43 protein-coding genes (2 of these 43 cut by a window edge) are annotated in these 57,671 nt (G+C 72.8%); 32 read left to right on the plus strand and 11 right to left on the minus strand.

The features are described 5' to 3' along the window. The 4 genes in view from BJY16_RS15485 to BJY16_RS15500 are tightly spaced (at most 30 nt apart) and all read left to right on the plus strand, a layout consistent with a single transcriptional unit that may run on beyond the window. Positions 1-413, plus strand: the 3' portion of a protein-coding gene (locus BJY16_RS15485; RefSeq protein WP_185040129.1) for a type I glyceraldehyde-3-phosphate dehydrogenase. It extends 646 nt beyond the left edge of the window; only the last 413 of its 1,059 coding nucleotides appear in the window; its start codon lies off the left edge, out of view; it ends in the stop codon at positions 411-413. A gap of 10 nt (positions 414-423) precedes the next feature. Then, on the plus strand, positions 424-1,311 hold the full coding sequence (locus tag BJY16_RS15490) for a threonine/serine dehydratase (protein WP_185040130.1): 888 nt from the start codon (positions 424-426) through the stop codon (positions 1,309-1,311). Between the two features lie 30 nt (positions 1,312-1,341). Further along, the gene (locus BJY16_RS15495) at positions 1,342-2,619 is read left to right on the plus strand and encodes an ABC transporter permease (RefSeq protein ID WP_185040131.1); all 1,278 of its coding nucleotides are present in this window, start codon (positions 1,342-1,344) and stop codon (positions 2,617-2,619) included. Continuing rightward, positions 2,522-3,112 (plus strand): M15 family metallopeptidase, encoded by a 591-nt coding sequence (locus BJY16_RS15500; RefSeq protein WP_239176514.1) that lies wholly within the window; start codon positions 2,522-2,524, stop codon positions 3,110-3,112. Before BJY16_RS15495 ends, BJY16_RS15500 begins: the two co-directional genes overlap by 98 nt. Positions 3,113-3,274: 162 nt before the next feature. On the opposite strand, the gene BJY16_RS15505 is transcribed toward BJY16_RS15500, so the two are convergent. Beyond that, positions 3,275-4,066 (minus strand): class I SAM-dependent methyltransferase, encoded by a 792-nt coding sequence (locus BJY16_RS15505; RefSeq protein WP_185040133.1) that lies wholly within the window; start codon positions 4,064-4,066, stop codon positions 3,275-3,277. Between the two features lie 102 nt (positions 4,067-4,168). On the opposite strand from BJY16_RS15505, the gene BJY16_RS15510 reads away from it, so the two are divergent. The 4 genes from BJY16_RS15510 (at position 4,169) to BJY16_RS15525 (ending at position 12,903) form a co-directional block, all read left to right on the plus strand. Then, a complete protein-coding gene (locus BJY16_RS15510; RefSeq protein WP_185040134.1) occupies positions 4,169-5,194 on the plus strand; it encodes an aspartate-semialdehyde dehydrogenase in 1,026 nt (341 codons plus the stop codon). A gap of 310 nt (positions 5,195-5,504) precedes the next feature. After that, positions 5,505-5,711, plus strand: a complete 207-nt coding sequence (locus BJY16_RS15515; RefSeq protein WP_185040135.1) for a hypothetical protein — start codon at positions 5,505-5,507, stop codon at positions 5,709-5,711. Positions 5,712-6,112: 401 nt separating this feature from the next. Further along, positions 6,113-11,161, plus strand: a complete 5,049-nt coding sequence (locus BJY16_RS15520) for a hypothetical protein (protein ID WP_185040136.1) — start codon at positions 6,113-6,115, stop codon at positions 11,159-11,161. Between the two features lie 317 nt (positions 11,162-11,478). Continuing rightward, positions 11,479-12,903 carry an RNB domain-containing ribonuclease gene (locus BJY16_RS15525; RefSeq protein ID WP_185040137.1) on the plus strand — a complete coding sequence of 475 codons (1,425 nt, stop codon included), beginning with the start codon at positions 11,479-11,481 and terminating at the stop codon, positions 12,901-12,903. A 184-nt stretch (positions 12,904-13,087) separates the two neighbouring features. On the opposite strand, the gene panB is transcribed toward BJY16_RS15525, so the two are convergent. Then, positions 13,088-13,918 carry a 3-methyl-2-oxobutanoate hydroxymethyltransferase gene (gene panB / locus BJY16_RS15530; RefSeq protein ID WP_185040138.1) on the minus strand — a complete coding sequence of 277 codons (831 nt, stop codon included), beginning with the start codon at positions 13,916-13,918 and terminating at the stop codon, positions 13,088-13,090. 74 nt (positions 13,919-13,992) lie between these two features. Further along, positions 13,993-15,768, minus strand: a complete 1,776-nt coding sequence (locus tag BJY16_RS15535; protein ID WP_185040139.1) for an NAD+ synthase — start codon at positions 15,766-15,768, stop codon at positions 13,993-13,995. Between the two features lie 113 nt (positions 15,769-15,881). On the opposite strand from BJY16_RS15535, the gene glnA (BJY16_RS15540) reads away from it, so the two are divergent. Beyond that, on the plus strand, positions 15,882-17,234 hold the full coding sequence (gene glnA, locus BJY16_RS15540; protein WP_185040140.1) for a type I glutamate--ammonia ligase: 1,353 nt from the start codon (positions 15,882-15,884) through the stop codon (positions 17,232-17,234). 131 nt (positions 17,235-17,365) lie between these two features. Continuing rightward, complete coding sequence (locus BJY16_RS15545; protein WP_185040141.1) at positions 17,366-17,791, plus strand: DUF350 domain-containing protein; 426 nt, start codon at positions 17,366-17,368, stop codon at positions 17,789-17,791. A gap of 369 nt (positions 17,792-18,160) precedes the next feature. Here the strand turns inward: BJY16_RS15545 and BJY16_RS15550 are convergent, their stop codons facing one another. Next, positions 18,161-19,303: a low temperature requirement protein A gene (locus BJY16_RS15550; protein ID WP_185040142.1), complete on the minus strand. Its 1,143-nt coding sequence runs from the start codon at positions 19,301-19,303 to the stop codon at positions 18,161-18,163. A gap of 40 nt (positions 19,304-19,343) precedes the next feature. Between BJY16_RS15550 and BJY16_RS15555 the strand changes: the two genes are divergently transcribed. Both BJY16_RS15555 and BJY16_RS15560 read left to right on the plus strand, forming a co-directional pair. Continuing rightward, positions 19,344-20,042 (plus strand): helix-turn-helix transcriptional regulator, encoded by a 699-nt coding sequence (locus BJY16_RS15555; RefSeq protein WP_203758788.1) that lies wholly within the window; start codon positions 19,344-19,346, stop codon positions 20,040-20,042. After that, on the plus strand, positions 20,039-20,482 hold the full coding sequence (locus BJY16_RS15560; protein WP_185040143.1) for a GNAT family N-acetyltransferase: 444 nt from the start codon (positions 20,039-20,041) through the stop codon (positions 20,480-20,482). Before BJY16_RS15555 ends, BJY16_RS15560 begins: the two co-directional genes overlap by 4 nt. A gap of 13 nt (positions 20,483-20,495) precedes the next feature. On the opposite strand, the gene BJY16_RS15565 is transcribed toward BJY16_RS15560, so the two are convergent. Continuing rightward, the gene (locus BJY16_RS15565; protein ID WP_185040144.1) at positions 20,496-20,870 is read right to left on the minus strand and encodes a VOC family protein; all 375 of its coding nucleotides are present in this window, start codon (positions 20,868-20,870) and stop codon (positions 20,496-20,498) included. Between the two features lie 97 nt (positions 20,871-20,967). On the opposite strand from BJY16_RS15565, the gene BJY16_RS15570 reads away from it, so the two are divergent. Both BJY16_RS15570 and BJY16_RS15575 read left to right on the plus strand, forming a co-directional pair. After that, on the plus strand, positions 20,968-21,741 hold the full coding sequence (locus BJY16_RS15570; protein ID WP_185040145.1) for a type 1 glutamine amidotransferase: 774 nt from the start codon (positions 20,968-20,970) through the stop codon (positions 21,739-21,741). Position 21,742: 1 nt separating this feature from the next. Continuing rightward, a complete protein-coding gene (locus tag BJY16_RS15575; protein ID WP_185040146.1) occupies positions 21,743-24,715 on the plus strand; it encodes a bifunctional [glutamine synthetase] adenylyltransferase/[glutamine synthetase]-adenylyl-L-tyrosine phosphorylase in 2,973 nt (990 codons plus the stop codon). A 297-nt stretch (positions 24,716-25,012) separates the two neighbouring features. On the opposite strand, the gene BJY16_RS15580 is transcribed toward BJY16_RS15575, so the two are convergent. Next, a complete protein-coding gene (locus BJY16_RS15580; protein ID WP_185040147.1) occupies positions 25,013-25,444 on the minus strand; it encodes a MarR family winged helix-turn-helix transcriptional regulator in 432 nt (143 codons plus the stop codon). An 84-nt stretch (positions 25,445-25,528) separates the two neighbouring features. Here BJY16_RS15580 and BJY16_RS15585 point away from each other — a divergent pair, with 84 nt between their 5' ends. After that, complete coding sequence (locus tag BJY16_RS15585) at positions 25,529-25,735, plus strand: hypothetical protein (protein ID WP_185040148.1); 207 nt, start codon at positions 25,529-25,531, stop codon at positions 25,733-25,735. On the opposite strand, the gene BJY16_RS15590 is transcribed toward BJY16_RS15585, so the two are convergent. After that, positions 25,732-27,531, minus strand: a complete 1,800-nt coding sequence (locus tag BJY16_RS15590) for a hypothetical protein (RefSeq protein WP_185040149.1) — start codon at positions 27,529-27,531, stop codon at positions 25,732-25,734. The genes BJY16_RS15585 and BJY16_RS15590 overlap by 4 nt on opposite strands. A gap of 58 nt (positions 27,532-27,589) precedes the next feature. Here BJY16_RS15590 and mptB point away from each other — a divergent pair, with 58 nt between their 5' ends. From mptB to BJY16_RS15615, 5 genes are all read left to right on the plus strand, one after another. Beyond that, positions 27,590-28,984, plus strand: a complete 1,395-nt coding sequence (mptB, locus tag BJY16_RS15595) for a polyprenol phosphomannose-dependent alpha 1,6 mannosyltransferase MptB (protein ID WP_185040150.1) — start codon at positions 27,590-27,592, stop codon at positions 28,982-28,984. Next, positions 28,911-30,065: a glycosyltransferase 87 family protein gene (locus BJY16_RS15600; RefSeq protein WP_185040151.1), complete on the plus strand. Its 1,155-nt coding sequence runs from the start codon at positions 28,911-28,913 to the stop codon at positions 30,063-30,065. The genes mptB and BJY16_RS15600 overlap by 74 nt, the downstream gene beginning before the upstream one ends. Before the next feature lie 9 nt (positions 30,066-30,074). Then, on the plus strand, positions 30,075-32,201 hold the full coding sequence (locus BJY16_RS15605; protein WP_185040152.1) for an esterase-like activity of phytase family protein: 2,127 nt from the start codon (positions 30,075-30,077) through the stop codon (positions 32,199-32,201). Between the two features lie 56 nt (positions 32,202-32,257). After that, positions 32,258-33,196 carry an ATP-binding cassette domain-containing protein gene (locus BJY16_RS15610; RefSeq protein WP_185040153.1) on the plus strand — a complete coding sequence of 313 codons (939 nt, stop codon included), beginning with the start codon at positions 32,258-32,260 and terminating at the stop codon, positions 33,194-33,196. A 64-nt stretch (positions 33,197-33,260) separates the two neighbouring features. Further along, positions 33,261-34,013 (plus strand): ABC transporter permease, encoded by a 753-nt coding sequence (locus BJY16_RS15615; protein WP_185046469.1) that lies wholly within the window; start codon positions 33,261-33,263, stop codon positions 34,011-34,013. A 9-nt stretch (positions 34,014-34,022) separates the two neighbouring features. On the opposite strand, the gene BJY16_RS15620 is transcribed toward BJY16_RS15615, so the two are convergent. Next, positions 34,023-37,052, minus strand: coding sequence for an AfsR/SARP family transcriptional regulator (locus BJY16_RS15620; RefSeq protein WP_185040154.1), 3,030 nt, complete (start codon positions 37,050-37,052; stop codon positions 34,023-34,025). A gap of 48 nt (positions 37,053-37,100) precedes the next feature. Here BJY16_RS15620 and BJY16_RS15625 point away from each other — a divergent pair, with 48 nt between their 5' ends. The 3 genes from BJY16_RS15625 to BJY16_RS15635 all read left to right on the plus strand — a co-directional run bounded on the left by BJY16_RS15625 (position 37,101) and on the right by BJY16_RS15635 (position 39,547). Further along, positions 37,101-37,955, plus strand: a complete 855-nt coding sequence (locus BJY16_RS15625; protein WP_185040155.1) for an ElyC/SanA/YdcF family protein — start codon at positions 37,101-37,103, stop codon at positions 37,953-37,955. A 386-nt stretch (positions 37,956-38,341) separates the two neighbouring features. Beyond that, positions 38,342-39,088: an LPXTG cell wall anchor domain-containing protein gene (locus tag BJY16_RS15630; protein ID WP_185040156.1), complete on the plus strand. Its 747-nt coding sequence runs from the start codon at positions 38,342-38,344 to the stop codon at positions 39,086-39,088. Between the two features lie 69 nt (positions 39,089-39,157). Then, positions 39,158-39,547: a hypothetical protein gene (locus BJY16_RS15635; protein ID WP_185040157.1), complete on the plus strand. Its 390-nt coding sequence runs from the start codon at positions 39,158-39,160 to the stop codon at positions 39,545-39,547. Between the two features lie 97 nt (positions 39,548-39,644). Here BJY16_RS15635 and glnA (BJY16_RS15640) read toward each other — a convergent pair whose 3' ends face one another. Beyond that, positions 39,645-41,069, minus strand: a complete 1,425-nt coding sequence (gene glnA, locus BJY16_RS15640; protein WP_185040158.1) for a type I glutamate--ammonia ligase — start codon at positions 41,067-41,069, stop codon at positions 39,645-39,647. Between the two features lie 192 nt (positions 41,070-41,261). On the opposite strand from glnA (BJY16_RS15640), the gene BJY16_RS15645 reads away from it, so the two are divergent. Then, a complete protein-coding gene (locus BJY16_RS15645; RefSeq protein WP_185040159.1) occupies positions 41,262-41,657 on the plus strand; it encodes an RDD family protein in 396 nt (131 codons plus the stop codon). A gap of 54 nt (positions 41,658-41,711) precedes the next feature. Here the strand turns inward: BJY16_RS15645 and BJY16_RS15650 are convergent, their stop codons facing one another. Continuing rightward, entirely contained in the window at positions 41,712-43,649 is a 1,938-nt protein-coding gene (locus BJY16_RS15650; RefSeq protein ID WP_185040160.1) for a hypothetical protein, read from the minus strand. A gap of 6 nt (positions 43,650-43,655) precedes the next feature. After that, a complete protein-coding gene (locus BJY16_RS15655) occupies positions 43,656-44,726 on the minus strand; it encodes a hypothetical protein (protein ID WP_185040161.1) in 1,071 nt (356 codons plus the stop codon). Positions 44,727-45,013: 287 nt separating this feature from the next. Between BJY16_RS15655 and BJY16_RS15660 the strand changes: the two genes are divergently transcribed. The 8 genes from BJY16_RS15660 to BJY16_RS15695 all read left to right on the plus strand — a co-directional run. Next, on the plus strand, positions 45,014-45,355 hold the full coding sequence (locus BJY16_RS15660) for a WXG100 family type VII secretion target (RefSeq protein WP_185040162.1): 342 nt from the start codon (positions 45,014-45,016) through the stop codon (positions 45,353-45,355). 31 nt (positions 45,356-45,386) lie between these two features. Beyond that, complete coding sequence (locus BJY16_RS15665) at positions 45,387-45,671, plus strand: WXG100 family type VII secretion target (protein ID WP_185040163.1); 285 nt, start codon at positions 45,387-45,389, stop codon at positions 45,669-45,671. A 92-nt stretch (positions 45,672-45,763) separates the two neighbouring features. Then, on the plus strand, positions 45,764-46,171 hold the full coding sequence (locus BJY16_RS15670; protein ID WP_185040164.1) for a YbaB/EbfC family nucleoid-associated protein: 408 nt from the start codon (positions 45,764-45,766) through the stop codon (positions 46,169-46,171). Further along, complete coding sequence (locus BJY16_RS15675) at positions 46,164-46,535, plus strand: hypothetical protein (RefSeq protein ID WP_185040165.1); 372 nt, start codon at positions 46,164-46,166, stop codon at positions 46,533-46,535. Before BJY16_RS15670 ends, BJY16_RS15675 begins: the two co-directional genes overlap by 8 nt. 13 nt (positions 46,536-46,548) lie before the next feature. Continuing rightward, entirely contained in the window at positions 46,549-56,436 is a 9,888-nt protein-coding gene (locus BJY16_RS15680; RefSeq protein WP_185040166.1) for a WXG100-like domain-containing protein, read from the plus strand. 20 nt (positions 56,437-56,456) lie between these two features. Next, positions 56,457-56,948 (plus strand): DUF6301 family protein, encoded by a 492-nt coding sequence (locus tag BJY16_RS15685; protein WP_185040167.1) that lies wholly within the window; start codon positions 56,457-56,459, stop codon positions 56,946-56,948. After that, positions 56,945-57,346, plus strand: coding sequence for a TY-Chap domain-containing protein (locus tag BJY16_RS15690; protein WP_185040168.1), 402 nt, complete (start codon positions 56,945-56,947; stop codon positions 57,344-57,346). Before BJY16_RS15685 ends, BJY16_RS15690 begins: the two co-directional genes overlap by 4 nt. Beyond that, positions 57,343-57,671: the 5' end (the start) of a hypothetical protein gene (locus tag BJY16_RS15695; RefSeq protein ID WP_185040169.1), read on the plus strand. The gene runs 742 nt beyond the window's last position; the window shows 329 of its 1,071 coding nt (coding positions 1-329); the start codon lies at positions 57,343-57,345; the stop codon falls past the right edge of the window. The genes BJY16_RS15690 and BJY16_RS15695 overlap by 4 nt, the downstream gene beginning before the upstream one ends.

Raw genomic sequence — 57,671 nt, forward strand, 5'->3', positions numbered from 1 at the left:
ACCACGTGGTCGGCGACCTGGTCCGGGTGGCGCTGCCGGAGATCGGCGAGATGCGCTACAGCTACTACTGCGTGCCCACCCCGGTCGGCTCGCTCGCCGAGCTCTCCGGGCAGACCGACCGGCCGGTGACGGTCGAGGAGGTGAACCGGGCGATGGCCGAGGCGGCCGCCGGCCCGCTGCGCGGCATTCTGGCGTACGACCCGGACCCGACCGTCTCGATCGACGTCAAGAACAATCCGGCGTCCTGCCTCTTCGACCCGTCCGGCACCCAGGCCACCGCGGACGGCGGGGTGAAGGTGCGCGGCTGGTTCGACAACGAGTGGGGCTTCTCGAACCGGCTGCTCGACCTCGCCCGGCTGATCGGGGAGCGGTTACCCGTCCCGTCCACGCAGGTGAGTTGGAGCGTCGCCTAGGTTGGTTCGCGTGATCACCCTTGCTGACGTGGAAGCCGCCGCCCGGCGGATCGACGGCCGGGTCCGGCGCACCCCGCTGGTCGAGGTCGAGCCGGACCGGTTCTTCAAGCTGGAGTACCTGCAGCACACCGGCACCTTCAAGACCCGCGGCATGATGAACAAGATCCTCAGCAGCGAGGTCCCGGAGGCCGGGATCGTCGCCGCCTCCGGGGGCAACGCCGGGCTGGCGGCGGCCTACGCGGCGCGCGAGCTGGGCGTGCCCGCCGAGGTGTTCGTGCCGGTCACCGCGCCCGCGGTGAAGGTGGCGAAACTCGGGAAGCTGGGTGCCCGGGTGGTGCAGGTCGGCAACGAGTACGCCGAGGCGTACGCGGCCGCCCGGGAGCGGACCGGCGCGCTGTTCTGCCACGCCTACGACGACCCGGCGATGGTCGCCGGAAACGGCACGCTAGGTCTTGAGATCTCCGGGAGATCGGACACGGTGCTCGTGGCGGTCGGCGGCGGTGGCCTCATCGCCGGGGTGATCGCCGCCCTGCGCGACACGGCCAAGGTCGTCGCCGTCGAGTCGGCGAACGCGCAGGCCCTGCACGCCGCGCTGCAGAACGGCGCGCCGGTCGACGTCCCGGTGTCCGGGGTGGCCGCCGACTCCCTCGGCGCCCGCCGGGTCGGCGACCTCGCCTTCGAGCTGGCCACCGACGCCGGGATCGAGTCCCTGCTGGTCGAGGACGACGCGATCGTCGACGCCCGGCGACGGCTCTGGGACGACTACCGGATCGTCGTCGAGCACGGCACCGCCGCCGCGTACGCCGCCCTCACCTCCGGCGTCTACCGCCCGGCCCCCGGCGAGCGGGTCATCACCCTGCTCTGCGGGGCGAACACGAACCCGGCCGATCTGGGCTGATTCGTCCCCGAACAGTGGCAGGCTCGTGGGGTGGCCGAGGAGACCGAGATCCAGTCGGGGCGTCAGTTCCGCCGCTTCGCCCTCGCCGTCTGTGTGATCGGCGTACTGGTCCAGCTCGGGCTGACCGCCTACTACCTGGGCATGGGTCACAAGGCCGCCCCGCACCACCTGCCGGTCGGCCTGGTCGCCGGCGCCGAGCAGCGCGCCGAGGTGCTCGGCATGCTGGAGGAGGGCGGCCGCTTCCGGGTCACCGACTACGCCGACGCCCCGGCGCTCGTCACCGCGATCAAACGCCGTGCGGTGTACGGCGGGGTCGACCTCTCCGGCGACGCCCCGCACCTCTACGTGGCCGGCGCCGCCGGGCCGGCCGCCGCCTCGCTGCTCCGCAGCACCTACACCTCGGTCCTGCAGCAGCGGACCGCGGCGCAGGTGACCCAGCTGGCCCGGTCCACCGACCAGGTCGGCATCGTGGTCGTCCAGTCGCTGACCACCCCGCCGCGGGTGACCGACGTGGTGCCGCTGCCGGCCGACGACGTGAACGGGGTGTCGCTCGGCTTCCTCACCCAGGCGCTGTCGCTCGGTGGAACGGTCGCCTCGATGGGCCTGGGGCGGCTGATCCCGCGGACCCGGCGCAGCTGGCGTCGCGGCGTCGCGCACCTCTCCACGCTGATCGTCTACGCGATCGGCTCGGGCGCCGCGGTGCTCTGGTCGATGAGCTGGTTCGGCATCGGCAGCGACGCGAACCACGGGGAGATGCTCGGCATCTTCTCGCTGATCTCGCTCGCCGTGACCGGGTCGACGGCCGGCGCGGTGGCCCTGATCGGCCCGGCCGGCGCCGCGGTCGGCGCGTTCTACTTCATGATCGGCACGGTCATCTCCGGCGCCAGCATCCTGCCCGAGTTCCTGCCCGCCTTCGGGCAGCGGCTCGGCGAGAACCTGCCGACCGGCGCCGGCGTGCAGGCCGTCCGGCAGGACCTCTACTTCCCGGAGGCGCCGATCGCGGGGCACCTGTGGGTGCTCGCCGCCTACGCGATCGTCGGCTGCCTGCTCGTCCTGGTCACCAACGTGCTGCCGAACCGGAAGGACAGCACGTCCGAGCTCGATCTCGACCTGACCGTCCGGCTGGAAGGCGTTCCGGCTGAGGTAATTTCCCGGAGCGACTCAGATTTCCACGGCCACGCCGAACCAGTAGAACGTGGGAATCGAGGGAGTGAACTCGCGCATCGCCGACATCCAGAGCCGGATCCTGGCGCTGCAGACTCAGCAGGCGACCACGTCGACCGCGACCCGGACCGCGGGGTCCGCTAGCGCCAGCAGCAGCACCTTCGCCAGCCACCTGCAGGGCGCCCTCGCCGCCCAGGGGACGCCGGCGGCGGACAAGGCGTACAAACTCAACGGCAAGGGCATCCCGGAGGACCTCGCCGCCTACGGGAACGGCAAGATCCCGGCGGACGCGCTGGAGCAGGTCGGCGGCACCCGGCACAAGCTCTGGGCCCCGGCCGCCGAGAAGCTCACCCAGCTGATCGCCGACGCCAAGGCCGACGGCGTCAAGATCGGCATCACCGACTCGTACCGCCCCTACACCGAGCAGGTCGACCTGGCCCGGCGCAAGGGGCTCTACTCGCAGGGCGGGCTGGCGGCCAAGCCCGGCACCAGCGAGCACGGCTGGGGCATGGCCACCGACCTGGACCTCAACGCGGACGCCCTGGCCTGGATGCGCAAGAACGGCGGCCGCTACGGCTTCGTCGAGAACGTCCGCCGGGAGAGCTGGCACTGGGCCTTCCGCCCCAACTCACTCTGACCACCGAAGGACCACACCGGGGGGAGATGCGGGACCGCGGCGATGCGTCGCGGTCCCGCGCCGCTTCTCCGACACCACATGCCTTCGGTACGACCGCAGCCCCCGGGCCGGCGCAGACTCGCGGCGGGGCGCGGCGGTCGTACCGAAAAATCCGGTCCTGAATCAGACGCGGCAGAGGATCTCGCCGTGCGGGATGGTGAAGAAGCCGTCCGGCGACTCCGCCCAGGCGCGCCAGCCGGCGGAGAGGCGCTCCAGGTCGGCCCGCGTCGCCGCGCCGGTCTGCAGCGCGGTGGTGGCCATGTCCGACTTCAGGATCCGGTCCGCCCACATGCCGCCCCACCACTGCCGGTCGGCGTCGTCGGCGAAGCCCCAGACGCTCGCGGTGGCGGTCACGTCGGTGAAGCCGGCGGCGCGCGCCCAGGACAGCATCCGGCGGCCGGCGTCCGGCTCGCCGCCGTTGCCGCGGGCCACCCGCTGGTAGAGGGCCAGCCACTCGTCCAGCTCCGGCACCAGCGGGAACCAGGTGAAGCCGGCGTAGTCGCTGTCCCGGGCGGCGACCACGCCGCCGGGCCGGGTGACCCGGCGCATCTCGCGCAGCGCGGCGACCGGGTCGGTCACGTGCTGCAGCACCTGGTGGGCGTGCACCACGTCGAACGTGTCGTCGGGGAAGTCGAGGGCGTGCACGTCGCCGACCGCGAAGTCGACGTTGGTCAGGCCGCGCCGCTCGATCTCGGCCCGGGCCACGTCCAGCGCGGCGTCCTTCTGCTCCAGCGCGGTGACCCGGGTGACGCGGGCCGCCAGGTCGGCGGTGATGGTGCCGGGGCCGCATCCGACGTCCAGCAGCGTGAATCCGGAGGAAAGATGCGGCAGCAGGTATGCCGCCGAATTCTCTGCGGTGCGCCAGCGGTGTGAGCGCAAGACCGACTCGTGGTGCCCGTGGGTGTACGTCGCCATGCCCTCGAAGCTAGCCCTCCTGTCCTCGAATGTGGGACAGTCATCCCACATATTGAACAAGGCGATTTCTTGGTACGCAGTTCAGGCCGTATTTTGGTCGGCATGAGGATCGGCATCGTCGGCGCGACGGGACAGGTCGGTGGCGTCATGCGCCGCATCCTGGCCGAGCGCGCCTTCCCGGTTAGTGAGCTCCGGCTCTTCGCTTCCGCGCGTTCCGCGGGCCGCACCCTGCCGTGGGGAAGCGGCGAGGTGACCGTCGAGGACGCGGCCACCGCCGACTACCGCGGTCTGGACATCGTGCTCTTCTCGGCCGGCAAGGGCGGCTCGAAGGACTACGCGCCGCGCGTCGCCGAGGCCGGCGCCGTGGTCGTCGACAACTCGTCGGCCTGGCGGATGGACCCGGACGTCCCGCTGGTCGTCGCCGAGGTGAACCCGGACGCCGCCAAGGTGCGGCCGCGGGGCATCATCGCCAACCCGAACTGCACCACGATGGCCGCGATGCCGGTGCTCCGGCCGCTGCACGACGAGGCCGGCCTGGTCTCCTTCATCGCCACCACGTACCAGGCGGTCGGCGGCGCCGGGCTGGCCGGCGCGGCCGAGCTCGACGAGCAGGTCAAGAAGGTCGCCGACCGGGCCCTCGAGCTGGTCCACGACGGTTCCGCCGTGGAGTTCCCGGAGTCCAAGGTCTTCCCGCAGCCGATCGCGTTCAACGTGATCCCGCAGGCCGGGTCGTTCGTCGACGACGGCAGCTTCGAGACCGACGAGGAGCAGAAGCTCCGCAACGAGAGCCGGAAGATCCTCGGCCTGCCCGAGCTGCTGGTCTCCGGCACCTGCGTGCGGGTGCCGGTGTTCACCGGGCACTCGATCCAGGTGAACGCGCGATTCGCCCGCCCGCTCGCGATCGAGCGGGCCCGCGAGCTGCTCGGCTCGGCGCCCGGCGTGGAGCTGTCCGACGTGCCGACGCCGCTGCAGGCGGCCGGGCGGGACCCGTCGTACGTCGGCCGGTTCCGGCTGGACCCGACCGCGGAGAACGGCCTGTCCTTCTTCATCTCGAACGACAACCTGCGCAAGGGCGCCGCGCTCAACGCGGTGCAGATCGCCGAGCTGGTCGCCGCCGAGCTGAGCTGATCCGTCGTTCCACCAAGCCGCCCCGGTCGCGTCTCGCGGCCGGGGCGGCTTGGTGTTCCGGGCCCATCGAGGCTTCTGCCGTGTCTCTCCGGCGCATCGAGGCTTCTGCCTGTCTCTCCGGCCCATCGAGGCTTCTGCCGGGCTCGATGAGGTCTCTGTGGTGTGAATGCGAGAGGGAACCCGCGCGAATTGACCGGGTGGTTCGTTCCGATGAGGTATGACGGTCAATCCTCTCGGCTCCACAATGGAAATCTTGGGCATTTTGCCCGAATCGGTAGCGCATGGTCGTTTTTAGTTGCACAGTGATGGAATGAACGACAGTGGGCTCGGCGCGGCGGGCTACTTCTGGTGCCTCCGACACCACCGGGTCGAGACCGGCGACGACGTGTGTCCCGCCCAATTCCGGCTCGGCCCGTTCGCCACGGCTGACGAGGCGACGCGAGCCCTCGAAACGGTCGAGAAGCGCAATGCCGAGTGGGATGCCGAGGACGCCCGCTGGACCGGAGAGAGCAGCTAGACCGTCACCTCGCTCCATGTCCGACATCCCTGGCGCAGACGTGCCCGCAGTCATTCGCAAGGAGGAACACCTCGATGCCCGCTGCCAAAAAGGCTCCGACCAGATCCGCCGCCTCCGGCGCCGATGCCAAACCAGTTTCCGGTACGACGAAACGCGCTGCCGCCGTGAGTGAGCCGGCGAGCGCGACCGTGCGGGGTGGGGGAGCGCGGGCTGTGGGCGGTGCGGCGGGATCGCGGGGGACCGCCGGGGGCGGGAACGGGACGACCGGGAGCGCGGCCGGCGTGGCCGCGGCCGGGGGTAAGCGGGCGCCTGCGCCTCGGGCCGGGGCTCGGGGGACGACGGGTACGCCGAAGACGGCAGTGGCGGGACGGGCCGCCGCGAAGGTGGGGAGTGGAGTCGCGGTGGCGGCCAAGTCGAAGGTTGCGGCGGGTGTGACGGCTCGGGTTGCCGGCAAGCCTGAGGTCAAGGCGGGATCGGTTCGGGGGAAGGCGGCGGGGGGCAAGCCGGTCGCGGTGAAGACTGTGGCGCCCAAGGCGGCGGCTAAGTCCACGGCGTCCAAGACTGCGGCGTCCAAGACTGCGGTGACGAAGACTGCGGCTAAGACTGCGGTGACGAAGACTGCGGCTAAGAGCGCTGCGCCTAAGGCGGCGTTGGTCAAAGCTGCGGGCAAAGCGGGCGTGACCAAGGTGGGGGCTGCGAAGGTGGCGGTGACCCCGAAGGTGGCGGCTTCGAAAGTCACGGCGGCTGCGTCCCGGAAGACTGCGGTGGTCAAGGCTGCTCCGGTCAAGACCGCGGCGGTCAAGGGGGCCAAGGTCGCTCCGGCCAAGAGTGCGGTGACCAAGGTGGCTGCTGGCAAGGCGGCGCCGGCGAAGAGCGTTGTGGCGAAGACCGCTGGGGCCAAGGCCGGTGCGAAGGTGACGGCGGCCAAGGTGCCGGTGGCTCGGGCGGGGAACGGGTCCGCCACGGTCAAGGCTGCGCCCGGGAAGAAGGCGGCGGTGGTGCCGGCGGCTCGGAAGGCGACTTCTGTGCCGGCCAAGCCGGCTGGTGCCTCCGGTAAGGCTGGAGCTTCCGGAAAGGCCGCGGCCAAGCCGGCTGCGGTGGGGAAGGCCGGGACGGTCAAGGCGGTTGCGGCGGCCAAGGGCGGGGCCAAGGGTGGCTCGGCCAAGGCGGTGACCGGGCGGGTGACCGGGGCGGCGCCGGGTGCCAAGGCGGCTGGGCGGGTGACGGCGGGTAAGCCGGTGGCGGCCAAGACCTCGGGTGGGAAAGCCAAGGCGGATGCTGCGGCCGTGAAGGTGCCGGCCGCACGTTCGGGAGTGGCCAAGGCTTCGGCAACTAAGGCTGGAGCTGCGAAGGGCAGCACGTCGGTGGGGTCCGCGGGCAAGGCGAGCGTGGGCAAGGCCGGCACCGCGAAAGCGGTCATGGGCAAGGCGAGCACGGTCAAGGCGAGCACGGTCAAGGCGGGTGCGGCCAAGGCGAGCCCGGCGAAGGCGACCGTGGCGAAGGCGACCGTGGCGAAGGCGACCGTGGGCAAGGTGAGCTCGGCGAAGGCGGGCGCTGGTAAGGCGGTCGTTGGCAAGACGGGTGCGGTGAAGGTGGGCGCGGCCAAGGCGGCGGCTACCAAGGTGGCCGGGGTCAAGGCGGGGACGGCTAGGGCGGCTGCGGGTAAGGCGGCCGCTGCGGGCAAGGCTGCCGCGGGTAAGGCGAGTGCCGCCAAGGCCAGTGCCGCCAAGACCGGTGCTGCCAAGACGAGTGTTGCCAAGACGAGTGCTGCCAAGGGCGCCGGTGCTGGGGCGAAGAGTGGATCGGGGCGGGGCGCCGGGCAGGTGCGGGTGCCGGTGGCGCGCGCTGCGGGCGTACCGAAAACTGTGGTGTCGCAGCGGAAAGCCGTGGGCGCGGCAGCGGCCCGGAGTGGGCGGCGCGTCGCGGCGGCCAGCAGCAACGTTCCGAACAAGATGCAGGTGACGGTGTCGGCGGATGCCGACGACAAGGACGGGAACCGGGAGGCCTCGGCGGCCTGGCCGGAGTCGGCTTCGGCCGGGGCGCGGCCGCAGGAGAGCGAGTCCGGGGTGTCGCCCAGCGAGCTGACCGACCGGCCGTTCCTCGGCGGATGGTTCGCGCCGCCCCGGGACGCGGCCAGCCCCGAACGGGAATCGGACCAGTGGGGTGCCGACCGGCCCGACCTGGAGGCGCTCGAGGCTCCCGAGGAGGAGACCGCCGAGGCGCCCGGGTCGGACCTGGCGTCGGCGCGGATGGCGGCGTTCGCGAAGAGCGCCCGGGCGCGCGGGCAGCTGTTCCTCTCGCCGGAGGAACCGGCCGTCGAGGTCGAGGACGACGGGACGGTCCGGAGCACGCCGGTGCGGAAGCGGACGTCGACCGCGGCGGCCTCCGGGCCGGGGGCGGCTTCCGGGCCGGGGGCGGCCGAGACGGCGGCCACCCGGGCGGCGCAGGCGGAGATGGCGGCCAGCCGGGCGGCGCAGGCGGGGACCGCGGCGGTGGGACGGTTCGGGCCGGAACATCCGGAACCTCCGGCTACGCAGGTCGCGGTCGGTGCCGGGACGGTGCCGGGTTCAGGGACCGGGGCGGTGCCGGGTTCGGGGGCCGGGCGGATCGCGGCTGTTCCGGCGGCTGCCGTGGCTGGCGGTGGACGCGACGTGGCGGGGGACATCGGGGGTGCGTCGGTCGAGCCGGGAGCCGCGGAAGAGGCGGCGGCCAGTTCCGAGCCGGCGCCGTCCCGGATGACGCGGCGGCAGGCGGCGGCTCAGCGGGCGGCTGCCCGGGCCGCCGAACGGACCGGGCGGGCGGGCGGCCGGGCGCCGGTCTCGCCCGCGCCCGCGATGGTCGCCTCCGAGGACGACGGCGACGAGTGGGACGCCAAGCCGGCGGCGGACGTCGAGGACGAATCGGCGGGGGGTGCGCCGGCTTCCCGAGGTAAGGCTTCGCGGGGGACGGTGCGGGCTGCTCGCGGGGCGGCGGCCAAGGCGGCTGAGGCTGCGGAGGCGGCCGCGCTGGCGGCGGAACTGGCCGACGAAGCGGTGATGTCCGCTGTGGCGGAGCAGGGTGGTGAGGACGCTTCTCGTGGGGCTGGTTCCGGGGGCGGTGGGTCCCGTGGGGCGGGTTCCGGTGGCGGTGCCTCCCGCGCAACCTCTTCCCGCGGAGCTTCTTCCCGTGCAGCTTCTGCTCGCGGGGGTGCTTCTGGTGGGGCTGCCTCTCGCGGGACTGCTTCCGGTGGCGCTGCTTCTTCTGGGGCGAAGGGTGGGAAGGCGCCGGTCAAAGCGGTCGGGGCCAAGGTGGCAGCTGGTAAGGCTCGGCCGGTGAAAGCGGTCGGATCCCAGGCGGCCGGGGCCAAGAAAGCGGCGCCGGTCAAGACTGTGGCCGGCAAGGCGGCGGCTTCGGCGGCTCGGGCGGCGGTGGCGGCTGAGGAGGCGGCTTCCGTCGCGGGTGGGTCGGCCCGGCGTGGTAGCGGGGGTTCCAAGGCGGCGGGTGCGCGGAAGGCTGCTGGGGTGAAGGCGGCTGGTGGCCGGGCTTCAGGTGCCAAGGCTGTGGCGGGTAAGGCGGCGGCCAGGGCGACTGGGGCGGCTTCTGGGACGGCGGCCAAGGCGACGGCGACCAAGGCGACGGCGACCAAGGCGACGGCGACCAAGGCGACGGCGACCAAGGCGACGGCGAGCAAGGCCACGGCGAGCAAGGCCACGGCTGGTGGCGCAGTGGCGAAGCAGAGCGCTGCAAAGGCGACGGCTGCGAAGGCTGCGGGCGCGAAGGCGACGGGCACGAAGGCGACGGCTGCGAAGGCGACCGCCGCGAAGGCGACGGGCACGAAGGCTACGGCCGCGAAGGCGACCGCCGCGAAGGCTACGGGCACGAAGGCTGCGGGCACGAAGGCGACGGCTGCGAAGGCGACGGCTGCGAAGGCGACGGGCGCGAAGGCGACGGCTGCGAAGGCGACGGGCGCGAAGGCTACGGCCGCGAAGGCGACGGGCACGAAGGCTACGGCCACGAAGGCGACCGCCGCGAAGGCGACGGGCGCGAAAGCTACGGGCACGAAGGCGACCGCCGCGAAGGCGACGGGCGCGAAAGCTACGGGCACGAAGGCTACGGGCGCGAAGGCTACGGGCACGAAGGCGACGGCTGCGAAGGCTACGACCGCGAAGGCGACGGGCACGAAGGCGACCGCCGCGAAGGCTACGGGCGCGAAGGCTGCGGGCACGAAGGCTGCGGGCACGAAGGCTACGGCCGCGAAGGCTACGGGCACGAAGGCGACTGCTGCGAAGGCTGCGGGCGCGAAGGCTGCGGGCGCGAAGGCTGCGGGCACGAAGGCTACGGCCGCGAAGGCTACGGGCACGAAGGCGACTGCTGCGAAGGCTGCGGGCACGAAGGCTACGGCCGCGAAGGCTACGGGCACGAAGGCGACTGCTGCGAAGGCTGCGGGCACGAAGGCTACGGCCGCGAAGGCTACGGGCACGAAGGCGACTGCTGCGAAGGCTGCGGGCACGAAGGCTACGGCCGCGAAGGCTGCGGGCACGAAGGCGACTGCTGCGAAGGCTGGTGCTGGAAGGGCGACGGCCACTAAGGCTGCCGGGACCAAGAAGGCGACAGGTGCGCCGGCGAAAGCGACTGGAGCCAAGGCCGCTGCCACGCGGTTGACCGGCTCGAAGGCGACCGGGACCAAGGCTACGGCTGCCAAGGCGGGTGGAGCCAAAGCGACGGCGGCCAAGGCCACCGGCACCAAGGCCGCGGGTGGGAAGGCGACCGGCGCTAAAGCCGCGGGCGCCGGGGTGACCGGGGCGAAGGTGACGGGCACTAAGGCTGCGGCGAAGGCTGCCGGGGCGAAGACGACTGCCGTGAAGGCCACGGCCGCGAAGGCGGCCGGGTCGAAGGCGGCCGGGACCAAGGCAGCCGGGACCAAGGCGGGCGGGGCCAAGGGCGGCGCGGCGAAGGTGGCTGGGCGGGCTGGTTCGGCCAAGGCGGCTGCGGCGGCGGAGGCACGGCTGGCCAAGGCGGCTGCGGCGGAGGCGGCGGCTACCGAGGTTGCGGTGGCGAAGGCGGCGAAGGCGATGGCCACCGCCAACGCGGCGGCTGCCTCGGCGGCGGCGGCCAGGAGCGCGGCGGCGAAGGTGGCCAAGACCGCGGCCAGCACGCGGGCGGCGGCCACCAAGGCGGCCAAGAGCACCAAGGCGGCGGCGGCCAAGGCCGCGAAGACCGCCGCGGCGATCGAGGTGGGACCGGCCCGGAAGGCGCCGGCGAAGAAGGCCGCCAACAAGTCGGCGGCCACCACCGCCGGCCGGCCCACCGGCAACGCGGCCAAGGCCACCAAGGTCACCCGCACCTCGGGTACGAACAGTGGCGCCGGGGGTGGCAGCGCCCGCGGCTCGCGGAACGCGGCCACCGCGGCGACTCCGTCCCGAGCCCGCGCGGTGCGCGCGCCGGCCGGTGCTTCCCGCCGTACCCGATAGCAAGCAGCAGCAGCCCAGCGGACCGTGCCCTTCCGGCACGGTCCGCTCTGCGTTTCCGATGGAAACGGCCCCGCCGGAGGTGTGCTGCGGCGGGCCGCTGGGTGTTCCGGGTGGGAACGCGGACGGGCATGGGTGCGGGTTGGACGGACCGCTGGGTGTTCTTGCCGGCAGTGGTGGGCGGGGTGTGGTGCGGGCTGGTGGTCCGGTGTCTGTTGCGGACGGGATGGCGCGCTTCAGGTGTGTGTCGCGGGCTGTGTGTTTCCGGTGGGGTCGGCGCGGCGGGGGTGTGGTTCGGGGCGGGCTGGTAGGAATGGGCGGTGCCGATCAAACGGGTGTGGGCGCCGCAGATTGACTTCTCCGTGTTGCGGCGGGAGCTGGGGTTGCCGGGGGAGTTCCCGGCGGCCGTGATCGCCGAGGCGGAACGGGCGGCCGCCGAGACGCCGGGCGGGGTGGACCGGACGGACGTGCCGTTCGTGACCATCGACCCGGCCGGGTCGCAGGACCTGGACCAGGCGATGCACCTGAGCCGGCGGGACGGTGGCGGCTACCGGGTGCGGTACGCGATCGCGGACGTGGCCTCGTTCGTCCGGCCGGGCGGGGCGATCGAGGCGGAGAGCTGGGTGCGCGGGCAGACGATGTATCTGCCGGACGGGCGGATCCCGCTGCACCCGCCGGTGCTCAGCGAGGGCGCGGTCAGCCTGTTCGCGGACGTGGACCGGGCGGCGGTGGTGTGGACCATCGACCTGGACGCCGACGGGGCGACCACCGCGACCCACCTGGAACGGGCCCGGGTACGCAGCCGGGCCAAGCTGGACTACCCGGGCGTGCAGCGGGAGCTGGACGGCGGGAATCCGTCCGAGCCGGTGGCGCTGCTCGCCGAGATCGGGACCCTGCTGGCCCGGCGGGCGGCCGACCGGGGCGCGGTCAACCTGCCGCTGCCGGCGCAGGAGGTGGAGCGGGACGGCGGCGGCTGGCGGCTGGTGCTGCGGGCACCGCTGCCGGTGGAGGAGCACAACGCGCAGATCTCGCTGCTCACCGGGATGGCCGCGGCGCGGATCATGCTGGACGGCGGGGTCGGCATGCTGCGCACCATGCCGGGGCCGAAACCGGAGGCGGTCGACGGGCTGCGGGCCGCGGCGGCGTCGCTCGGGGTGGACTGGCCGGCCGGGGCGAGCGTCGGGGCGGTGGTCTCCTCGGTCGATCCGGGCAGCCCGCGCGGCGCGGCGTTCCTCGATCAGGCCGCGGAGTTGTTGCGGGGTGCGGCGTACTCCGCGTTCGGCGGGACGGCCGGCCCGGTGCCGGAGGACGCCGGCCACGGTGGGGTGGGCGCGCCGTACGCGCATGTCACCGCGCCGCTGCGCCGGCTGGCCGACCGGTATGTCACGGAGACCTGCCTGGCCCTGTACGAGAACCGGCCGGTCCCGCCGTGGGTGCTCGACGCCCTGCCGCGCCTGCCGAAGCAGATGAGCGCCACCGACCGGCTCGCCTCGGCCGCCGACCGGGGTGCGATCGACCTGGCCGAGGCGGTGCTGCTGCAGGGCCGGGTGGGGGAGTGCTTCGACGCCGCGGTGCTGGACCGGGAGGAGGCGTCCGGGAAGCGACCGGCCGGCGGGATGGTGGCGCTCGACGACCCGGCGGTGCGGGCCCGCTGCCTCGGCGACCTGCCGCTGGGCGAGCGGATCCAGGCCCGCCTGAGGGCGGCCGACCCGGCGACCCGGACGGTCCGCTTCGAACGCGCCTGACCCGGACGGTCCGCTTCGAACGCGCCTGACCCGACCGGCCCGCCCACCCAGGGGGCCACCGCCGCCCTCAGTGTGGCGGAGGATCGGAGGCCGTGCCAGGCGGCTTGTGGACAACGTGCTGGTGTGGATGACGGGGGCCGGGAGGCCTGTGGACAGGGCTCCCGGCCGTACCGAAAATCGGGCTTTAGAAGGTGTGCTCCGCGGCCGGGAACTCGCCGTTGCGCACCTCGTCGGCGAACTGCCGGGTGGCCTCGGTGAGCGCGCCGGCCAGGTCGGCGTAACGCTTGACGAAGCGGGGCGCCTTGCCGGTGCGCAGGCCGGCCATGTCCTGCCAGACCAGGACCTGGGCGTCGGTGTCCGGGCCGGCGCCGATGCCGACCGTGGGGATCGGCAGCTCCTTGGTGATCTGCTTGGCCACCTCGCCCGGCACCATCTCCAGGACCACGGCGAAGGCGCCCGCGTCGACGACCGCGCGGGCGTCCGAGATCACCTCGGCGCCCTCGTTCTCCCGGCCCTGGACGCGGTAGCCGCCGATCACGTGCTCGCGCTGCGGGGTGAACCCGATGTGCGCCATCACCGGGATGCCGGCGCTGGTGATCGCCTCGATCTGCGGCGCCATCTTCCGGCCGCCCTCCAGCTTGACCGCGTGGCAGCCGCCCTCCTTCATGAACCGGACGGCGGTGCGCAGCGCCTGGGTGGGGCCCTCCTCGTAGCTGCCGAACGGCAGGTCGCCCACGATCAGCGCGGTCTTGGTGGCCCGGACCACCGCGCGGACCAGCGGCAGCAGCTCGTCGACGGTGACCGGGACGGTGGTCTCGTAGCCGAAGACGTTGTTGGCGGCGGAGTCGCCGACCAGCAGGACCGGTACGCCGGACTGGTCGAAGATCGACGCGGTGTACTGGTCGTAGGACGTGAGCATCGGCCAGCGGTCGCCGCGGACCTTGGCGTTGAGCAGGTCGCGGGTGCGGACCCGGCGGACAGCGGGGCCGCCGTACAGGGTCGGGATTTCCGACATGGTGGTACTCCTCCCTCGAGGCCGCGCGGATGCGGTCCCCGGGTCCGCCCATAGTCGCACCGGGGACCGCGCTTTCATACCCCTTCGCGGAACCTGTTGGTGATGGGCAGGCGGCGGTCCCGGCCGAACGCCTTGCCCGAGATCTTGGTGCCGGGCGCGGACTGGCGGCGCTTGTACTCCGCCAGGTCGACCATCCGCAGCACCCGGTCGACCAGGGCCGGATCGTTGCCGGCCGCGATCAGCTCGGCGCGGCCGAGGTCGTGGTCCACATACCCCTTGATGATCGGGTCAAGCACCTCGTAGTCCGGCAGCGAGTCCGAGTCCTTCTGGTCCGGGCGCAGCTCGGCGCTCGGTGGCTTGCTGATCGAGTTCTCCGGGATGGGCGGGTCGCCCTGCGTGTTCCGCCAGCGGGCGAGCTGCCAGACCATGGTTTTCGGCACGTCCTTGAGCGGGTTGTAGCCGCCGACCGAGTCGCCGTAGAGGGTGGAGTAGCCGACCGCCAGCTCGCTCTTGTTGCCGGTGGTGAGCACCAGGTGCCCGTCCTGGTTGGAGAGCGCCATCAGGATCACCCCGCGGACCCGGGCCTGCAGGTTCTCCACGGCCAGGCCGGACAGCGACATGTTCGCCAGGAAGGCGTCGACCATCGGCTGGATCGGCTCCACGCGGTAGCTCAGACCGGTGCGTTTGGCCAGGTCGGCGGCGTCGTCCTTGGAGTGCTCGGAGGAGTAGCCGCTGGACAGCGAGACGCCGGTGACCCGCTCCGGGCCGAGGGCGTCGACGGCGATCGCGGCGACCACGGCGGAGTCGATGCCGCCGGAGAGGCCGAGCACCACGGACCGGAAGCCGTTCTTGTTGACGTAGTCGCGCAGGCCCATCACCAGGGCGGTCCAGACCTCCGCCTCGTCGGCGATGCGATCGGCGACCCCGCCGCTCCGGTGATCGGACAAAGCGTGCAAATCGCCGGTGAGTGAGACGCGATTTATCGCCATGTCATCGGAGATTTCCGTTTCGACCTGCGGCTTCGCCGCGTCGGTCGAGCCCTCCGCGTTCGGCGCCGCGTCGGCACCGGGCAGATCCAGATCGTGGACGAGCAACTCCTCGGTGAACTGCCCGGCTCGAGCCAGCAGCGAACCGTCGGGACCCACCACCATCGAATCCCCGTCGAAGACCAGCTCGTCCTGCCCGCCGATCATGTTCACGTACGCCACGGTGGCGCCCGCCTCCGCGGCCCGGCGCTGCACCAGCGGCAGCCGCACGTCGTCCTTGTTCAGCTCGTAGGGCGAGGCGTTGATGGTGACGACCAGCCCCACCCCGGCCCGCCGCGCCGCGGTGAACGGCCCGCCGGCCTGCCAGATGTCCTCGCACACGGTCAGCGCGACGTCCACGCCGCCGAACCGGACCACGGTCAGCGCGTCGCCTGGCTCGAAGTAGCGGTCCTCGTCGAAGACCCCGTAGTTCGGCAGGTGGTGCTTGAAGTAGGTGGCCACCACCTCACCCCGGTGGAGCAGCGCGGAGGCGTCCCGGCGGCCGCTGCCCGGGGACGCGTCGGAGCTGATCGCGGCCGGGCCGTCGGCGTCCACGTAACCCACCACCACGGCCAGCTCGCCCAGGCCGTCGGCGGCCAGGTCGGCGGCGAGCGCGCGGAGCGCCCGCTGGGAGGCGGCGACGAACGAGTTGCGGAAGACCAGGTCCTCGATCGGATAACCGGTCAGCATCATCTCGGGGAAGGCGACCAGGTGGGCGCCGGCGTCCGAGGCGGCCCTCGACCAGCGGCGCACCGCGGCCGCGTTACCGGCGATGTCGCCGACCGTCGAGTTCACCTGGGCGAGGGCGATGCGCAGCGTGGGCATGGACGTCATTCTCCCCCCGGGACGGGGCTTCGGATCCGGACCCGGGCCCACGTCACAGCGCCGGGCCAGCGTACTCTCGGCTCGACGGATCGACACCGGGGCAAGGGGTGGAAGTGGACCGACAGCAGGAGTTCGTGCTTCGCACGCTCGAGGAGCGCGACATCCGTTTCGTCCGTCTCTGGTTCACCGACGTGCTCGGCACGCTGAAGAGCGTGTCGGTGGCCCCGGCCGAGCTCGAGTCGGCCTTCGAGGAGGGCATCGGCATCGACGGCTCGGCGATCGAGGGCTTCGCCCGGGTCTTCGAGTCGGACATGGTCGCCATGCCGGACCCGACCACCTTCCAGGTCTTCCCGTTCGAGGGCGGCGGCAGCGGCGAGAGCGCCCGGATGTTCTGCGACATCCTGCTCCCCGACGGCAGCCCGGCCTGGGCCGACCCGCGTCACGTGCTGCGCCGCGCGCTGGCCCGGGCCGCGGAGAAGGGCTTCACCTTCTACACCCACCCCGAGGTCGAGTTCTTCCTGGTCCAGGACGGGGACAACGACGGCTCGGTGCCGATCCCGGTGGACACCGGCGGCTACTTCGACCACACCACCCACGCGGTGGCCCGAGACTTCCGCCGCCAGGCCGTGCTGGCCCTGGAGCGGATCGGCATCTCGGTCGAGTTCAGCCACCACGAGGTCGCCCCCGGCCAGCAGGAGATCGACCTGCGGTACGCGGACGCGCTGACCACCGCGGACAACATCATGACGTTCCGGCACGTGGTCAAGGAGGTGGCGCTCTCCCAGGGGGTCAAGGCCACCTTCATGCCGAAGCCGTACACCGACCAGCCCGGCTCCGGCATGCACACCCACCTGTCGCTGTTCGAGGGCGAGCGCAACGCGTTCTACGACAGCGAGGACCCGCAGAAGCTGTCCAAGACGGCGCGGGCGTTCATCGCCGGCCTGCTGGTGCACGCCCGGGAGTACACCGCGGTGACGAACCAGTGGGTGAACTCCTACAAGCGGCTCTTCCCGCTGCAGCTGCCGGACCGGATCACCGAGTCGCCGGCCTTCGTCAGCTGGGGCCACCTGAACCGGTCCGCCCTGGTCCGGGTGCCCGCCTTCGGCAAGCCGAACTCGGCCCGGGTGGAGGTGCGCTCGATCGACTCGGCGGCCAACCCCTACCTGGCCTTCGCGGTCATGCTGGGCGCCGGCCTCAAGGGCATCGAGGAGGGCTACGAGCTGCCCCCCGGCGCCGAGGACGACGTCTGGTCGCTGTCCCCGGCCGAGCGCAAGGCCGCCGGCTACGAGGCGCTCCCGGAGAACCTGTCCGAGGCGATCGAGGTGATGGCCGGCTCCGAGCTGATCGCCGAGGTGCTCGGCGAGCACGTCTTCGACTTCTTCCTGCGCAACAAGCGGGCCGAGTGGGAGCAGTTCCGCCGCGAGGTCACCCCCTACGAGCGCCAGCGCTACCTGGGCGCCCTCTGATCGACACCGGCGTCAGGCGGCGGCCCGTGCGGCCCGTCGCCTGACCGGGACAGCTGTCCACAGCGCCGCGTCACGAAGTTTTGTCACACGGGGTACGGTCTCCTTCGACGTCATGCGACAAGGGAGAGGCCGTGCTGCAAGAGTTGTTGGAGGGTGCCGGGCGGAGCATCGCCTTCGGTGCGATCGGGATCGGTCTGATGGCCCTCGGTTTTGTGCTGATCGACATGCTCACGCCGGGCAAGCTGCGCGACCTGATCTGGACCGAGCGCAACCCGAACGCGTCGCTGCTGCTGGCCGCCAACCAGCTCGGCATCGCGCTGATCGTGTTCACCTCGATCTGGACCACCTACGACTCGTTCGGCCAGGGCGTCGCGTCGACCGCGCTGTTCGGCGTGCTCGGCATCGTGATCATGGGGCTCGCCTTCCTGGTCCTGGACTGGATGACCCCGGGCAAGCTCGGCGAGGTCATCTGCACCGCCGACTACCACGGTGGCGCGCTGGTCAGCGCGGCCTCGCACTTCGGCGCCGCGCTCATCGTCTGCGCCTGCATCGCCTGATCACCACCGGACAGACCCCCACCCTTTTCGGTACGCCCGGAGCCCCGCCGCGCCCACACTCCCGTGGCATCCCCACGCGAGGCCGCCCGGGGCCCGGACCGCAGCGCGCCCCCAGACCCGGGCTGTGCCTCAGGGGTGTCTCAGCACGGCTGAGACACCCCTGAGGCACAGCCGGGGCCGTGAGCCGCGAGGCCGCCTGAAGCACGGACCGCGCCGCGGCTTCTCCCGTTGGCTGGGTGTCAGGGGTGTCTCCAGGGACTGGAGACACCCCTGACACCCAGCCGGGGGTCCGGGCGCGCTGCGGTCCGGACCAGGGCGGACCTCGCGTGGGGACGACGGCGGGTGCTTCGGGCGTACCGGAAAGGGGTCTCAGGCTCCCCGGCCGAAGTCACCGATGGCTTCGGCGAGGCTGGAGCGGCGGATCCGGCGGACGTCCTCGAGGATCGCGCCGCCGGCCATCACGACCGCGACCGCGGCCAGCTGGGCCACCGCGAGCGCGTGCCCGAGCGGCGCGGTCGCCAGGCACAGGGCCGCGACGCCGACCCGGAAGGCGGCGCCCGGCAGCCGGAGCAGCCGCAGGAAGGCGGCGTGCCCGAGCAGGTAGATCGCGACGCCGCCGCCGAGCGTCAGTGCCTCGCCCCAGTGCAGGCCCTCGAACGCGTGCCCCACGGTCTTCTTGATCCCGACCGCGGTGACCACGACGCCGAGCAGGATCGGGATGTGCGCGTAGCCCCAGGCGTTCAGCGCCAGCCGGGCCCGCCGGCCCGGATCGCCGGCCTCGGCCAGCACGTGCTCGGAGCGTCGGTCGCCGTCGGCGAAGTAGGCCCACCAGAGGTAGTAGGCGACGCAGAGGCCGAGCACCGCGGCCAGGATCACGCCGCCGGACAGGTCGGAGCCGACCCCGACGCCGATCGCGATGATCGACTCACCGATCGCGATGATGGTGACCAGGCTGTGCCGCTCCACGAAGTGCGCGGCCGAGATGTGGTGCAGCTCCATCGGGTGCAGGTAACCGGCCGAGATCTGCACCAGCGGGGCGGCCAGCCAGCACAGGTGCCGCCACGGCTCGGGCAGCAGGCCGCCGGTCAGCACCAGCAGCGCGGCCAGCAGGTTCATCGGGCCGAGCGTCCGCATCACCCGCACCGCCGCCGGGCCGGCCTGCAGGAACATCACCGAGTGGCTGAGGTTCACCACCACGTAGGCGACGCCGAAGATCCAGCCGTACTTCCCGAACGCCTGCGGGATGGCCAGCGCCATCACCAGGAAGCCGGCCATCCCGACCAGCAGCAGGGTGCGCCGGGTGGTGGTGGTCGGGGCGACCGCGTTGGTGAGCCAGGCGTAACCCGAGTACATCCACCAGACCACGACCAGGATCAGCACCACGTCCAGCAGGCCCGCGGGGGTCAGGTGGTGCGCGAGCGAGTCGGCGAGCTGGGTCACCGTGAAGACGAAGACCAGATCGAAGAAGAGTTCCAGCGTGGACACCCGGACACCGGGCGACTCCTGCGTCATGCCGGAGAGATTGTCATACCCCCGCTCTACGGTGCGAGGTGTGAACCGTACCGATCGGCTCTACGCCCTCGTCGAGGAGTTGCGGGCGGTCGCGCCCCGGCCGCGCAGCGCCCGCTGGCTGGCCGACCGCTTCGAGGTGAGCACCCGCACGGTGGAGCGGGACATCGCCGCGTTGCAGCAGTCCGGCACCCCGGTCTACGCCGAGCCGGGGCGCACCGGTGGTTACTGCCTGGACCGCGCGCACACCCTGCCCCCGGTCAACCTGACGCCGGAGGAGGCGGTGGCGATGGTGCTGGCCCTGCGCCGGCTCGACGGGACGCCGTTCCGGCAGTCCGCGGCGAGCGCGCTGCGCAAGCTGGTGGCCGCGATGCGGGCCGACGACGCGGCCGCCGCGCAGGCCCTGGCCGACCGGATCCACCTGGTCGGCCAGGCGGCGCCGGCCACGATGCCCACCGCGCTGCCGGTCGGCCAGGTGGTCCGGATCGGTTATCAGGACCGGTCCGGCGCGGTGACCAGGCGCGACATCGAGCCGCTGGGCTATGTGGCGGTCCGCGACAGTTGGTATCTGATCGCCTGGTGCCGGTTGCGCGACTCGGCGCGGATCTTCCGGGTCGACCGGATCAGCGGGGTGACTCCGATGCGGGAGCTGGCGCCCCCGCGCGTCCTTTCCGACGCCGACCTGGACATTCCGCCCCAGAAGCGAGAGCGCCTCACCCTCTTTGCCAAGATCTCTCAATGACTTCCGAGGATCTGCGCCTGGAGCCGGTCACCGCCGGCAACTGGCGGGACTGCGCCGCGCTCACCGTCCACGAGGACCAGAAGCGGTTCGTCGCCGACGTGACCTATTACCTCTGCATGTGCCACTACGGCGACACCTGGCACCCGCTCGCCGCGGTGCGCGGCGACGAGGTGGTCGGCTTCGCCATCTGGGGTGTCGACGACGACGGCAGCCGGTGGATCGGCGGCCTGGTCGTCGACGCGAAGCACCAGCGCCAGGGCGTCGGCCGGGAGCTGGTCCGGCAGCTGCGGGAGCGGCTGATCGCCGAGCCCGGCACGCCGAACGTCGCGCTCAGCTACCAGCCGGAGAACACCGCGGCCCGCTCGCTCTACCTGGCGCTGGGCTTCGTCGAGACCGGCGAGACCGAGGGCGACGAGGTCGTCGCCCGCTGGGTCGGCTGAGCCGGCCGGCGTTTCACCTGGCCGGTGGGGTGAAGACGCCGAAGAGGTTGCCCAGCGGGTCGCTGAGCCGGGCGTAGACCAGCCCGCTCGCTTCCCGCTGCGGCCCGACCAGGACCTTCGCGCCGTGCGCCTCGGCCTGCCGGCACGCCTCCGCGGTGTCGGCCACCACGATCAGGAAGATCGCCTGGTCCGGGGCCTTGCCGCCGGTGCCGTAGAACCCGCCGAACGGCGCGCCGCCGTCCGGCCCGGTGATCATCCGGTACGGCTTGCCGTCCAGCCCCACCGAGTTGTCGTCGTCGGCGAACGTCCAGCCGAACACCTCGCCGTAGAACCGCTCGGCCTCCTCCGGACGCTCGGTGCCGACTTCGATCCAGCCGATGTTGTTCATCCTGTCCTCCTTCAAAGGTGTCAGGAGGAACTCTCGCGGGCCGCCCCGACACCGTCCTGTCGGTGTTTGTCGCGCGGTAATTCGTTAGCCTCGTCACGTGAGCACAGCGCTTGTCATCCAGAACGACCCGACCGACGACCTCCGGCGCCTCGGCGACTGGCTGACCGAAGCCGGCCTGGAGCTCACCGTGCTCCGGCCCTACGCCGGCGACGAGCTGCCCGAGGCGCTCGACGGTTACCTGGCGCTGATCGTGCTCGGCGGCGACCAGAGCGCCTACCCGGACCTGGCCGGCGCGCCCGGCGCCCCGTGGTTCCCGGCCCTGGAGGGCCTGCTGCGCAAGGCGGTCCGGCACCGGGTGCCGACGCTCGGCGTCTGCCTCGGCGGGCAGCTGCTCGCCGCCGCGCACGGCGGGCTGGTCGAGCGCAGCCCGTCCGGCCCGGAGATCGGTCCCGGCCTGGTCGGCAAGCGCGACGCGGCGGACACCGACCCGCTGTTCAAGTGGGTGCCGCTGCTGCCCGACGTGATCCAGTGGCACCGTGACGAGATCACCGAGCTGCCGCTGAGCGCCACCCTGCTGGCCGCCTCCAGCCGGTACCCGCACCAGGCCTTCCGGATCGGCGACCGGGCCTGGGGCCTACAGTTCCACATCGAGTGCGACGCCGCGATGATGGCCGACTGGACCCGCCTCGGCGCCGACGACCTGGCCGAGCTGGGCTACGACGCGGAGGCGGTGGTGCTGGCCGTCGCCGAGATCCTGCCGGACGTCGAGGAGGTGTGGCAGCCGTTCGCCGCCCGGTTCGCGGCGCTGGCCCTGGGCACCCTGCCGGACGCCGACATCCCGGCGAAGAACCTGCCGCTGCTGGGGCACTGAGGTGACCCGGCCCACCCGGCTGGCGCGGTACGGCTTCGCCGACAACGGCGCCGCCCTGCTCGGCGCCCAGGGCCTGCGGCTGTGGGACGCCGAGCACGGCCCGGTCAGCACCGAGGCGGCCGAGCTGATCCACGCCCTGTCCCGGGCCGCCGACCCGGACCTGGCGTTGCGGCAGTTCCACCGGCTGGTCGACGCGGTCTCCCGGGCCGCCGAGCGGGCCAACGGCGGCCGGCCCACCGGCCCGACCGGCGAGATCACCGAGAACGCGGCGACCCGGGAGCTGACCGAGCAGCTGTACCAGGACCACGGGTTGCGCCGCCGGCTGGTCGCGGTGCTCGGCGCCTCGTCCACGCTCGGCGATCACCTGGTCGCCAACGAGCAGGACTGGCGCACCCTGGCCACCGAGAAGAGCGGGCTGCCCCCGGACCCGGAGGGCCACCTGGAGCTGGACGCGCCGACCGTGCCGGCGCTGCGCCGGGCGTACCGGATCGCGCTGTTGCGGATCGCCGCCGCCGACCTGACCGGCGGTCGCGGGCTGGAGCCGACCATGGCCGCGCTCTCCACGCTCGCCGACGAGACCCTGGCGGCGGCGTACGCGATCGCCGTGGCCGCCCTGCCGGAGGGCACCCCGGAGCCCCGCCTCGCGGTGGTGGCGATGGGCAAGTGCGGCGGCAACGAGCTGAACTACGTCTCCGACGTCGACGTGATCTTCGTGGCCGCCGGCGACGAGGACCTGCCGGCCGGGACCACGGTCGCGGCCCGGCTGATCGAGATCTGCGGGCAGGTGGCCTGGCCGGTGGACGCCGCGCTGCGCCCGGAGGGCAGCCGCGGTCCGCTGGTCCGCACCCTCGCCAGCCACCAGGCCTACTACCGGCGCTGGGCGCGCACCTGGGAGTTCCAGGCGCTGCTCAAGGCCCGCCCGGCGGCCGGCGACCTGGCGCTGGCCGGCGAGTGGCTGGCCGACCTGGCGCCGCTGATCTGGCACGCCGCGGAGCGGCCCGAGGCGGTCGCCGACGTGCGCGACATGCGCCGCAAGATCATCGACAACGTGCCGCCCGCCGAGCGGGACCGGGAGATCAAGCGCGGGCCGGGCGGGCTGCGCGACATCGAGTTCGCGGTCCAGCTGCTGCAGCTGGTGCACGGCCGGGTGGACGAGACGCTGCGGCTGCCCGGCACCCTGCCGGCGCTGCGCGCGCTGGTCGCCGGCGGCTACGTGGGCCGGCAGGACGGCGAGACGCTGCTGCGCGGGTACCGCTTCCTGCGCGCCGTCGAGCACCGCCTGCAACTGCAGCAGCTGCGGCGGACGCACACCGTCCCGGACGACCCGGCCGGGGTGCGCTGGCTGGCGGCCGCCCTCGGCTACACCCCGCTGCCCGGGCAGGACGCCGTCGAGGCGTTCCGCTCGGACTGGGTCGGGCACGCCGCCAACGTCCGCCGGCTGCACGTCAAGCTGCTCTACCAGCCGCTGCTGGAGGCGGTGGCCCGGGTGCCCGCCGAGGCCCTGCGGATGACCCCGGCGTCGGCCCGGAAACGGCTGGAGATCCTCGGGTTCGCCGACCCGGCCGGCGCGCTGCGCCACCTGGAGGCGCTGACCGGCGGGGTGACCCGCACCGCGGCGATCCAGCGGACCCTGCTGCCGATGCTGCTGCAGGACTTCTCCGACGCCCCGGAGCCGGACCGCGGCCTGCTCAACTACCGCCAGGTGTCGGACAAGCTGGGCAGCACGCCGTGGTACCTGCGGCTGCTCCGCGACGGCGGCCCGGTCGCCCGCCGGCTGGCCCGGGTGATCAGCCTCTCCCGGTACGCCACCGACCTGCTCACCCGCGACCCGGAGGCGCTCCGGCTGCTCGCCGACGACCCGGAGCTGCAGCCCCGCTCCCGGGAGAAGCTGCGGGACGGGTTCGCCGCCGCGGCCGAGCGGCACGCCGACGACCCGGTCAAGGCGATCGCCGCGGTCCGCGCGCTGCGCCGCCGTGAGCTGTTCCGGCTGGCCTGCGCCGACATCCTGAGCCAGGGCGGTGACCTGGCCCCGGCCCAGCCGATCGACGTGCACGCGCTCGGCATCGCGCTCTCCGACGTCACCGACGCCACCCTGAACGCCGCCCTGCGGATCGCCCGCCGGTCCAAGCCGGGCCCGGCCGGGATGCGGTTCGCGATCATCGGGATGGGCCGGCTCGGCGGCTACGAGATGAGCTACCCGTCCGACGCCGACGTGCTCTTCGTCTTCGACGGCGGGGACGAGGCCGCCGCGCACGCCGTCGCCGAGGAGATGCGCCGGCTGCTCAACGCGCCGGCGCCGGACCCGCCGCTGGGCGTCGACGCCGACCTGCGCCCGGAGGGCCGGCAGGGCCCGCTGGTCCGCAGCCTGCAGGCCTACCAGCAGTACTACGACCGCTGGTCGAAGGTGTGGGAGGCGCAGGCGCTGCTGCGCGCCCGGTTCGTCTGCGGCGACGACTCGCTGGGGCAGGCGTTCGAGAAGCTGGCCGACCGGAAGCGCTACCCGGCCGGCGGCCTGACCCGCGAGCAGGTCGTCGAGATCCGCCGGATCAAGGCCCGGGTGGAGACCGAGCGGCTGCCTCGCGGCGCCGACCCGAACACGCACACCAAGCTGGGCCGGGGCGGGCTCGCCGACGTCGAGTGGGCGGTCCAGCTGCTCCAGCTGCGGCACGCCGACCGGGTGCCCGGCCTGCGCCGCACCCAGACCCTGGACGCGCTGGCCGCCGCCCAGCAGGCCGGCCTGGTCGAGGAGGCCGACGCCACGGCGATGACCGACGGCTGGACCCTGGCCGCCCAGGTGCGCAACGCGCTGACCCTGGTCCGTGGCCGCCCGACCGACCAGCTGCCGCAGCACGGGGTGGAGCTGGCCGGCACGGTGCTGCTGCTCGGCGGCGGCGACCCGGGCGAGTTCGTCGACCGCTACCTGCGGATCACCCGCCGCTCCCGGGCCGCCATGCAACGCGTCATGGAGTCCTGACCGGTCCAGGTCCGCTCTTGCCGACGACCGCCGCTTTCCGGTACGCCCGCAGCCCCCGCCGTCCGGCCCCCGCCGCCGTACCCGTCACGCCAGGCCGCGCCCACTCCCGGCAGTCCCGCGGCCCCCGTCCCCGGCTGGGCGTGAGGGGTGTTTCCGGGCCGCTGTGGCACCCGTGCGGCCCAGCCGGTGAGCTGGTGGCGCGGGGCGGCCGTGAGCAGGGACGGCCTCGCGGAGGGACGCGCACCGGGACGGCGCGCTGGGCGGGGGGCTCCGGTCGTACCGTAAAGGGGTGGGAAGTCAGGCGGCGGCGGCGATCACCTGGGTCAGCGCGGCGTGCAGGCGCTGCAGGTCCTCGATCGGCATGCCGAGGCGGGCGACGACGGCGGGCGGGATCTTCTCCGCCTCGGCCCGCAGCGCGCGACCGGCGTCGGTCAGCGTGATGGCCAGGCTGCGCTCGTCGGCCGGGTCGCGCCGGCGGCGCAGGTAACCGATCGCCTCCAGGCGCTTGAGCAGCGGGGACAGTGTGCCCGGGTCGAGCTGCAGCAGCTCGCTGAGGCGGCGCACGGAGAGCGGCGAGTCACCCCAGAGGGCGAGCATCACCAGGTACTGCGGGTGGGTCAGGCCCATCGGCTCGAGCAGCGGCCGGTAGATCGCCACCACGCTGCGCGCCGCCACCGACAGGGCGAAGCAGACCTGCCGCTCCAACGCCAGGGGATCGTCGTCACTCACTTGCGCATCTCCTCAGGTCAGCGGCTATCCTACCAATAGTTGGGGCACCAACGGTTTGCACGCCAACTGACTGAGGAGAGCACCGTGTCGCAGTGGCAGGATCGGTTCGCGAACTGGTTCCACCAGACCTTCGACGACATGTGGTTCCGGACGATCATCGGCCCGGCCCAGACCAAGGGCGCCGTCCAGGGCTGCGACGAGTTCGCCCGCGAGGGGTGGAAGGCCGACCTGGAGCGCCGCAAGCAGTTCACCCGTGAGCAGCGCGAGCGCAAGCGCGCCGGCCAGCGCTAACTCGACAGCGTGTACCGGCCCGGCCCGGGCACCCGCAGGATCGTCCAGTCGCCGTCGCGGCGCACCGAGGCGCCGCCCGACCCGGTCAGCCAGCGGGACCAGCGGACCCGCACCCGGACGTCACCGGCCGCCGGGGCGTCCAGCGTGACGGCGGCCGCGGTGTGCCGGACCAGCGTCGCGGGGGCGGCCACGATCGGCTGCGGGTCGGCGACCGCGTACAGCCGCCAGTGCGCACCCGACCAGACCGGGGTCAGATAGGGGAGTCCGGCCGTGACCAGCTCCGCCTCGGCGCGGCCCGACCAGGACAGCTCGGCGTCCGGGACCGCGACGAACTGCACCGCCTGCTCGGCCAGCCACAGGCGGTAGGTGCCGGCGCTCAGCGGCACGCCGGTGCCGGCCGCGCCCGGGACCGTGGTGAAGAAGAGGGGGTTCCGGTCGATGTCCGCCTGCCGCAGCCAGCCGCGCGCCAGCGGGACATCACCGAGCCGGGCCGCCTCCCAGTAAGCCCTGGTCGGCGGGATCTCCACCCGCCCGGTCAGGGGCTCCGCGGCCAGCCGGTCGGTGAGCGGCCGGAAGTAGTCCGGGTCGGCCGCCGGGTTGCCGAGGTCACGCAGGTCCGCGGTCACCACCGGCGGCTGCCACCAGGCGGTCAGCGCCAGGATCCCGGCGATCCCGGCGGTCGCGGTCCGCTTGCCGACGCGGTCCGGCAGTTTGGCGTACGCGGCGAGCACCGGCAGCGCGAACATGACGGCCAGTCGCGTCGCGTTCAGCCCGACCGGCGTGTGCACCAGGGCCGCCGCCAGCACCCCCGCCGACGACAGCAGGGCGCCGATCCGTACCGGGCGCACCGGGACCAGCGCCGCGACCAGCAGGCCGGTCAGCACCGCGTGCAGGGTGTCGGTGCGGCTGATGTTCATCCAGCCGCCGTCGCCGAAGAGTAGTGCGTTCAGCGCGATCAGGGCGGCCGCTGGTCCGGCGATCAGGAGGGGGCGGCCGTTGCGCAGTTCCTGGCCGGGCAGTTCGCGGCCGGGCAGTTCGCGCCCGCGGAGTCCCCACCCGCGCAATCCCCGCCCGTGCGACCCCCACCTGCGCAGTCCCCACCCGCCCAGGGGGGCTCCCCGAAGACAGTGTGACGCGGAAGCGGGATCTCCCGCGGCTGGGCTGTGGACAACGCGCTGATGTGGATGACGCGCCGCCTCGACCTGGTCGGCCGGCTCAGAGGCGGCCCGCGGCACCCGGGACACCCCCGACACCCAGCCGGACAGCAGGAGGGCGGTGCCGGCGAGGCCGAGGAAGAGGGCGACGACCGGGCTGGTGGCCGACGCGAGCGCGGCCAGGACGGCGGCGGCGACCGCGGCGGAGCGGCGCGGGAGGTAGGTCAGGGCGAGCAGGGCGGCCAGGCCGAGGCAGACGCCGAGGCCGTAGGTGATCCGGCCGCTCACCAGGTTGCCGGCCAGGCCGGCGACGCCGAGCAGGCCGGCGAGCCGCAGCCGGGTGCCGCCGGTGCGCCGGAACAGCAGCAGCAGGAGCACCGATCCGGTGACCAAGGACACCACGCCGGTGACCCGCACTCCGAGCCACGCCATCACCGGCTGTGACACCAGGCTGTAGCCCAGCTGGTTCACCCCGGCGTACCACCGCAGGTCGACGGGTGCCCAGCCGTGCGCCGCGAAGAACTCCGCGCGGCCGACCTGAGCGGCCAGGTCAGAGCCCATCCGGGGGGCGGCCAGGTAGACGCCGCCGAGGACCGCCGCCAGCAGTGCGATGGCCGCTTCCCGCCGGTGCCGTGCCCACATCCCGTCGACAGTACCGGGCGTCCCGTGGGTTGCAGCGCGTCACGGTAGGGTCAGCGCCATGCCCGGTCCGTCCCTCGTCCGCGCCACGGGGCTGCTCGGCAGCGCCCTGCTGGCCGGCGCCGCCTACCTCGGTGGCGCGCACCGGCCGTGGACGCCGACGATGACCCCGCGCACGATTCTCGCCGGGCGGGACGGGGTGCTGCTGCCGCTGCTCTGGCTGGCCGGGGTCGCCCTGCTGATCGGGGCGTGGTGGGCCGGGCGACGGGTGGTGCCGTCGGCGCGGTGGGCGGTGGTCACGGCGGGGCTGTGGGCGCTGCCGCTGCTCCCGTTCCTGCCGCTGGGCAGCTACGACGCTTATTCGTACGCGTGTCAGGGCTGGCAGCAGGCGGCGGGGCTGGATCCGTACGCCGGCGGGGTTGATCTTCTGGGGTGTCCCTGGGCCGACGCGGTCGCGCCCACCTGGCGTGCCGCCCCAGCCCCCTACGGTCCGGTCTTCCTGGTCCTGGCCGCCGCCGCGGCCGAGCTCGGCGGCTCGCTCACCGGGACCCTCGCGCTGCTCCGGCTGATCGCGGTGCTCGGCGTGGTGGCGCTCGGCGCCTGCCTGCCGGTGCTGGCCCGGCGGTCCGGGGTGCCGGTGGCGCGCGCGCTCTGGCTGGTCCTGGCCTGCCCGCTGGTGCTGATCCACCTGGTGTCCGGCACGCACAACGACGCGGTGATGGTGGCGCTGCTGGCCGGCGGGCTGGCGGTGGCGGCGACCGGGCGGAGCTGGCCGGCCGGGATCCTGTTCGGGCTGGCGATCGGGGTGAAGGCGACCGCGGTCGTGGCGCTGCCGTTCGCGATCTTCTTGATCCCGCGGCCGTGGTGGCGGGCCGGGCTGGAGCTGGCCGCGGGCGCGCTGGGCGCGCTGGCCGCGGTGTCGCTCGGCGCCGGGCTGGGCCTGGGCTGGGTGAGCGGGCTGGCCGGCAGCGGCGTCTCGGTGCAGTGGACCGCGCCGCCGACCGCGATCGGGATGACCCTGGAACTGTTCGGCGTGCCGCACGCGGTCGCGGTGACCCGGGTGCTCGGCCTGGTCGCGCTGGCCGGGGTGCTGCTCTGGCTGTTCCGGCGGGCCTGGCGCGGCGGCGACCCGCTGTGGCACGCCGGGCTGGCGCTGGCCGCCACCGTGCTGCTCGCCCCGGTCTTCCACCCGTGGTACGCGATCTGGCCGCTGGCCGTGCTGGCCGCGACTGTGCGCCGGGACACTCGCTGGCTGGTCGTACCATGCGCGGTGGCCGCCGCCCTCTGCCTGCCGGACGGTTACAACCTGGCCCTCGCCACCAAGGCGCAGGGCGCCGTCGGGATGACGGTTCTCGCCGGTTCTCTAGCCTGGAAAGTGCTGCATGAAGCGAATCGTGACCCTGATCGTCTCGGTGCTGGTCGCGGCGGCCCTGATCGTCGTCTCCGGGCTCCGTAACCGGTTCTTCGACTCCAAGGTCTACTACGGCGCGGTGCACTACTGGTTCCAGGACAGCGGCATGGTCTACGACTGGCTGCAGCGGGACACGCCGTACGGGTTCACCTACCCGCCGTTCGCCGGCCTGGTCATGTCGCCGATGGCGGTGCTGCCGTTCCCGCTGGTCGTGGTGCTCGCCTCGATCGGCACGGTGCTCACCACCGGGCTGCTGGTCTGGTGGCTGGCCGGGCCGCTGCTGAGCCGGCTGAAGCAGCCGCTGTGGCTGACCTTCGGGGTGGCCTGGTGTGTCGCGCTGGCCTTCGAGCCGGTCCGCGAGACGTTCACCTTCGGCCAGGTGAACACGCTGCTGCTCACCTGCGTGACGGCGGACATGCTGTTCGGCGTGGCCCGCGGCAAGTGGTGGGCCGGCGCCGGCATCGGGCTGGCCACCGCGATCAAGCTGACCCCCGGCGTGTTCATCCTCTACCTGCTGGTCACCCGGCGCTGGCGGGAGGCCGGGGTGGCGATCGGCGCGGCCGGCGCGGCGACCGTGCTGGCCGGCGCGCTCTTCCCGGACCAGTCCCGGGAGTTCTGGACCTCGGCGCTCTGGGACACCAACCGGGTCGGCAACCTGTGGTTCCTCTCCAACCAGTCGGAGCGGGGGATGCTCGCCCGGTTCCCGTTCGACGAGGCCGAGTCCAAGATCTGGATCGTCTGTGTGCTGGCCACGCTGGCGTTCTGGGCCTGGCGGGTGACCCGGTCGCGGGACGACGTGCTCGGCGGGCTGGCCCTGACCGGCATCCTGGGCTGCCTGATCAGCCCGGTCACCTGGGTGCACCACTGCGTCTGGCTGATCCCGGCGCTGATCCGCTGCGCCGAGCGGTTCTGGACCCCGGACCGGCGGCCGGCCTACCTGGCGGCGGCCGCGTACCTGCTGATGACCTCGCACCTCACCTGGCTCTGGGAGAACCGGCCGACCCCGCCGCTGGCCTTCCTCGGCAGCAATGTTTATGTCTGGTTCGGCCTGGCTCTGCTCATCTGGACACCGGTCGGCACCCGGAGTTCGGTTCCCGTCCATGAACCGGAAAAGATCTTGGCGTAGTCAGTTCGCATGTCTTTACGCCGTACCACCTCGGCGGTTGTCTCCGTCCTGGCCGTCGCCGCGGCCGGCAGCGTGCCGGCCGCGGCCGCCGCGCACGGCCGCGCCACCTCTTTCCAGCGCCTCGCCACGTTCCCGGTGTACCTGAACTCGTCGGTCGCCGACACCGCGGCGGCCGAGATCTCCACGGTCACCGCGGACGGCCGCACGGTCGTCTACACCGACAGCCCCGGCAAGCGGATCGGCTTCGTGGACATCACGAACCCGTCCGCCCCGCAGCCGCGCGGAACGCTGGCCATGGGCGGCGAGCCCACCTCGGTCGCGCACCTGGGCCACCTGCTGCTGGCCGGCGTGAACACCAGCGCTTCGTTCGCCGACCCGTCCGGCAAGCTGGTCGTGGTCGACGACCGGACCCACGCCGTGGTCCGTGAGCTGGACCTGGGCGGGCAGCCCGACTCGGTCGCCGTCGCGCCGAGCGGCCGCTACCTCGCAGTCGCCATCGAGAACGAGCGGGACGAGGACGTCAACGACGGCGCCCTCCCGCAGGCCCCGGCCGGGTACCTCGCGGTGATCGACACCAAGTCCTGGAAGGTCGCCAAGGTCGACCTGACCGGCCTGGCCGCGGTCGCGCCGAGCGACCCGGAGCCGGAGTACGTCAGCGTCAACTCCCGGGACGAGGCGGTCGTCTCGCTCCAGGAGAACAACCACCTGGCGATCGTCTCCCTGCGCACCGGCAAGGTGCTCAAGCACTTCGAGGCCGGCACCGTCACCGTCGACGGGGTCGACACCCTGGACGACGATCAGATCTCTCTCACCGGGTCGATCACCGCGAAGCGGGAGCCGGACGGCGTCGCCTGGATCACCGACGACCTGTTCGCCACCGCCAACGAGGGCGACTACGAGGGCGGCTCGCGCGGCTGGTCGATCTTCTCGGCGCGGACCGGCAAGGCGGTCTGGGACGCCGGCAACACGCTCGAGCACCTCGCCGTCGAGCACGGGCAGTACCCGGACAAGCGGTCGGACGCCAAAGGCATCGAGCCGGAGAACGTGGCGTTCGCGAGGATGGGCGGGGTTCCGTACGTCTTCGTCAACTCCGAGCGGGGCAACTTCACCGCCGTCTACGACGTGTCGCATGCTCGTGAGCCGCGCTTCAAGCAGCTCCTGCCGACCACGAACGCGCCCGAGGGCGTCGTCGCGGTCCCGTCCCGCAACCTGCTGGTGGTCTCCTCGGAGGAGGACGACGCCTCGATCGGCATCCGCGGCTCGGTGCAGATCTACGGCTTCGGCAGGCCGGCGAACACCCAGCCGCACTCGGTGCGGGACATCCCGTTCGGCACCCTGTCGGCGCTCTCCGCGGTGCCCGGCAAGCGGGACCGGCTCGTCTCGGTGACCGATTCCGCCTACTCGCCGACCCGGATCCTCGGCCTGTCCACCCGCGGCGTCATCGACTCCCAGCTGACCGTCACCAAGAACGGCGAGCCGGTCGGCTACGACGCCGAGGGCCTGGTCGCCCGCGAGGCCGGCGGCTACTGGCTGGCCGTCGAGGGCACCGGCGCCGGCAAGGACCCGAACCTGATCGTCCGCCTGAACGCCAAGGGCGAGGTGCAGGAGGAGATTCCGCTCTCCGCCGACGTGGCCGGCGCGATCACCAGCAACGGCCTGGAGGGCGTCGCCGAGGTGGGCACCGGCGTGTGGGTCGCCGTGCAGCGCACGATCAAGGGCGACCAGGCGTTCACCAACCGGATCGGCCGCTACGACACGGTCACCAAGACCTGGTCCTGGCTGCTCTACCCGGCCGACACCGCGCCGGTCGGCTGGAGCGGGCTGTCCGAGCTGGTCGCCGTCGACGGGAACACCTTCGCGGTGATCGAGCGGGACAACCAGCGCGGCGAGCTGGCGTCGATCAAGCGGATCTACACGTTCGACGTACCGGCCACCTGGACCGGCACCCCGGCCGTGCGCAAGAAGCTGGTCAAGGACGTGCTGCCGGCGCTCAAGGCGGACCACGGCTGGGTGCAGGACAAGCTGGAGGGCCTCGCGGTGGCCGGCAACGGCCGCACCTACGCGGTGACCGACAACGACGCGATCGACGACGCCACCGGCGAGACGGTCTTCCTGGACCTCGGCAAGCTGCTCTGACACGCGCTGACCGGGCGCGTCAGCGCCCTGTCAGCGACACCCGGCACGGTGCCGGCATGGGAATCGACAGCAACGCGATCTACGCCGAGGGCCTGGTGAAACGCTACGGCGACACCACCGCCCTGGCCGGGGTGGACCTCGTGGTCCGCCCCGGCACGGTGCTCGGCCTGCTCGGGCCGAACGGGGCCGGCAAGACCACCGCGGTCCGGATCCTGGCCACCCTGATCAGCCCGGACGCCGGGCACGCCACGGTCGGCGGCTTCGACGTGGTCCGGCAGGCCGCCGAGGTCCGCCGCCTGATCGGCCTGACCGGCCAGTACGCCTCGGTCGACGAGCAGCTCACCGGCACCGAGAACCTCCTGATGATCGGCCGGCTGCTCGGCCTGTCCCGGCCCGCCGCGCGGTCCCGGGCGAGGGCGCTGCTCACCCGGTTCGACCTGCTGGACGTCGCCGACCGCGCGGCCGGCAAGTACTCCGGGGGGATGCGCCGCCGCCTCGACCTGGCCGCCAGCCTGGTCGGCGAGCCGCGCCTGCTCTACCTGGACGAGCCCACCACCGGCCTGGACCCGCGCAGCCGCAACGAGGTGTGGGACATCGTCCGTGACCTGGTCGCCGCCGGGACCACGGTGCTGCTCACCACCCAGTACCTGGACGAGGCCGACCGGCTGGCCGACGAGATCGTGGTGATCGACCACGGCCGGGTGATCGCCACCGGGACGCCGGAGCAGCTCAAGGCCCGGACCGGGGCGCAGACCGTGACCGCCCGCGCGGCCGACCCGGCCGACCTGGAGAAGCTCGCCGAACAGGTGCGCCGGGTGGCGGCCGGGCCGATCGAGGTGCGCGGCGACCTGGTGGTCGCGCCGGTCGCCGATCCGGGCGCGCTCACCCGGCTGGTGCGCAGCCTGGACGACGCCGGTCTGGTCGTCGCCGAGCTGGCGCTGCGCAGCCCCAGCCTGGACGAGGTGTTCCTCGGCCTGACGGAGGTGGCGGCGTGATCGACTGCATCGCAGTGAAGCAAGGGCCGGCCGAGCACGGCCAGGGAGGCACCGCGTGAGCACCATGGCCGTGCGCAACACCGCCACGCTCGCCTGGCGGACCCTGGTGCAGATCAAACACAACCCGATGGAGCTGATGGACTTCAGCATCCAGCCGGTGATGTTCCTGCTGCTGTTCACCTTCGTCTTCGGCGGTCAGCTGGCCGGCTCGCCGGCCGAGTACCTGCAGTTCGCGCTGGCCGGGATCATCGTGCAGAACCTGCTCTTCGCCACCATGAACACCGGGGTGGGCCTGAACACCGACATCAGCAAGGGCGTCTTCGACCGGCTGCGGTCGCTGCCGATCGCCCGGTTCGCGCCGCTGGCCGGGCGGATCGTGGCCGACGTGCTGAAGCAGGCGTGGGCGATCCTGCTGCTGCTCGGGGTCGGCACGCTGCTCGGCTTCCGGATCACCACCGGGCCGCTGCCGGCGCTCGGCGCGGTCCTGCTGCTGCTCGGCTTCGCGCTGGCCGCGTCGTGGATCTCGGTGCTGGTCGCGATGCTGGTCGACGAGCCGGACAAGGTGCAGATCTTCGGCTTCGTGCTGATCTTCCCGATCACGTTCGCGAGCAGCGCGTTCGTCCGGCCCGAGACGATGCCGGGCTGGCTGCAGGGCTTCGTCCGGATCAACCCGACGAGCGTGCTCTCCGACGCGGTCCGGGGGCTGCTCACCGGAGGACCGGTGGCCGGGCCGGTGCTCCAGTCGGTGCTCTGGGCCCTGGTGCTGCTGGGCGTCTTCGCCCCGCTGTCGGTGCGCGCGTTCCGCCGCCGGACCTGAGGACGGTGCTCACCGCGTACCGAAAATGTCTGGGGGAAGGTGATTTTGATCTATGCCGTCGCCCTGGTGGAAGGCGGCCTCGAAGGCCGCGTCGCCGAGGGCGGCGCGGGCCTCGCGCTCGACGCGGTCGGCGTCCTCGACGGTGCGGTCCACCGCGCCGCGCACCGCCACCGCGGCGCCCAGCAGGGTGGCGGCCCGCGCCGGGTCGCCCTCCCGGCAGGCCAGATCCGCGATGCCGACCAGCACCTGGGCGATCACCGGGGAGTCCAGCGTGCCGACCGCGATCCGCAGCGCCTCCTCGTGCCGGGCCCGGGCCGCGCCGAGATCGCCGGCCGCGCCCTCGATCAGACCCTGGGCGCTGGCCGCGATCGCCCGGAACTGCGGGGCCAGCGTCGAGTCCACGATCAGCTCGACGGCCCGGGCGATCTCCCGGCGGGCGTCGTCGAGCCGGCCCTCGGCCCGGGCGATCGTCGCGGCCGCGTGGTGCACCGAACCCATCACCTCCGGGACGCCCGCGTCGACCGCCTGCCGGCGGGCCCGCTCCAGCGTCCGGTGCGCCGCCTCCCGGTCGCCGGCCAGCCACATCTGGTGCGCCAGCTTGGTGGTCAGCTGTGGCAGGTCCTCCCGCACCCCGACCGCCTCGACCAGCGCGATCGCCTCCCGCTGCCAGCCGACCGCGCGGGCGAAGCCGCCGCGGGCCGCGGTCAGGTCGGCCAGCGCGCTCAGCGTGAAACCGATCCCCCAGCGCTCGCCGACCGCCCGGAAACCGGCCAGCGCGGCGGTCAGGTCGGCCTCGGCCACCTCGGCCGGCTCCCCGAAGTTGAGCCGCACCTGGCCGACGATCATCCGGGCCATGGCGCGCAACCACGGGTCCGGGTCGTCGTAGAGCGCCTGGCCGAAAGCGATCACGCTGGACTGCTCCGGTGAGGCGTAGAGCGCGGCCAGCGGCGCCACCAGGCGCAGCGCCGGATGGCTGTCCGGGGACGGCTCGACCAGCTCCAGCGCCCGGCGGAACGACTCCCGCACCTCGGCGAAGTCCAGCGGACCCTCGACGCCGTTGAGCGCCGCCAGGGTGTGTGCCAGGGCCAGCTCCTGCGAGTCGGCCGGGCCGTCCAGCGCCAGCGCGGCCAGGCACAGGCCGGTGCCCTCGACCCGGTGCCCGCACAGCCACCAGTACCAGCCCAGGTTGGCGACCAGCGCGATCGCGGTGGCCCGGTCCCCGGCGGCGATCGCGTCCCGGACGCCGGCGTGCAGGTTGTCGTGCTCGGCGCGCAGCCGGGCCATCCAGGTGAGCTGCTCGGCGCCGCGCAGGTGCGGCTCGGCCTCCCGGGCCCGGGCCAGCAGCCAGCCGCCGATCGCCACCCGCATCGGCTCGGTCTCGCCGGCCTCGGCCAGCCGCTCCAGGCCGTACTCGCGGATCGTCTCCAGCATCCGGTAGCGCCCGTCCGCGCCCAGGACCAGCAGCGACTTGTCCACCAGGGCGCCCAGCAGGTCCAGGTCGGCGTCGCAGACCTGCTCGACCGCGGCCACCTCGGCGCCGCCCGGGAAGGCGGCCAGTCGCCGCCACAGCCGCCGCTCCGGCTCGGTGAGCAGGTCCCAGCTCCACCCGACCACCGCGCGCAGCGTCTGATGCCGCGGCAGCGCGGTCCGGCTGCCGCCGGTGAGCAGCCGGAACCGGTCGGCCAGCCGGTCGGCGAGCACCGCCGGCGGCAGACTGCGCAACCGGGCCGCGGCCAGCTCGACGGCCAGCGGCATGCCGTCCAGCGCCCGGCAGATCCGGACCACGTGCGCCACGTTGTCGCCGGTCAGGGTGAACCCGGCGGCCCGGTCCAGGAGCAGCCGCACCGCCGGGAAACCGGCCGCCTCGGCCGGTCCGGCGTCCGGCGGCGGGGACTCCAGCGGCTCCACCGGGTGCAGGATCTCGCCCGGGATGCCGAGCGGCTCCCGGCTGGTCGCCAGCAGCCGCAGCCCGGGCGCGGCGCGCAGCAGCGTGTCGGCGACCGCGGCGGCCGCGTCGATCAGGTGCTCGCAGTTGTCCAGGATCAGCAGCATCCGGCGGCCGGCCACCGCGCTGCGCAGCCGGGCCAGCGTGGGATGGTTGCCCAGGACCAGGTGGTCGCGGTAGGGGAGGGCGCTCAGCACGGTCTGCGGCACCTCGGCCGGGTCGCGGACCGGGGCCAGCTCGACCCGCCACACCTCGCCCGGGAGGCGGGCGCCGACCTCGACCGAGAGGCGGGTCTTGCCGCTGCCGCCCGGGCCGGTGAGGGTGACCAGGCGGTGGGTGCGGAGCATGCTGGTGAGGGTGTGGATCTCGGAGTCGCGGCCGACGAAGGTGCTCAGTTCGGCGGGCAGGTTGGTGCTGCCCGCCGTGCCTGCCGCGGCGGGCTGGGCGTGCAGCAGCTCCCGGTGCAGCCGGGTCAGCTCGGCCGACGGATCGGTGCCGAGCTGCTCGGCGAGGCGGCGGCGGGCCTGCTCGAAGACCTCCAGCGCCCGGCCCGGGCTGCCGTTCGCCCGCAGCGCCCGGATCAGCAGCGCGACCAGCGGCTCGTCCAGCGGATGCGCCGCGACCAGCGCCTCCAGCTCGGGCACCACGTCCCGGTGCGCCATCTCGGCGGCCAGCCAGGCCTGCTGCGCGCTCAGGTGCAGCCGGCGCAGCCGGACCAGCTCGGCCGCGGCGGCCTCCGGGAACTCCGGATCGCCGCGCCACAACTTCACCGCCTCGCCGGGCGTGCTTCGCTCGAAACGGAAGACATCCACCTTCGCCCGGTCGATGACCAGCCGGTACCCGGTCGGCACCGCCTCGATCCGCAACTCCGGGGCGGCTCGCCGCAGCCGGGAGACCAGTGCCTGCAACGCGTTCGCCGCCGCGGCGGGCGGCGCGTCACCCCAGATGCCGTCGATCAGCCGGTCCGCGGAGACCGTCCGGCCCGCGTCCAGGGCGAGGAGAATGATCAAGGTACGCAGCCGCGTGCCCGCGATCGGCACCACCTCCCCGGTGCCGGCGCGCAGCTCCACCGGCCCCAGCACCGCGATGTCCACACGTCGATTCTGCCCGCTCACCCGCCGCTCGCCCGGCCACGCTCCAGATTGGTCACCGTCCTGAACTTCGAGATCCTTCCCGGTACGCCCGGCCTCACCCTGGCCGAGGTGGCGCATGTGCTGGTCCCCGGCCGCGGCCGCACCGCCACCGGCGACGGCCTCACCCCGGAAGGCGCGGCCCGGGTCGCGGTGGCCGCTGATCTGTTCCGGTCACTGCCGGTTGCCGGTCGCATCGTCTGCGCCGGCTACAAGTCGCCGCTCGACAGCAAGGGCCGCCCGTGGACCACGCCGGAGGCGCCGGGGGAGGTCTTCCAGGGCGTCCCGGAGGCCGATCTGATGCGAGAGGTGCTGCTCGCTTCCGGTTTGGACCCCTTTTCGGTACGGCCGGAGCGCCACTCGATCGACACGGTGGCCAACCTGCTGCGCTCGGAGTCCGAAGGTCACTTCGGCGATCCTCGGCCGGTGGCCATCGTCTCCCAGCGGTCCCACCTGCGGCGGATTCTCTCGGTCATCGCGCCGTACACGCTGCGCCGCCCGTACCTCGGGGTCGTCGTCCCGTCCCCGTTCCCAGCTCCGCTGCCGCCTTCCTCCGTGCCCTTGCCTCCTCCTTCCTCTGCGGGTTCGCCCTCCTCCGGGCCTCCGCCTTCGTCCGCGCCTTCGCCTTCCTCCGGGCCGCCGCCCTCCTCCGCGTCTTCGCCCTCCTCCGGGCCACCGCCTTCCTCTGCGCCTGCGCCCTCCTCCGGGCCGTCGCCTGACGCGGAGCATTTTCTGGCCGAGCTGGCGAGCCGTCTGATCGCCGCTCGTCTCCCGGCCGACCCGCTGCGCGCCATCCGGGTCGCCGAACGCCGATCGGTCGCCCTGTGGCGCCTGGCCCGGGCCTTCGGCAAGCGCGAGTACCACTGAGCACGGTCCGCCCTGGCACGATGGTGCGGTGACCTTGCCGAGCGGCAGCAGCTGATCGCCCTGCCGCGCGACCTGGACAATCCAGACAATGTGGGCTGCCGTTGAACAGCCTCCCCGCGAAGCCGTCCTGATCGGCGGAAGTCGCCGGTGAGTCGGCCCGGGGCGCTGGCCGTCGTGCCACCGTCCGGTCGCGACTGGCCGGGCCGCCGGCAGGCGCGAGCAGCGCTGAGCGCAGGCGGGCGGCTGGGCGTCGGCGAGGCGTTCCGCGTTACACCTGACGGGGCGGGAAGCGGCCAATTTTGTCGATCTCTTCGGCCGATCGCTCAACGGGCCGGGCTCTGTGGAGCATGTGGCGTCGTCTCGATGTCACCTGAGGAGCACCAACCATGCGGACCCTCCCCGTCCTGCGCATCACGGCCGCCGCGGCAGCGGGCGTCGCCACGTCGTTCGCCGTCACCGCGGCGGCGCATGCCACCGGGACCACCATCCCGATCAACGGCGGTAACGTGCCGGCCATCGCCGCCGACTACGAACACGAGTGCGGCGCGCAGCTCGGCGGAGGCCCGTACCCCGGCAAGGATGTCTGGGTCTTCAACCTGCCCGGCAACGCGGCCACGACGGGCAGCTTCACCGCCATCCGCGCCATGTTCGACACGAACGGCGACGGCAAGGCCGACTCCACTGTGGTGATCGAGGCCGGCGCGGCGGACGGCGACGACATCGTCACGGTGGGCCACAGCAAGGCGTACGCGATCACCGCGGCCGGCTGGACCCTGATCGACGCCAACGCTACCATCACCGGCAAAGCTGACAAATTCGTCCTGACCCACACCTGCGCAGCCACCGGATCCGCCACGACCACCCCGACTACCAAGCCCGCCACCACCTCACCGACCGCCTCCACGTCGTCCAGCGCCAGCACGGGCGGCGGCGGCTCCGAGGGTTCCGGAAGTGCCGAGGGTTCCGGAGGCACCGAGGGTTCCGGAGGCGCCGACGGTTCCGGCGAGGGTGCCGGCGAGGAGAGCCTGCCGGTCACCGGCCTGAACGTCGCCGGCGTGGCCGCACTGGGCCTGGCCCTGGTGGGCGCCGGTGCCGCCCTGGTCCTGCGCCGCCGCCGGCGCTTCATCGCCTGACGCGCCTGGCGTCTCGGAGGCGCGGCGGATCTTTGAAGAGCGTGACCACCGGGGTCTAGCCTGTCGCCCATGATCGAACGATTGACCTTCCGGTGGCGGCGTGAGGTGGCGGAGCAGGAGGCGGCAGTCGCGGCTGGCACCTTGGCCCGCGAGGAGGCGTATGCGCTCAATTCCTTCCCTGCCGATTTCGTCACCCGGGTCGATGCCGCGCTCACCCGTTACGAGCAGGATCTCGCCGCTCTCGAACCGGCCAACGACGCGGCAGCGTGGGCGGCAGTCGAACGCGTCGTCACGGCACTCAACGCCGCCGACTCCGGCGAGATCGAAACTGTCACACGCGAGGAGCTGTGCGAGTACATCGATGATGCGCTGGCCGATGCGGGCGTGGACGTCGACGCACTCACCAGCCGGCGAGGGATGGACAGGTCGGAGCTCACCGACGACTGGCGCGACTGGTAAACCAGCCAATCGCTGGTCGACGGAGCGCGGCGCACGCGAAACGGCGGCCACGCCGGCTGGGAGCCGGGCGTGACCGCCGTTTCAGCGACGTGCGAGGTCAGACGTTGTAGTACATCTCGAACTCGTGCGGGGTCGGGCGCAGCCGGACCGGGTCGATCTCGTTGGTGCGCTTGTAGTCGATCCAGGTGGCGATGAGGTCGTCGGTGAAGACGCCGCCGGCGGTGAGGAACTCGTGGTCGGCCTCGAGGGAGTTGAGGACCGCGTCGAGCGAGCCGGGGACCTGCTTGACGTTGCCCCACTCCTCCGGCGGCAGGTCGTACAGGTCCTTGTCGATCGGCGCCGGGGGCTCGATCTTGTTCTTGATGCCGTCCAGGCCGGCCATCATCTGGGCGGAGAAGGCCAGGTACGGGTTGGACGACGGGTCCGGCACGCGGAACTCGACGCGCTTCGCCTTCGGGTTGCTGCCGGTCACCGGGATGCGGGTGCAGGCGGAGCGGTTGCGCTGCGAGTAGACCAGGTTGACCGGGGCCTCGTAGCCGGGGACCAGGCGACGGTACGAGTTGACCGTCGGGTTGGTGAACGCGAGCAGCGACGGCGCGTGGTGCAGCAGGCCACCGATGTACCAGCGGGCGGTGTCGGACAGGCCGGCGTACCCGGTCTCGTCGTAGAACAGCGGCTCGCCGCCCAGCCACAGGCTCTGGTGGGTGTGCATGCCGGAGCCGTTGTCACCGAAGAGCGGCTTCGGCATGAACGTCGCCGTCTTGCCGTGCTCCCAGGCGGTGTTCTTGATGATGTACTTGAACAGCTGCATCTGGTCGCCGGCGTGCAGCAGCGTGGAGAACTTGTAGTTGATCTCGCCCTGGCCGGCGGTGCCGACCTCGTGGTGCGAGCGCTCCACGGTGAAGCCGGTGTCGACCAGACGGCGGACCATCGAGTCGCGCAGGTCGGCGTAGTGGTCGACCGGGGAGACCGGGAAGTAGCCGCCCTTGTAGGCGGTCTTGTAACCGCGGTTGCCGCCGGCCTCCTCGCGGCCGGAGTTCCACGCGCCCTCGATCGAGTCGATGTAGTAGAACGCCTGGTGCGCGGAGGTCTCGTGGCGGATCGAGTCGAAGATGTAGAACTCCGCCTCGGCGCCGAAGTAGGCGGTGTCGGCGATGCCGCTGGACGCGAGGTAGGCCTCGGCCTTCTTGGCCACGTTCCGCGGGTCGCGCGAGTAGGCCTCGCGGGTGAACGGGTCGTGGATGAAGAAGTTCAGCGCGAGCGTCTTCTGCTGGCGGAACGGGTCGACGAACGCGGTGGCCACGTCCGGCAGCAGCATCATGTCGGACTCGTGGATGGCCTGGAAGCCGCGGATCGAGGATCCGTCGAAGGCGAGACCGTCGGTTGCCACGCTGTCGTCGAACGACTCCACCGGGATGTTGAAGTGCTGCATCACACCGGGGAGGTCACAGAACCGTACGTCGACGAACTTGACGTCCTCGTCTTTGAGGTATCGCAGGAGTTCCTCGGGATTGGCGAACACACGTCCTCCTGGCACAGTTTTCCGATACCGGGCGGCCTGGGCCGCCACCTGGCAGGGCTGGTCGCGACGTTATGGGTCCGGAGTTGCCCCGGCGTATCCCTATTGTTTCCGCCGTGTTACGTAACCGGGTGATCAGGCACGGCGATAGCGCGAGGCCGACCTGAAGGACCCTATCGCGTACCCTCGGCGGTCGTGGCAGCTTCCGCGAACGACGCACCCCAGACCGCGGCCCTCCGGGAACCGGCCGGTGGCGGCCGCCGCCTGATCGCGCTGCTCATCGACTGGGTGCTCTGCCTGCTGGTGGCCAGTCTCTATGCCAGCCCGGACCGGGTCGCCTGGCCGCCGGTGGTCCTGCTGATCCTGGTCAACACGGTCTTCCTCGGCCTGTTCGGCCAGACGCCCGGGATGCGGCTGACCCGGATCCGCTGCGTCGCCTACGCCGACGGCGGGGCGATCGGCCTGCTGCGCGGTCTTTACCGCGGCCTGCTGCTGGCGCTGCTGATCCCGGCCCTGATCGCCGACGACGAGGGCCGGGGCCTGCACGACCGCGCCGCCGGCTCGATCGTGGTCAAGCTCCCGAGAGCCTGACCACGATCACAACCGGTTCGGGGTACGCGGTGAGCACCGTGCCCGCGGAAGGCGTCAGTGCCCCCCGCCACCCAGCGCACGGCGGATCTCCGGCTCGTAGACCGGCTCGTCCCGCTTGCTGGTCACCACGCCGCCGCCCGGAGTCTGCACCTCGAACGCCTGCTCGTCGGTGACGATCCGGGACGACTCGTCGTCCTCGTGCACCACCGGCACCGGGTCGGCGGTGGTCCGCCGCTTGCTGAGCTCCGGCGCCACGGTGCCCTGCTTGCCGGACTGTTGCGCGGCGGTGGCCGCCCGGCTGCGCAGCGCGTCCGGCACCTCCTCCAACTTGGACACCCGGCTGCCGGTGGGCGGCGGGGTGGGTGCCCCGAGCAGGCCACTGCCGGCGCCGGACCGGGCCTCCTCGGCGCCGAACCAGTCGCCCCAGGCCGGACCGGTGCGCTCGCCCGGCGTCTCGCGACGGCGGGACGGGCGGGCCGGCGCCTGGTCGCCGGGCGGCGTCGGCCGGTTCAGCACCGGCGGCGTGGTGCCGTCCGGGCGGTAGGCGTCGTTGCTGCCCGAGACGGTGGGACGCAGCTCCTCGGTGCTGCCCGGGCGGCGCCGGTCGCGGTCGCCGGTCGGGTTCTTCAGCACCGGCGGCATGGTGCTGCCGGGCGGGCGGCCGAAGGTCTCCTCGCCGTCCAGCGGGGTGCCCGGCACCCGGGTGCCCCGGTCGGTGGTGCCGCGCCGGCGGTCACCGGGACGCCCCGGCGGCAGACCCGGCTGACCGGGCTGCCCGGTCCGCGGGCCGCCTCGGCGCAGCGTGCGGCCGGGTGGCTGGCCCAGACCCGGCGGCTGGCCGGGCTGGTTGAACGCGTTCTTGGTGAGCTGCCCCGGGTTGGGCATCGTCTTGCCGGGCAGGCCGGGTGTCCCCGGCAGGCCCGGTTTCTGGCCGCCGAAGCCCGGTTTCAGGCTGGGCGGGAGGGCCGGCTTGGTGCCGCCCGGCAGCGACGGGAACAGCGGCAGGCCACCGGGCAGTCCCGGCGGGGGCAGCTGTGACGGCGGCAGGCCGGGCTGCTGCCCCGGTTTCTCGCCGGGTTTCGGCGGCAGGGTGCCCGGCGGGTTCTGCGGCGTGGTGCCCTGACCGGGCGGGTTCGGCTGGTTCTGGCCGGGCGGGTTCGGCTGGCCGCCCGGGGGCGGCGGCGGCAGCACCGGCGCGGGGGCCGGCGGCGGAGGGGGCGGCGCCGGGGCCGGCGCGCCCCCGCCGGGCAGGCCGGGCGGGGTGTTGAGCTGTGGTTTGCCGGGCCGGTTGAGCACCGCGTTCATCGCCCGGAACGGCGGGCCGACGCCGTTGCTCAGCGCCTTGCTGTACTCGTAGTACTGGTTGCCGTACTTGTGGGCGAGCTGCTGCGCGTCTTTCTGGAACCTCTTCTCGGTCTCGTTGACCTGCTGCTGGATCTGGTAGTCGGTGGCCTCGCTGGGGCTGGTGTACCACCGGCTGGGGTCGAGGAACTCGCTGGTCCAGCCGATCGCGTCGACGTTCTTCGCCTTTTCGAGCGCCTTCTTGTACCGGTCGATCAGCTGGCGCATCTCCTCGCGGGAGTCGATCGCCACCTCGACCAGGTGCCGCAGCGCGGTGACGTTGGTCTGCGCCGCCTGGATCCAGATGTCCAGATAGACGAGCGCCTCACCGGGGCCCTTCTTCAGGAACAGGTTCTTGGCATCGGGCGACTCCCAATGACTTTTCTCCAGCTCCTTGCTCTGGTCGTGCAGATAGGTCTTGTATTGCGTGAGCATTGTCACGACGTTCTGCCAATGGTCACCCAGTACCGCGATCTGCTCCGGGTGCGCATTGTTGATCATGAATTCGATCTGCTCGATGGTGTGATTGTTGTCCCCACCGGCCTCCGGGGTGTACCCGAGCGTGTATTTCCCGTCCCCGTAGTACATCCGCCCGCCGTACGGGCTGAAGGTGACCGCGGGATCCTCGGTGGCGCCGAAGTAGTCGCCCATCGCCGGTCACTCCCCGCCCGGTCGCTCGATCGGGTCGGCGTCCGCGGCGTACGTCCGGGTCGGCGGGGTGGCGCTGGCGCTCGTGGTGGACGCGCCGGTCTTCACCATGTCGGTGGTGTCCCGCTTGTCCTTGATCACGTTGCCGTCCTCGTCCTTGGCCGGGCGGGTCACCTTCTCGGTGGTCGATCCGTCCGCGGCGGTGGTGAACTCCTTGGTCGACGTCTCCTTGTTGTTGGCGTCGGAGTTGACCGTGGTCTCGGCGGTCACCTTGCCGGTGTTGTCATACGTGGTGCTGGTCTTCGAGTGACCGGTCACCGTGCCGTTGGTGCTGCTCTCGACCTGCTTGTCCAGCGTGTGCGTCTTGTCGTTGTAGCTGGTCACGGTGCGCACGCTCTGGGTGGACAGGACCTCGTTCTTGGCGTTGTAGATGGTGGTCGTCTCGATCGTGACGCCACTGCCCGGGACCGAGGTGACGACCTTCTCCATCCGCTGCCCGTTCGGGCCCTTCGACGTGGTGAGCTGCTGGTACGGCGACATCGTGGTGACCGTCGGGTTGGTCCACTCGGGGCTGGTCGCGCCCGGGGTGCCGGCCGGGTTCTTGGCGCTCTGCTCGACCATCGCCTCGATGTAGGTCTGGCCGATCTCCTTCGGCAGGCCGTCCGGCCGGGGCACGCTCTTGTCGCCGAAGGCGAACAGCACGTCGTTCATGCTGGCGGCCGAGGTGGCGTCGCCGTCGGCGTAGATGTCGGCGATGGTCTGCGCCGCCGAGCCGATGTTGAAGAACGACTGGCCCAGCTGGCTGAGGTAGGCGGACAGCTCGGAGGCGTTGTTCTGCAGCTGCTGACGGATCGCCGCGGCCTCGCCGAGCACCTGGTTCGTCCAGGCCTTGGACGGGGTGTCGTGGAGATGGGCGATGTGGCTGGTCTCATGGTTCAGCTCGGTCTGCTGCTTGCCCATCAGATCCGCGTACTCCCGGAGGCCGTCGAGGTCGACGTCGACCGGAGTGGTCTCGCTGAGCCAGGGGGCATGGGTGTTCTCGTACGTCTCCTTCGGGTACGGATTCGTCTCGCCGCCCATCACGCCTCCCCGATGTCGATCTGTACGCACCGGACAGGTTAGTCGGCCGGTACGACATTTGGTGACGCGATAGAGTACGCCTTCGCCGATGGACGGGTTCGAATTCCTTCGCGGGGAAACCGGAGGGGGCCGGGTTGAACCGGGACGGACCCACGGCGGTACATCGGGGTAGCCCCAGATGGATGCAGATGGTTACGTTCGGGGCCCACAGGGACGTTTCGCCGGCCGCTCGCGGAGTGCGCCGACACGAGGAATCGGGGTGAACCACCTTGACAGGAACTCCGGGTATGGGACAGGTCCATGCCACGCAGGACCAGCTCAACACGATGGCGCAGCGCTGCGAGGACACCGGGGAGAACATCTCCCGCGGGATGGCGCAGCTGCTCGAGCAGATCCAGACGCTCGGTGGTGGCGGGTTCCAGGGCGCGGCCAACAGCGCCCTGCAGGACGTCTCCGTTCAGCTGAACGACGGCCTGAAGAAGATCATCAACGCGCTGGACGAGCTGGCCGGCAAGATGAGCAGCGCCTCCCAGCAGTACGGCGTGCACGACGACGACGCCGCCCAGGAGATCCGGTCCGCGGCCGCGGCGACCGGGGACAGTTCCGTCATCAGCATCCTGCGCGGCTGAGCGCGCCGAGCGAGATCGGAGAGGCGAGAAGATGAGCATCACCTACAACTTCGGCCAGATCAACGACGTGGCGATGGCCATCGGCACCTTCGAGGGCCAGATGGACCAGCAGCTCAACGACCTCTACACGGCGTTCACCCAGCTGTTCGCCGCGGACTGGCAGGGCAACGCCGGCGAGGCGTGCGACCAGGCCCGGCAGAAGTGGAACCAGGGCGCCATGGAGATCAAGACCGCGCTGTCCAGCGTCGGCGTCAAGCTCGGCGCGTCCGCCGAGCGGATGCAGCAGATCGACCAGCAGATCGCCGCGGGGATGTGATCGAACCGGCCGCCGGTACTCTCGGGGTCCGGCGGCCGGTCCGATTCGGGATGACCGGTAGGGCACGGGCACGGCAAGGTGGGAGGGACGAGATGGCGGACGTTCCGGGGCGACCCGACTGGGGCGTGCTGCGCGACATGCTCTCGGATCTGCGCAAAGCCACGACCCAGCTGCCCGACCTGCAGAAACGCATGCTGGAGGTGACCGGGACGGCCTGGTCGCCGGACCGCATGATCAAGGCGGTGGTCGGTCCGCGCGGCCACCTGCTGGAGCTGGACATCGACCCGCGGGTGCTCCGCCAGCCGAACTCGAAGGCGCTGTCCGCGAGCATCGTGCAGACCGTGCGCGCCGCGATCGAGGACGCCGGCCGGCAGAGCACCGAGCTGATGAACGACAGCCTGCCCGGTGACCTGCGCCGGATGGGGGGCACCGACATGCGCACCTTCGTCGGCAGCCACGACGCCGACGTCCGGATCCGCCCGGAGGCCGACCGTGGGTAACTACGTCTCGATCACGTCGAGCCCGGCCGAGCTGATCAACGTGGCCGGCCGGATCCGCGACCGCGGGATCGCCCTCGGTGATCAGGTCAAGAAGATCAACGCGGACATCGTCGAGCACGAGGGCAGGGACACCTTCCCCAAGGACAAGTTCACCGACGGCTTCCTCGGCCCGACCTACCACAAGCAGGTGCCCGGGGCCGACGGCAAGGAGCACCCGGCCAACCAGGCGCTGATGACCAGCGCCGCGGCCTGCGGCGACCAGCTGCGCGCGATCGGGGAGTACGTCGGCAAGGCGATGGTCAACTATGACGTTCAGGACCTGGAGAACGCCAAGACGATCACGAAGCCGCCGGCCGGCCATTGAGTAGCGGTGCCCCGTGAGTGACGAACACGAGTTCCTCACCTCGATGCTCGACTACTTCTCCGAGTTCGAGGAGTGGCTTCCGGGCTGGGCGTCGTGGATCTCGCACATCGTCCTCGGCGAGATCCCGCTGTCCCACGCCAACGACGTCTACGACCTGGCGGACCAGTGGACCCGGCTCGCCGAGGAGCTGAACCACGCGTACGAGGACGTGCTCAAGGCGGCCGACCCGATCCTGGAGAACTGGTCGGGTGACGCCTCGGCGACCGCGTTCATCGACCAGTGGTACGGCTACCTCGAGGGCCTGCGGCAGACCGCCGAGGGCGCCGCCCAGATGCAGCAGGGCGTGCAGGGGTTCGGCCTCGAGGTCGAGCTGATGAAGTACATGGTCGCGCTCAACCTGCTGATGCTCGCGATCTCGATCTACATGCTGGTGGCCGCCGCGATCCCGTCCGGCGGTGGCTCGCTGGGTGCCGCACCACCGCTGTTCACCGGCTTCCGGATCACCGTCGGCAAACTCGCCGCGAACACCGTCGGCAAGATCGCCGCGATCGTGGTCCGGTTCGCGATCAAGCCGTTGACCTTCGTCTTCGGCAAACTCCCGGCCCGGCTGGTGACCGGCGCCGTGCGCGCCGCGGTCCCGGTGGTCACCCGGATCACCCTGGGCAAGGCGCTGCCCACCGCGGTCGTCCGGAACCTGGCCGGCCAGGCCGCCCGCCGCGCCGCCGAGCGGGTCGTCGGCAAGACCATCACCAACTGGACGGTCCGCGGCGTCACCAACGTCGCCGCCCGGGGCGTCTCCAAGGCGGTGGCCAACCGGCTGGCCGCCCAGGCGCTGCGCGGCATGGCGGGCCGGCAGATCCGCGGCCAGCTGGCCGGCCAGACCACCCGCGCGGTGCAGAAACAGCTGGCCAAAGAGATCCAGCAGCAGCTGCTGAAGAACTGGACCAAGGGCCGGCTCGGCAAGGAGCTCGGCGAGAGCGCGCTCACCAAACTGGCCGTGGAGAGCGCCGCGAAATCCGCGCTCGGCAAGGAGTTCGGCCACTACGTCGGCACCCGGGTCGCGTTCGGCGCCGGCTTCATGGGCGGCGGCGACCTGGCCGCCCAGTTCGGGCAGATGGCCTCCGGGCACCGGGACAGTCTGGACTGGGGCCACGTCCGGAACAGCGCGGTGCAGGGCGGCGTCTTCGGCGCCAGCATGTTCGGCGGCCCGATCGGGCACACCGTCGGCGGCACCCTGGCCGGCGGCGGCATGGGCATCGTCAGCGAACTCCAGCAGGGCAAGTCGTTCGGCGACATGAACTGGAGCGACATCGGCCACCAGGCCGCGCTCGGCGCCGGCGCCGGGGTGATCTTCGGTGGCCAGACCCACCTGGAGATGAGCAATCTCGGCGGCGGCAACCTGCGGATCGGCGAGAACCTGCACCTGCTGTCCAGTGAGGACGGCGGCTTCACCGCGATCTCCACCAGCTTCAACAAGAGCCTCGGCATCGACGAGCACCTGGTGCTGACCGACAACGGTTATGTCGCCTGGCAGGGCGGCCACCCCACGGGCGAGGCCGGCGGGATGCGCGTGGTGCCCACCGAGGTCTCGGCCCGGCCCGAGGTCGCCCAGCACATCGCGGACAACTGGGGTCAGGCACCGGCCCATGTCCGGACCGAACCGGCGGGCAACGTCGCCACCGCTCCACGTCCGGAAACGACCAGCGTCTCCCCGTCCCGCGCGGAGGGCGGCGGCGCCCGCTCGTCCTCCGGAGGCGGCGACGGCGGTGGCGGCGGTGGCGGCCCACGGCAGACCTCCGGCGGCGGCGACGGTGGTGGCGGTAGCCCACGGCAGACCTCCGGCGGCGGTGACGGCGGGGGCGGAGGCGGCACCCCGGCCCGGTCCGGCGAGGGCGGCACCGCTGACGGTGCCAGGCCCGCCGCCGACGCACGGCCCGCCGACGGAGACGTTCCTCCCGCTTCGCGTACGGACGGCGCGCCACCCGCCGTCGACCGAGGCGACAGCACCCACTCCGGCACCCCGGCGCCCGCCGAGCGGGGTGGCCCGGACGCCCCGGCGCGTGCGGACAGCGGCACGACCGTTACTGATCGTTCGGGTGCGCCGTCGGCGGCGGAGCGGGGCGGCCCGGATGCTCCGGCGCGTGCCGAGGGTGGCGCGACCGTTGCTGATCGTTCGGGTGCGCCGGCTGCCGGTGAGCGAGGTGGCCCGGACGCGCCGGCGCGGGAGCACGGCCGTTCGGACAGTGTCGCGCCCACGCCGCTGCACGGGGGACCGCCGGCGGCAGCGCACGACGGCGCTCCGCTCGGTCACCGGGTGACCGGTGGCGACGCCCCGGTGACCCCCGAGCGACTGACTGACACGGGCGGCGGACCTGCCCGATCCACTCCGGACACTCCGACCGGCCGCCCCGCCGCGGACCCGGCCAACCCGGGCGGCGACGGACCACCTCCTGGCGGCGAACGGGTCATCGGCGGCGACCGCACCCCTGTCGGCGGCGACCGCGCCCCGCTCGGCGGCGACCGTCTCCAGGCCGGCGTGGACCGCGGCGCCATCGGCGGCGACCGCGCCCCGCTCGGTGCGGACCGCACCGCAGGCTTCGAGAATCACGGGCCGCTCACCACCGACCGCGGCGCCCCGGGCGGCGATCGCGCGCCGGTGAGCGGCGATCGATCCGGTCTCGAGCAGGCGGCCTCCGGCGCCCCACCACTCGCGGACCGAGGCGCCTTCGACCGCCCGATGGCAGACCGTGCTGCTTCCGATCGTCCCGTCGGGAACCGTGCGCCTGGCGACCGGCCGGTGGCGAATCGTGCAACCACGGATCGTCCGGCTGGGGACCGGCCGGTCGGGGATCGTGCGGCCTCGGATCGTCCGGCTGGGGACCGCCCGGTCGGGGATCGTGCGGCCTCGGATCGTCCGGCGGATCGGGTGGCCGCGGAGCGGCCTGCCGCGGAGCGGGGGAGTGGGCGGCGCGAGGACTTCCGGCTGGTGCCGGTGGAGTCCGGGGCTCCGGAGCGGCCGGTGGTGGAGCCTGGCGACGTCGCGGCGGCGGCTGATCGGGAGATCGGTGGGCTGATCGAGGGACGGGAGCCCGGGGCGGCGGACCGGCCGCATCGGGCGGACTACGACCCGGAGTCGGGGACGTTGCGGGTGCGGTTCGGCGACGGGGCCGAGGTGGACGTCTCGATCCAGGTGAACGAGTCGCTGCCGCCCGGGAAGCCGGTGATCCGGCGGCCCGGCATGGAGGAACTCGGCGACGGGACCTGGCGGCAAACCGAGCCGGCGACCATCGGGCTGCCGGGACACGTGCCGGCGGATCCCGGGGCGCGCGCTGCTTTCGTACGGGAAAGTCTTGATGCCTCCTGGAGCGCGCTGCACCGTGAGGTAGGGGATCAGTTGCGGCCACCGGCCGCCCTGCCGCACGATGCCGCGCCGCCGCGTGGCGAGGGACCGGCGCGGGACATCGCGCCGCCGCACGACTCCGGTCCGCCGCACGGGACCGCTGTGCCCCGCGACTCGACCGCGCCCCACGAGACCGCTGTGCCTCGCGACACTGCCACACCTCGCGACACTGCAGCTCCGCGCGAGGCTGCTCCTCACGAAACCGCTCCTCGCGAGGCGGCGCCGCACGAGGCTGCTCCGCGCGAGGCGGCACCTCACGAAACCGCTCCTCGCGAGACGGCACCTCACGAAACCGCTGCTCGCGAGGCGGCGCCGCACGAGGCTGCTCCGCGCGAGGCGGCTCCTCACGAAACCCCTGCTCACGAGGCGGTGCCTCGCGAGGTTGCTCCTCACGAGGCTGCGGCGGCGCATGACGGGGCGGGGGCCGGCGAGCGGCCGGCGCCGGACGCGTTGCGGGCGTTGGAGGAGCAGGCCGGGCCGGAGGTCGCTGAGCGGGATCATGACGGGGTGGTCCGGCATCCGGCGGAGCCGGCTGAGCCGCCGTTGCCGCCGAAGTTCAGTTCGGCGGAGTTCCAGGCGATCATGCGCGGGCAGCATGTGCCGGAGCAGTTGCCGCGGTGGGCCGGGGAACATCTGGTTGACCACAGTGGACCTGCTGGGCCGCGGCCGAAGACTCCGGACGAGATCGCGGAGGCGCTGCGGGTTCTCGGGGATCAAGCGGTCGAGCGGGTCACTCCGGTGGGCGGGGAGGGCCGGGGCGGGCTGCGGTTCCCGGAGTTGGAGGCGCTCGCACCGCGTGGGCCGGAGCACGGGGTCACGCCGCGCGGGCCGGAGCAGGGGGCTGCGCCGCGCGGGACCGAGCAGGGGGCTGCGGCGCGCGGGACCGAGCAGGGGGCTGCGGCGCGGGGGACCGAGCAGGGGGCTGCGGCGCGCGGGACCGAGCAGGGGGCTGCGGCGCGCGGGACCGAGCAGGGGGCTGCGCCGCGCGGGACCGAGCAGGGGGCTGCGCCGCGCGGGACCGAGCACGGGGCTGCGGCGCGCGGGCCTGAGCGTGGCGAGGGACTGCCCGGGGAGCGCGAGCGTGGGGAAGGTGCGCTGCGCGAGTCGGAGAAGTCGGACTTGTCGGCGTTGGAGGCGCTGGAGCCTCGTACCGGAAAGCCTGAAGACCTTGCGCCGGTGCGTAATGAGGGGGCACAGCGGGCCGGTGACCACGATGGACCCGGGCCGGTCCGCGATGAGCGGGCGGGGCCGGTCCGGGAGCACGACGGCGAAGCGTCGCGGTCTCCCGAGCGCGATCCTGATGGACCGGACGGACCGCCGCGTGACCCGGAGGGGTCACCGCGTGAGCGGGATGAGGCACCGCGGGATCGGGACGGACTGCCGCGTGACGAGGACGGGCCGGTTCGGGACGGGCTGCCGCGTGACGAGGACGGGCCGGTTCGGGACGGGCTTCCTCGTGATGAGGATGGGCCTGCGCGGGATCGGGACGGGCTTCCGCGGGATGAGGATGGGCCGGCTCGGGACGGTGCGGAGCCGGCTCGGGAGTCGGACGGGCCGGGTGGGCCACCTCGGGATCCGGAGGGGCCGGGGCGGGCCGGGGCCGGGGACGACACGCCGCCGATCGACGAGCTGATTCCGCGGGACGACATCCCGGACGCCGGGCAGCGGGACGCCCTCGAGCGGGCGATCGAGGCCAAGATCCAGGGCAAACTGGACGGTCAGCGGTTCGCCGGGATGGAGGTGCGGGTCTCCTACGCGGACGCGCGCGCCGACTACCTCAAGGTCGAGATGAGCATCCGGGTGCCCGGCGAGGACTACCCGGTCGGCCGGATCACCCGGATCTTCATGCGCGAGCCGGACGGCACCCTCTACGTCTCGCACAGCGAGCTGAAGCTGAACGAGGACTACCAGGGCCGCGGTTTCGCCGGCGAGTTCAACAAGTTCATGGAGGGCTGGTACCGCGACTCCGGCGTCTCCTACATCAAGGTGGTGACCAGCTGGGTCGGCGGTTACACCTGGGCGAACGCCGGCTTCGAGTGGCAGGTCGGCGGCGGCCACAAGGTCTTCGAGAAACTGCACGGCGAGATCCGCGAGATCGGCCGGCACCTCAGCAACCTGGATCACTACTCGCCGTCTGAGCTGGGCAAACTCTACGAGAAGTACGGCGGCCGCACCCCGGACGAGCTGGCCGAGAACATGCGGATGCAGCGGCAGGACGCCCGCGCCCTGGTCGACCGGGCCGACGGCGTGATGGCCGACCGGCTGCCCAACCACGAGTACCCCACCCCGCAGGAGGTCGCCCGGCTCGGCTACCACGAGTCGGTGCACGGCACCGGGCCGCAGAAGGCCGCCGCCCACTGGGTCGGCAAGGACGCCATGCTGGACACCATGTGGCACGGCCGCCGCCAGCTGGACGGCCCGCTTCCGGAGCACTATCTGGGGTACGACCCGGCGCTGCGCGCCGAGCACCCGGCCGGCGGTGGCGTGGTGCACACCGCCAGTGGCATCGACCGGACCGGGTTCGTGCCGGACGGCCGGGCCGAGCACCTGCCCGACGTGACCGTGCGGGAGATGCACGCGGCCGCCGAGGAGGTGCGGCCGGCCGACTTCTCCGGGCGGGACGTCGCCGCGGTGCACACCGACGGCGCAGGGGTCCGGGTGGAGATGCGGGACGGCACCTCGCGGCATTTCGTCACCGAGGTCGGCCACCGGATGGACACCCTCGGCGAGACCACGGTCCGGGCCGGCACGCCGGAGGATCCGCACGTCGTCCGGGTCAACGACCGGGTGGCGCCGGAGCAGCTGAGCCGGGTCTGGGTGCACGAGATCACCGAGACGCTGGCGATCCAGCACGCCCAGGCGGCGGAGCGCCCGACCGGGTTGCTGCGCCGGGCCGCGGCCAGTCTCGGGCGGATCTTCGGCGGTGGTGAGGGGCCGCGGCCGCCGATGGATCCGCACGCGGCGGCCCGGATCAACGAGCGGGTGCACCTGGAGCGGCAGTTCCAGGAGGCCACCGGCAACCGGGCCGAGCAGCAGCGGCTGCGGAACGAGATCACCGGGGTGGAGCGGGACCTGGAGGCGCTCGGGCACCGGGTGCTGCCGTCGGCGGTGCATCAGCAGGCGCAGGCGTTCCCGGCGGGCGGGGTCCTGGGCCGGACACCTCTACCGGAGCTGCACGACGGGGTGCTCGGCGGACGACCGGTTCACGACGGCGTGATCGGCGGGCAGCCGCACGATCCGGCGCCGGCGCCGCACGAGCCGGCCCCGGTCCCCGAGGCGCCGGCGCCGCACCCGAACGAGCATCTGGTCGACCCGCCGTGGCGGGAGGGCGAGCAGCCGTCCCTCGGCGACCTGGTGCCGCACACCCCGGAGCAGGCGGACCGCTGGCACGGCGCGATCCACGAGGCGGTCCGGGACCGGTTCGAGGGCCACGCGTACGGCGACAAGCACGTCGTGGTGGACCGGGTCAGCGCCGGCCCGCACCACGTCCGGGTCGAGCTGCGGGTCCTGGACGAGAACGGCAACCAGGTCGGCCGCTCCACCCGGACCCTGGAACGCCATCCGGAAGAGGGCTACCTGCACGTCAAGAACAACTCGCTCCACCTGAACCGCAGCGTGCAGGGCGGCGGCTTCGCCCGGGAGTTCAACAGCCACCTGGAGAGCTGGTACCGCGAGTCCGGCGTGCGCTACGTCGAGGTGAACACCGCCGAGGTCGGCGGGTACGCCTGGGCGCGGCAGGGCTTCGAGTGGGCCGAGTACGGCGGCAGCGACCCGATCAACCGGCTGGCCGGCGAGGGCCGGCGGATCACCGACCTGCTGCGCGGGCTGGACGACCTGGACGCCGAGGGGCTGCGGCCGCTCTACGAGAAGTACGGCGGCGAGACCCCGGCCGAGCTGCGCGACAACATGCGCTCGCAGCGGGCCAAGGCGTTCGAGATCTACGAGCGGATGCAGGACGTCAACACCGGGCGCCTGCCGCGCAGCGCGTGGCCGACCACCGCCGAGGTGATGGCCGTCGGCAACCGTGGTGAGCACGGGCCGAACGCGCACTGGGTGGGCAAGGACGCGCTGCTCGGGTCCAGCTGGACCGGCTTCAAGCACCTGGACCCGACGCACACCGCGAGCGCCATCGAGGGGACCTCGTTCGTGCCGGAAGGCCGGGCCGAGGCGCTCCCGGACGTCACGGTGGGCGAGGTGCACGCCGCGGCCGGCGAGATCGGGCGGGCCGACTTCGGGAACGACCTGGTGCACTCGGTCGAGGTGGACGGGGACCGGGTGCGGGTGACGCTGTCCGACGGGGAGGTGCGGCACTTCCGTACCGAGATCGGCCGGGACATGACGAGCCTGGCCGAGACCACGGTCCGGGACGGCACCCCGGAGCGGCCGCACGTCGTCACGGTCAACCACCGGGTGGCCGGCGACCAGCTGGGCCGGGTCTGGGTGCACGAGATCACCGAGACCCTGGCGATGGAGCACGCCGGCACCGGTGGGCACGGTCTGGTCCGGCAGCCGTCGGCAGCGATCGACCGGGCCTTCGGCGGGACCGAGCCGGGCCGGCACATCGACCCGCACGTCGCCGCCCGGATCAACGAGCGGGTGCACCTCGAGCACCGGCTGGAGGCCGCCGAGGGCCGGCCCGAGTTGCAGGAACACCTGCGGAACGAGATCGCCGGGGTGGAACGGGACCTGGAGGCGCTCGGGCATCCGGTGGACCGCGCGGCGGTCGAGGCGCAGACCCGTCCGCCGACCCCGGAGGAGATCGCCGGGCGGCTGGACGGCCGGCCGGTCGGCGACCGGGTGCTGCACCTGGACGGCGACCCGGCGGTCACCGTCCGGGACGGCGAGGTGGAGTACCGGTTCCGGGTGGAGGACCGGGACGGCACCGTGCTGGGGCACGAGACCCGGGTGATCGCCCGGGAGCCGGACGGCACCCTGGTGGCCCGGCACGACGAGCGGCCGGTGGATCCGCTGGCCGACCGGCACCTGATCGAGTTGTACCGGCAGTCCGGAGTGGACCGGATCGAGGTGCCGGCCGGCGCCCGGGACGGGTACCACCAGGCCCGGGAGGGCTACGACTGGGGACCCGGCGCCGAGCGGCCGGCCGAGCGCATCCTCACCGACCTGGACCGGCGGGTCCGGGAGATCGGCCGGGATCTGAAGGACCTGACCGCGGGCACCGCGGACGTGCCGCGGCTGCAGGAACGGCACGGCGGCCGGACGGTCGAGGAGACCGCCGCCAACATGCGCAAGGAGATCGACGACGGCCGGGCGCTGCTGCTCCGCGCGGACCAGCACCCGTTCGGCAGCGAGCACTTCCCGACACCGTACGAGCTGGCCCGGGCCGGCACCGAGGGCGGCTGGCACCGCGGCGAGACGTCGCTCGGCCGGGAGCTGATGTCCGGCACCGAGTGGGACGCGGTCCGGCCGCTGCACGAGCCCGATCCCCGGGCCGAGCACGACGTCGCCGCGCCCCGGCCCGGCGACCCGCCCGGCACCCACCGCTACTCGCGGACCGAGCTGACCCCGACCGGGCGCAAGGACACCACCTACGGCCAGGAGCTGCAGCGCGGACCGGACAAGAAGAACCACTTCCCGGGCGACCGGGAGGGCACCTTCCGCGGCAAGGACGGCCGGGCCCGCGACCGGACCGGTTTCATCACGGACGACAACCCGCCGAAGCCGGCCGGGATGCACCAGCGTGCCGTCTCGAAGGGCGGCGAGGGCTGGACGCACGACCCGACCCCGGACACCCAGCTGGAGCGGGACATCAGCACGCTGGCCGGCGAGCGCGGCGTCAACGTCGAGCGGCGCCAGATCCTGTGGGAGGAGAAGCTCCAGCCGCTGGTCCCGGAGCTGGCCAAGCACAACCTGACGCTGGACCGGGCGAAGATCAGCGAGGAGATGGTGAAGAACCTGGTCGCCGACGCCCGCGGCAAGCTGAGCGGGGCCCAGCTGCGCGTGCTGAAGGCGGCCGCCACCGAGTACGCCGCGCTGGGCAAGGAGCTGAGCCCGCTCACCGAGCGGCTCGGCACGGCCGGCGGTGACCTGGTGACCGACCGGCTGTTCCACGGGGCGCGGCAGCTGACCGGCAGCGTCGAGGGTGAGATCGGCACCCCGAACAACATCGACCGGATCCTGCTGTACGACGACCCGCAGCACGGCCCGTCGCTGATCGCCATCGAGGAGAAGGGCGGCAACAGCAATCTGGAGCCGCGGTGGGTGGAGAACCCGCTCAACCCGGGCGGCTCCAAGATCTACGTGCAGCAGTGCACCCCGGAATACCTGCGCCATATGCTCGAGAACGACGTCAAGCTCAAGGCCGAGCTGGAGAAACATCCGGAGCTGCGACCGGTGCTCCAGCGCATCATCGACTCGGAGCGCGTGGGCAGCCTGCGCTATCTGAAGGTGCACGTGGCCGAGAACGGCCGCGTCACCGCGACCGAATACCTGCTGGATCACGATCGCCTGCAGCCGGAGACGATCCGGCTGGTCGGCGAGTAACCCGCCGAGGACCGAGGACCATGAGCAACCTGCCGCCCGCCATCGACCAGCCGGCACTGGAGAATCTGCTGACCGGTTTCCGGGACACCGCGTGGTCGTGGACCCCGGACGGGTTCCCCGAGCTGGCCCGCCGGTTCGGCTGGCAGATCGTGGACGAGGACGAGAACGGCGCCGCCGCCGACGTGCCGTGGCCGGCCCCGGAGGAGGCGGTGCAGACCACGTACCGCCGGGGTGGCGTCGACGACGTCACGATCACCCTGGCCACCGTGATCGGCTACGACGGGGCGCCGCCGGAGTTCCTGGTCGACGTGTTCGCCACCGCGGTCCGGACGGCCACCGCCGTGCTCGGGCCGCCGACCCACCGGAAACCGGGCGCCCACCCGGTCGTGCGGTGGCGCGGCGAGCAGCGCACCATCCAGATCGAGCGGCTGACGAACGCGGTCAACCTGGTCTGGGAGGACAACGCGGTGCAGGACATCTGGGACGGCTACGACGAGGGAGCGGTGCCATGAGCGCCGACGGGTGGGACCGGCTGGCCGCCGAGATCGCCGGGATGGTGCCGTCCCTGGCCGACGGGGACACGCTGATCGTCCGGGCCCGGCCGTACTTCGTGCAGATGCAGCAGCTGCCGGATCATCTGCAGGTGGAGGCGATCGCCGACGAGTTCCTGCCGGAGGACCGCCGGCTCACCGCCCGGGACCGGCAGCACATGGTGGAGCTGGGCTGGCGGCCGCCGCCGGAGCCGGAGCTCGGCGACAACTGGGAGTGCCCGTTCCCGTGGCCGCTGAGCTCGGCGGACGCGGCCCGGGTCGGCGAGCTGTTCGTCCGGACGCTGCGCGAGGTGCACGGCGCGACCGACCCGGCGGGCCTGGTCCGGGAGTCGTTCAACGCGCTCGGCGGCCGCGGATGACCGAGCCGCTGGCGCGCACCCGGCAGGAGGCGCACCTCTTCATCGACCTCACCCCGTGCGAGTGCGGCGACCGGCGGCTGGCCACCGCCGGGGAGGCGATCACGCTGCCGGACGGCGCCCCCGGCCGGCGGTACGCCGGGCGGTGCCCGGGCTGCGGGCGGGACCGGCTGTTCGTCTTCCGGGTGCCGGAGCGGGCCGAGGACGCGGACGACCCGGCCGAGATCGTGTACGGGCGCGGGGACCGCACCTCGGAACTGCTCGATCCGGGGCAGTGGCTGTGGGTGGCCGAGCAGTACGCGGACGCCGTACCGGGAAATCCCGGATA

Origin of the sequence: Actinoplanes octamycinicus, assembly GCF_014205225.1 — a bacterium.
Lineage (GTDB): Bacteria > Actinomycetota > Actinomycetes > Mycobacteriales > Micromonosporaceae > Actinoplanes > Actinoplanes octamycinicus.

What these genes read in the sequence shown, in the direction of transcription:
- BJY16_RS15655 (WP_185040161.1), bottom strand. Translation starts at nt 44,726, where the DNA reads ATGGGCGGCGAGACGAATCCGTACCCGAAGGAGACGTACGAGAACACC.
- panB (WP_185040138.1), bottom strand. Translation starts at nt 13,918, where the DNA reads ATGTCGGAAATCCCGACCCTGTACGGCGGCCCCGCTGTCCGCCGGGTC.
- BJY16_RS15650 (WP_185040160.1), bottom strand. Translation starts at nt 43,649, where the DNA reads ATGGGCGACTACTTCGGCGCCACCGAGGATCCCGCGGTCACCTTCAGC.
- BJY16_RS15565 (WP_185040144.1), bottom strand. Translation starts at nt 20,870, where the DNA reads ATGAACAACATCGGCTGGATCGAAGTCGGCACCGAGCGTCCGGAGGAG.
- BJY16_RS15660 (WP_185040162.1), top strand. Translation starts at nt 45,014, where the DNA reads ATGGGACAGGTCCATGCCACGCAGGACCAGCTCAACACGATGGCGCAG.
- BJY16_RS15615 (WP_185046469.1), top strand. Translation starts at nt 33,261, where the DNA reads ATGGCCGTGCGCAACACCGCCACGCTCGCCTGGCGGACCCTGGTGCAG.
- BJY16_RS15590 (WP_185040149.1), bottom strand. Translation starts at nt 27,531, where the DNA reads ATGTGGGCACGGCACCGGCGGGAAGCGGCCATCGCACTGCTGGCGGCG.
- BJY16_RS15690 (WP_185040168.1), top strand. Translation starts at nt 56,945, where the DNA reads ATGAGCGCCGACGGGTGGGACCGGCTGGCCGCCGAGATCGCCGGGATG.
- BJY16_RS15550 (WP_185040142.1), bottom strand. Translation starts at nt 19,303, where the DNA reads ATGACGCAGGAGTCGCCCGGTGTCCGGGTGTCCACGCTGGAACTCTTC.
- BJY16_RS15505 (WP_185040133.1), bottom strand. Translation starts at nt 4,066, where the DNA reads ATGGCGACGTACACCCACGGGCACCACGAGTCGGTCTTGCGCTCACAC.
- mptB (WP_185040150.1), top strand. Translation starts at nt 27,590, where the DNA reads ATGCCCGGTCCGTCCCTCGTCCGCGCCACGGGGCTGCTCGGCAGCGCC.
- BJY16_RS15600 (WP_185040151.1), top strand. Translation starts at nt 28,911, where the DNA reads ATGAAGCGAATCGTGACCCTGATCGTCTCGGTGCTGGTCGCGGCGGCC.
- BJY16_RS15535 (WP_185040139.1), bottom strand. Translation starts at nt 15,768, where the DNA reads ATGCCCACGCTGCGCATCGCCCTCGCCCAGGTGAACTCGACGGTCGGC.
- BJY16_RS15665 (WP_185040163.1), top strand. Translation starts at nt 45,387, where the DNA reads ATGAGCATCACCTACAACTTCGGCCAGATCAACGACGTGGCGATGGCC.
- BJY16_RS15560 (WP_185040143.1), top strand. Translation starts at nt 20,039, where the DNA reads ATGACTTCCGAGGATCTGCGCCTGGAGCCGGTCACCGCCGGCAACTGG.
- BJY16_RS15510 (WP_185040134.1), top strand. Translation starts at nt 4,169, where the DNA reads ATGAGGATCGGCATCGTCGGCGCGACGGGACAGGTCGGTGGCGTCATG.
- BJY16_RS15605 (WP_185040152.1), top strand. Translation starts at nt 30,075, where the DNA reads ATGTCTTTACGCCGTACCACCTCGGCGGTTGTCTCCGTCCTGGCCGTC.
- BJY16_RS15670 (WP_185040164.1), top strand. Translation starts at nt 45,764, where the DNA reads ATGGCGGACGTTCCGGGGCGACCCGACTGGGGCGTGCTGCGCGACATG.
- BJY16_RS15685 (WP_185040167.1), top strand. Translation starts at nt 56,457, where the DNA reads ATGAGCAACCTGCCGCCCGCCATCGACCAGCCGGCACTGGAGAATCTG.
- BJY16_RS15515 (WP_185040135.1), top strand. Translation starts at nt 5,505, where the DNA reads ATGAACGACAGTGGGCTCGGCGCGGCGGGCTACTTCTGGTGCCTCCGA.
- BJY16_RS15610 (WP_185040153.1), top strand. Translation starts at nt 32,258, where the DNA reads ATGGGAATCGACAGCAACGCGATCTACGCCGAGGGCCTGGTGAAACGC.
- BJY16_RS15635 (WP_185040157.1), top strand. Translation starts at nt 39,158, where the DNA reads ATGATCGAACGATTGACCTTCCGGTGGCGGCGTGAGGTGGCGGAGCAG.
- BJY16_RS15630 (WP_185040156.1), top strand. Translation starts at nt 38,342, where the DNA reads ATGCGGACCCTCCCCGTCCTGCGCATCACGGCCGCCGCGGCAGCGGGC.